The 57,161-nt window shown below is 70.9% G+C and carries 48 protein-coding genes (2 of these 48 running past the window's edge); 19 read left to right on the top strand and 29 right to left on the bottom strand.

Going from position 1 to position 57,161, the window contains the following annotated elements:
* On the top strand, positions 1–483 hold the final stretch of the coding sequence (locus ACQ393_RS13480; RefSeq protein ID WP_430647372.1) for an ABC transporter ATP-binding protein. The gene continues 1,659 nt to the left of window position 1, outside the view; the window shows 483 of its 2,142 coding nt (coding positions 1,660–2,142); the start codon falls outside the window, past its left edge; it ends in the stop codon at positions 481–483.
* Positions 484–554: 71 nt separating this feature from the next.
* Here the strand turns inward: ACQ393_RS13480 and ACQ393_RS13485 are convergent, their stop codons facing one another.
* Positions 555–1,505, bottom strand: coding sequence for an oxygenase MpaB family protein (locus ACQ393_RS13485; protein WP_430647373.1), 951 nt, complete (start codon positions 1,503–1,505; stop codon positions 555–557).
* Positions 1,506–1,597: 92 nt separating this feature from the next.
* Between ACQ393_RS13485 and ACQ393_RS13490 the strand changes: the two genes are divergently transcribed.
* From ACQ393_RS13490 to ACQ393_RS13500, 3 genes are all read left to right on the top strand, one after another.
* A complete protein-coding gene (locus ACQ393_RS13490) occupies positions 1,598–2,389 on the top strand; it encodes an MFS transporter (RefSeq protein WP_430647374.1) in 792 nt (263 codons plus the stop codon).
* Positions 2,344–2,943 (top strand): MFS transporter, encoded by a 600-nt coding sequence (locus tag ACQ393_RS13495; protein ID WP_430647375.1) that lies wholly within the window; start codon positions 2,344–2,346, stop codon positions 2,941–2,943. The genes ACQ393_RS13490 and ACQ393_RS13495 overlap by 46 nt, the downstream gene beginning before the upstream one ends.
* Positions 2,944–3,085: 142 nt before the next feature.
* Positions 3,086–4,492 carry a maltokinase N-terminal cap-like domain-containing protein gene (locus ACQ393_RS13500; RefSeq protein WP_430647376.1) on the top strand — a complete coding sequence of 469 codons (1,407 nt, stop codon included), beginning with the start codon at positions 3,086–3,088 and terminating at the stop codon, positions 4,490–4,492.
* 49 nt (positions 4,493–4,541) lie between these two features.
* Here the strand turns inward: ACQ393_RS13500 and ACQ393_RS13505 are convergent, their stop codons facing one another.
* Both ACQ393_RS13505 and ACQ393_RS13510 read right to left on the bottom strand, forming a co-directional pair.
* Entirely contained in the window at positions 4,542–4,994 is a 453-nt protein-coding gene (locus ACQ393_RS13505; RefSeq protein WP_430647377.1) for a methyltransferase family protein, read from the bottom strand.
* Between the two features lie 133 nt (positions 4,995–5,127).
* Positions 5,128–6,822: an acyl-CoA dehydrogenase family protein gene (locus ACQ393_RS13510; protein ID WP_430647378.1), complete on the bottom strand. Its 1,695-nt coding sequence runs from the start codon at positions 6,820–6,822 to the stop codon at positions 5,128–5,130.
* An 82-nt stretch (positions 6,823–6,904) separates the two neighbouring features.
* Between ACQ393_RS13510 and ACQ393_RS13515 the strand changes: the two genes are divergently transcribed.
* The gene (locus ACQ393_RS13515; protein ID WP_430647379.1) at positions 6,905–9,691 is read left to right on the top strand and encodes a cation-translocating P-type ATPase; all 2,787 of its coding nucleotides are present in this window, start codon (positions 6,905–6,907) and stop codon (positions 9,689–9,691) included.
* On the opposite strand, the gene ACQ393_RS13520 is transcribed toward ACQ393_RS13515, so the two are convergent.
* A complete protein-coding gene (locus ACQ393_RS13520) occupies positions 9,688–12,816 on the bottom strand; it encodes a DEAD/DEAH box helicase (RefSeq protein ID WP_430647380.1) in 3,129 nt (1,042 codons plus the stop codon). The genes ACQ393_RS13515 and ACQ393_RS13520 overlap by 4 nt on opposite strands.
* A gap of 152 nt (positions 12,817–12,968) precedes the next feature.
* Here ACQ393_RS13520 and ACQ393_RS13525 point away from each other — a divergent pair, with 152 nt between their 5' ends.
* From ACQ393_RS13525 to ACQ393_RS13545, 5 genes are all read left to right on the top strand, one after another.
* Entirely contained in the window at positions 12,969–13,811 is an 843-nt protein-coding gene (locus ACQ393_RS13525) for an MOSC domain-containing protein (RefSeq protein ID WP_430647381.1), read from the top strand.
* Between the two features lie 81 nt (positions 13,812–13,892).
* Positions 13,893–15,542, top strand: a complete 1,650-nt coding sequence (locus tag ACQ393_RS13530) for an MFS transporter (RefSeq protein ID WP_430647382.1) — start codon at positions 13,893–13,895, stop codon at positions 15,540–15,542.
* Positions 15,539–16,519, top strand: a complete 981-nt coding sequence (locus tag ACQ393_RS13535) for an alpha/beta hydrolase (RefSeq protein ID WP_430647383.1) — start codon at positions 15,539–15,541, stop codon at positions 16,517–16,519. The genes ACQ393_RS13530 and ACQ393_RS13535 overlap by 4 nt, the downstream gene beginning before the upstream one ends.
* 311 nt (positions 16,520–16,830) lie before the next feature.
* Positions 16,831–19,143: an immune inhibitor A domain-containing protein gene (locus ACQ393_RS13540; protein WP_430647384.1), complete on the top strand. Its 2,313-nt coding sequence runs from the start codon at positions 16,831–16,833 to the stop codon at positions 19,141–19,143.
* A 121-nt stretch (positions 19,144–19,264) separates the two neighbouring features.
* Positions 19,265–20,320, top strand: a complete 1,056-nt coding sequence (locus ACQ393_RS13545) for a DUF389 domain-containing protein (protein WP_430647385.1) — start codon at positions 19,265–19,267, stop codon at positions 20,318–20,320.
* Between the two features lie 60 nt (positions 20,321–20,380).
* On the opposite strand, the gene ACQ393_RS13550 is transcribed toward ACQ393_RS13545, so the two are convergent.
* The 8 genes from ACQ393_RS13550 to ACQ393_RS13585 form a co-directional block, all read right to left on the bottom strand.
* Positions 20,381–20,587, bottom strand: a complete 207-nt coding sequence (locus ACQ393_RS13550) for a hypothetical protein (protein ID WP_430647386.1) — start codon at positions 20,585–20,587, stop codon at positions 20,381–20,383.
* Between the two features lie 202 nt (positions 20,588–20,789).
* Positions 20,790–22,277, bottom strand: a complete 1,488-nt coding sequence (locus tag ACQ393_RS13555) for a sulfatase family protein (protein WP_430647387.1) — start codon at positions 22,275–22,277, stop codon at positions 20,790–20,792.
* Complete coding sequence (locus tag ACQ393_RS13560) at positions 22,274–23,872, bottom strand: sulfatase-like hydrolase/transferase (RefSeq protein ID WP_430647388.1); 1,599 nt, start codon at positions 23,870–23,872, stop codon at positions 22,274–22,276. Before ACQ393_RS13560 ends, ACQ393_RS13555 begins: the two co-directional genes overlap by 4 nt.
* Before the next feature lie 7 nt (positions 23,873–23,879).
* Positions 23,880–24,902 (bottom strand): aliphatic sulfonate ABC transporter substrate-binding protein, encoded by a 1,023-nt coding sequence (locus ACQ393_RS13565; protein ID WP_430647389.1) that lies wholly within the window; start codon positions 24,900–24,902, stop codon positions 23,880–23,882.
* Positions 24,903–24,973: 71 nt separating this feature from the next.
* A complete protein-coding gene (locus tag ACQ393_RS13570) occupies positions 24,974–25,792 on the bottom strand; it encodes an ABC transporter ATP-binding protein (protein ID WP_430647390.1) in 819 nt (272 codons plus the stop codon).
* On the bottom strand, positions 25,789–26,661 hold the full coding sequence (locus ACQ393_RS13575; RefSeq protein ID WP_430647391.1) for an ABC transporter permease: 873 nt from the start codon (positions 26,659–26,661) through the stop codon (positions 25,789–25,791). Before ACQ393_RS13575 ends, ACQ393_RS13570 begins: the two co-directional genes overlap by 4 nt.
* A gap of 46 nt (positions 26,662–26,707) precedes the next feature.
* Complete coding sequence (locus ACQ393_RS13580; RefSeq protein WP_430647392.1) at positions 26,708–27,940, bottom strand: ROK family transcriptional regulator; 1,233 nt, start codon at positions 27,938–27,940, stop codon at positions 26,708–26,710.
* Between the two features lie 161 nt (positions 27,941–28,101).
* Positions 28,102–31,650: a family 43 glycosylhydrolase gene (locus ACQ393_RS13585; protein WP_430647393.1), complete on the bottom strand. Its 3,549-nt coding sequence runs from the start codon at positions 31,648–31,650 to the stop codon at positions 28,102–28,104.
* A 270-nt stretch (positions 31,651–31,920) separates the two neighbouring features.
* Here ACQ393_RS13585 and ACQ393_RS13590 point away from each other — a divergent pair, with 270 nt between their 5' ends.
* Together ACQ393_RS13590 and ACQ393_RS13595 are read left to right on the top strand one after the other, a co-directional pair.
* A complete protein-coding gene (locus ACQ393_RS13590; RefSeq protein WP_430647394.1) occupies positions 31,921–32,808 on the top strand; it encodes a bifunctional helix-turn-helix transcriptional regulator/GNAT family N-acetyltransferase in 888 nt (295 codons plus the stop codon).
* A gap of 64 nt (positions 32,809–32,872) precedes the next feature.
* Entirely contained in the window at positions 32,873–34,036 is a 1,164-nt protein-coding gene (locus ACQ393_RS13595; protein WP_430647395.1) for an amidohydrolase family protein, read from the top strand.
* A gap of 14 nt (positions 34,037–34,050) precedes the next feature.
* Here the strand turns inward: ACQ393_RS13595 and ACQ393_RS13600 are convergent, their stop codons facing one another.
* The 3 genes from ACQ393_RS13600 to ACQ393_RS13610 form a co-directional block, all read right to left on the bottom strand.
* Positions 34,051–35,256 (bottom strand): hypothetical protein, encoded by a 1,206-nt coding sequence (locus ACQ393_RS13600; RefSeq protein ID WP_430647396.1) that lies wholly within the window; start codon positions 35,254–35,256, stop codon positions 34,051–34,053.
* A 145-nt stretch (positions 35,257–35,401) separates the two neighbouring features.
* Positions 35,402–35,809, bottom strand: a complete 408-nt coding sequence (locus tag ACQ393_RS13605) for a cupin domain-containing protein (RefSeq protein ID WP_430647397.1) — start codon at positions 35,807–35,809, stop codon at positions 35,402–35,404.
* 49 nt (positions 35,810–35,858) lie between these two features.
* The gene (locus ACQ393_RS13610) at positions 35,859–37,199 is read right to left on the bottom strand and encodes an NAD(P)/FAD-dependent oxidoreductase (protein WP_430647590.1); all 1,341 of its coding nucleotides are present in this window, start codon (positions 37,197–37,199) and stop codon (positions 35,859–35,861) included.
* 180 nt (positions 37,200–37,379) lie between these two features.
* On the opposite strand from ACQ393_RS13610, the gene ACQ393_RS13615 reads away from it, so the two are divergent.
* Together ACQ393_RS13615 and ACQ393_RS13620 are read left to right on the top strand one after the other, a co-directional pair.
* On the top strand, positions 37,380–37,991 hold the full coding sequence (locus tag ACQ393_RS13615; protein ID WP_430647398.1) for a TetR family transcriptional regulator: 612 nt from the start codon (positions 37,380–37,382) through the stop codon (positions 37,989–37,991).
* A 33-nt stretch (positions 37,992–38,024) separates the two neighbouring features.
* Positions 38,025–38,198 (top strand): hypothetical protein, encoded by a 174-nt coding sequence (locus tag ACQ393_RS13620; RefSeq protein WP_430647399.1) that lies wholly within the window; start codon positions 38,025–38,027, stop codon positions 38,196–38,198.
* Between the two features lie 209 nt (positions 38,199–38,407).
* On the opposite strand, the gene ACQ393_RS13625 is transcribed toward ACQ393_RS13620, so the two are convergent.
* Together ACQ393_RS13625 and ACQ393_RS13630 are read right to left on the bottom strand one after the other, a co-directional pair.
* Positions 38,408–39,880 (bottom strand): hypothetical protein, encoded by a 1,473-nt coding sequence (locus ACQ393_RS13625; protein WP_430647400.1) that lies wholly within the window; start codon positions 39,878–39,880, stop codon positions 38,408–38,410.
* A 245-nt stretch (positions 39,881–40,125) separates the two neighbouring features.
* On the bottom strand, positions 40,126–40,566 hold the full coding sequence (locus ACQ393_RS13630; RefSeq protein WP_430647401.1) for an Hsp20/alpha crystallin family protein: 441 nt from the start codon (positions 40,564–40,566) through the stop codon (positions 40,126–40,128).
* 244 nt (positions 40,567–40,810) lie between these two features.
* Between ACQ393_RS13630 and qcrB the strand changes: the two genes are divergently transcribed.
* Positions 40,811–42,430: a cytochrome bc1 complex cytochrome b subunit gene (gene qcrB, locus ACQ393_RS13635; RefSeq protein ID WP_430647402.1), complete on the top strand. Its 1,620-nt coding sequence runs from the start codon at positions 40,811–40,813 to the stop codon at positions 42,428–42,430.
* A 27-nt stretch (positions 42,431–42,457) separates the two neighbouring features.
* Here qcrB and ACQ393_RS13640 read toward each other — a convergent pair whose 3' ends face one another.
* Positions 42,458–42,622: a hypothetical protein gene (locus ACQ393_RS13640; RefSeq protein ID WP_430647403.1), complete on the bottom strand. Its 165-nt coding sequence runs from the start codon at positions 42,620–42,622 to the stop codon at positions 42,458–42,460.
* Complete coding sequence (locus tag ACQ393_RS13645; RefSeq protein WP_430647404.1) at positions 42,588–43,100, bottom strand: methylated-DNA--[protein]-cysteine S-methyltransferase; 513 nt, start codon at positions 43,098–43,100, stop codon at positions 42,588–42,590. Before ACQ393_RS13645 ends, ACQ393_RS13640 begins: the two co-directional genes overlap by 35 nt.
* Before the next feature lie 192 nt (positions 43,101–43,292).
* Between ACQ393_RS13645 and ACQ393_RS13650 the strand changes: the two genes are divergently transcribed.
* Entirely contained in the window at positions 43,293–43,709 is a 417-nt protein-coding gene (locus ACQ393_RS13650) for a CBS domain-containing protein (RefSeq protein WP_430647405.1), read from the top strand.
* A gap of 90 nt (positions 43,710–43,799) precedes the next feature.
* On the opposite strand, the gene ACQ393_RS13655 is transcribed toward ACQ393_RS13650, so the two are convergent.
* Positions 43,800–44,609, bottom strand: coding sequence for an SDR family oxidoreductase (locus tag ACQ393_RS13655; RefSeq protein WP_430647406.1), 810 nt, complete (start codon positions 44,607–44,609; stop codon positions 43,800–43,802).
* A complete protein-coding gene (locus ACQ393_RS13660; RefSeq protein ID WP_430647407.1) occupies positions 44,606–45,079 on the bottom strand; it encodes a hypothetical protein in 474 nt (157 codons plus the stop codon). Before ACQ393_RS13660 ends, ACQ393_RS13655 begins: the two co-directional genes overlap by 4 nt.
* A 93-nt stretch (positions 45,080–45,172) precedes the next feature.
* Between ACQ393_RS13660 and ACQ393_RS13665 the strand changes: the two genes are divergently transcribed.
* Positions 45,173–46,183, top strand: coding sequence for a sigma-70 family RNA polymerase sigma factor (locus tag ACQ393_RS13665; protein ID WP_430647408.1), 1,011 nt, complete (start codon positions 45,173–45,175; stop codon positions 46,181–46,183).
* A gap of 55 nt (positions 46,184–46,238) precedes the next feature.
* Here ACQ393_RS13665 and ACQ393_RS13670 read toward each other — a convergent pair whose 3' ends face one another.
* Positions 46,239–46,685 (bottom strand): type II toxin-antitoxin system VapC family toxin, encoded by a 447-nt coding sequence (locus tag ACQ393_RS13670; RefSeq protein ID WP_430647409.1) that lies wholly within the window; start codon positions 46,683–46,685, stop codon positions 46,239–46,241.
* On the bottom strand, positions 46,675–46,938 hold the full coding sequence (locus tag ACQ393_RS13675) for a type II toxin-antitoxin system Phd/YefM family antitoxin (protein WP_430647410.1): 264 nt from the start codon (positions 46,936–46,938) through the stop codon (positions 46,675–46,677). The genes ACQ393_RS13670 and ACQ393_RS13675 overlap by 11 nt, the downstream gene beginning before the upstream one ends.
* Positions 46,939–47,168: 230 nt before the next feature.
* Here ACQ393_RS13675 and ACQ393_RS13680 point away from each other — a divergent pair, with 230 nt between their 5' ends.
* A complete protein-coding gene (locus ACQ393_RS13680) occupies positions 47,169–47,318 on the top strand; it encodes a hypothetical protein (protein WP_430647411.1) in 150 nt (49 codons plus the stop codon).
* A gap of 29 nt (positions 47,319–47,347) precedes the next feature.
* Here the strand turns inward: ACQ393_RS13680 and ACQ393_RS13685 are convergent, their stop codons facing one another.
* Both ACQ393_RS13685 and ACQ393_RS13690 read right to left on the bottom strand, forming a co-directional pair.
* Positions 47,348–47,785 carry a helix-turn-helix domain-containing protein gene (locus tag ACQ393_RS13685; RefSeq protein WP_430647412.1) on the bottom strand — a complete coding sequence of 146 codons (438 nt, stop codon included), beginning with the start codon at positions 47,783–47,785 and terminating at the stop codon, positions 47,348–47,350.
* Between the two features lies 1 nt (position 47,786).
* Complete coding sequence (locus tag ACQ393_RS13690) at positions 47,787–48,533, bottom strand: hypothetical protein (RefSeq protein WP_430647413.1); 747 nt, start codon at positions 48,531–48,533, stop codon at positions 47,787–47,789.
* Positions 48,534–48,663: 130 nt separating this feature from the next.
* On the opposite strand from ACQ393_RS13690, the gene ACQ393_RS13695 reads away from it, so the two are divergent.
* Complete coding sequence (locus ACQ393_RS13695; protein WP_430647414.1) at positions 48,664–49,074, top strand: nitroreductase family deazaflavin-dependent oxidoreductase; 411 nt, start codon at positions 48,664–48,666, stop codon at positions 49,072–49,074.
* 180 nt (positions 49,075–49,254) lie between these two features.
* On the opposite strand, the gene ACQ393_RS13700 is transcribed toward ACQ393_RS13695, so the two are convergent.
* From ACQ393_RS13700 to ACQ393_RS13715, 4 genes are all read right to left on the bottom strand, one after another.
* A complete protein-coding gene (locus tag ACQ393_RS13700; RefSeq protein WP_430647415.1) occupies positions 49,255–50,910 on the bottom strand; it encodes a S8 family peptidase in 1,656 nt (551 codons plus the stop codon).
* Between the two features lie 810 nt (positions 50,911–51,720).
* Positions 51,721–54,831: a type III restriction-modification system endonuclease gene (locus tag ACQ393_RS13705; RefSeq protein ID WP_430647416.1), complete on the bottom strand. Its 3,111-nt coding sequence runs from the start codon at positions 54,829–54,831 to the stop codon at positions 51,721–51,723.
* A gap of 4 nt (positions 54,832–54,835) precedes the next feature.
* Positions 54,836–56,584 (bottom strand): site-specific DNA-methyltransferase, encoded by a 1,749-nt coding sequence (locus tag ACQ393_RS13710; protein ID WP_430647417.1) that lies wholly within the window; start codon positions 56,582–56,584, stop codon positions 54,836–54,838.
* A gap of 2 nt (positions 56,585–56,586) precedes the next feature.
* Positions 56,587–57,161 carry the 3' portion of a DUF4391 domain-containing protein gene (locus ACQ393_RS13715; RefSeq protein ID WP_430647418.1) on the bottom strand. The gene runs 115 nt beyond the window's last position, so the window shows 575 of its 690 coding nt (coding positions 116–690); its start codon lies beyond the right edge, outside the window; the stop codon is at positions 56,587–56,589.

Raw genomic sequence — 57,161 nt, forward strand, 5'->3', positions numbered from 1 at the left:
GTGCACTCGCTGCCCGACGGCTACGACACCGTGCTCGACGAGGACGCCTCGAACGTGTCCGCCGGCGAGAAGCAGCTCATCACGATCGCGCGCGCGTTCGTCGCGCAGCCGAGCGTGCTCATCCTCGACGAGGCGACCAGCTCGGTCGACACGCGCACCGAGCTGCTGCTGCAGCACGCGATGGCGGCGCTCCGCGAGGGTCGCACGTCGTTCGTGATCGCGCACCGCCTCTCGACGATCCGCGACGCCGACCTCATCCTGGTGATGGAGCACGGCGACATCGTCGAGCAGGGCACGCACGACGAGCTCATCGCCGCGCAGGGCGCGTACTACCGCCTCTACAACTCGCAGTTCGAGCAGGCGGCCTACGACGTCGACGCCGAGCTCGCGATGGAGGCCGAGGCCGCGGTCGGCACGCCCGCCGAGGCGGCACTCGGGTTCGACGGCGGCGCCGAGGCGTCCGCCGACGCATCCGTGAACTGATCGACACGACACCGGGGCCCTGGGTCGGACATGGTCCGGCCCAGGGCCCCCGTCGTGTTCGGCGCCGGCGTTCAGAAGAGCGGGCGCCCGGCGGCGAGCCGCCGCTGCACGTCGCGCAGCTGACGTCGGATCGGCCACTCACGCGCCGCCCTCGGGAGCACGTGCATGAGCCGCGCGAGCCGTCGCGAGGACCGGTCGAACGCCCGCTGGTCGGCCTCGCTCCACGGCATCCGCATGAGTTCGCGGAACTCGGGCGGGAGGTGCCCGGCGACCATCCGGTTGCGCCAGCGGAGAAGTCCGGGCGGGAGCCGGCGGTCCAGGTACTCGAGGCGCACGATCCGCATGAGGTAGTCCCGGGTCTCGTCGTCCATCTCGAGCGAGGCGAGCGTCTCGCGCCAGTAGACCTCGAAGTCGTCGCGCGTGGGCGGCCACATCTCCGGCGGCAGTTGCAGCGTGGTGCCGAACACCATGCCCTGACGGTAGAACTCGTCGCGGAACGCGCCCTCGGGCGGGCCGAACACGGCGGTGTACGCGTCCTCGGCTCCGCGGTAGAGGCACGCGGCGACCCACTGCTGGAGGGCCGGGTCGAACGCGTCGTACGACACGCGAGACCCGGGTTCGGAGCGGACGCGAGCGTGCGAGCGGTTCGTCGCCCGGCGCATCGCCGCACGTTCCTCGGCATCGCCGAGCATCGTGACGGCGATGTAGGCCATCGTGGTGCGCGCCCGCCGCTTCGGGTTGGTGAAGAGGTTCCCCTCGACGACGGGGCTCTCCATGACGCCGGAGGCGACCGGGCGCATCGAGAGCTGCATGATCACGTTCGCGGTTCCGCCGGCGAGGACGGTCCAGTTCACGGCGCGGCGGAGCGCCCAGTTCTCGATCGCGTCGAGTGCGCGACGTTCGTCGGCGGTGCGCCGACGACCCGGCCGAGTCCGCGCCACCACCTCATCGTGGGCGTCGACGTCCACCTCGACGTCACCCATGACCTCGACCTCGACCTCGACCTCTCCGTCGCCGTCCACGCCGCGATCGTACCAAGAAGTGAACGGAGATTCACTTCCCCGGCGTCGACGCGATCGGGCGCCCCACAGCGCCGGGGTAGCCTCGAAGGGCCGTGACCATCCCCAGCCCGCTCCCCATCGCCCCGACGTGGCGCCTGTGGCTGGTGTGGGGTGTCGGGGTCGCGGCGTACATCGTCTCGGTCACGAACCGTTCGTCGTTGTCGGCCGTCGGTGTGGACGCCGCGGTGCGGTTCGACGCCGACGCCTCGACGCTGTCGATGTTCGCCGTCATCCAGCTCGCGGTCTACGGCGGCATGCAGATCCCCGTCGGCCTGCTGCTCGACCGGTTCGGCGCGAGGCCGATCATCACCGCGGGCATGGCGCTCATGGCGATCGGGCAGCTCGTGCTCGCGTTCGCGCCCGACGTCGGCTGGGCGATCTTCGCGCGCATGCTCCTCGGCGCCGGCGACGCGGCGGTCTTCCCGAGCGTCCTGCGCGTCATCGCGGTCTGGTTCCCGGAACGACAGGCGCCGCTCATGGTCCAGGTGACCGGACTGGTCGGCCAGTCCGGCCAGATCCTCGCGGTGCTGCCGCTCGCGGCCCTGCTGCACGCGACGACCTGGACGATCGCGTTCGGCTCGCTCGCCGGACTCGGCGCACTGTTCACCGTGCTCACGTTCGCGGTCATCCGCAACCGGCCGCCCGGCCGGGTCGAGGATGTCTCGGTCGACACGGTCACGGGCGCCATCCACGATCCTCGGCCGACCTCCGGCAGGGCTTCCGGGAGTCGTGGGCGCACCCGGGCACGCGGCTGGCGTTCTGGTCGCACTTCACGACCCCGTTCTCGGGCACCGCGTTCGTGCTGCTCTGGGGCTTCCCGTTCCTCACCGTCGGCGAGGGCCTGACCCCGGCGATGGCGTCGCTGCTGTTCACGGTCTACGTCGTGTTCGGCATCCTCGTGGGTCCGGCCATCGGCGCGCTCTCGATCCGGCACCCCACGAACCGGTCGCGCCTGCTCGTGCTGCCCGTCATCGGCATCCAGGTCGCGGCGTGGCTCGCCGTCATCCTGTGGCCCGGCCCGTCGCCGCTCTGGCTGCTGTTCGTCCTCGCGTTCGCCATGAGCACGGGCGGGCCGGGCTCGATGATCGGCTTCGACCACGCGCGCACGTTCAACCCGAGCCACCGCCTCAGCACCGCGACCGGCATCACGAACGTCGGCGGGTTCCTGGCCGCGCTCCTCGCGATCCTCCTCATCGGCATCGCGATGGACGCGCAGGGCGCCGGCACGCCCGACACCTACACGCTCGAGGCGTTCCGGATGGCGTTCCTGACCCAGGTGCCCCTGTGGCTGCTCGGCTCGCTCTTCATCGTCATCGAGCGGCGCCGCACGCGCGTGCACATCGGGCTCGACGAGCCGCGCGCGCGGCGCCGCGACCGCGGCACCGACCGCTCGAGCTGAGCGCCCGTCGAGGGCGAGCGGATGCCGCAGCCGCGGCCCGCACGTCGGGTCGGCGCTCGCTCCGCCTCCCGCCCCACCCCGTCCGGGCGCGTCGTCGCGTGGCGCCTCGACGCGGCGGTCCGTGCGCCCCTAGGGTTCAGACATGGACGGCGCGCTGGGGGCGATCGCGGCCTGGATGCCGGAGCAACGGTGGTTCGGCGGCAAGGGCCGGATCCCGACGCTCCGTCGCATCGGCGCGTGGGAGCTGCCGACGACCGAACCCGGAGTGCGCGTCCTGTCGCTCCTCGTGATGGACGACGCCGCCGAGCCGCCGGTGCTCTACCAGGTGCCGGTCGTCGAGCGTCACCAGCCCGTCGCGGGCGCCGAGGCGCACCTCGTCGGCGTGCTCGCCGACGGCACCCACGTCTACGACGGGCCGCACGACCCGGCGTTCACGGGCGGGCTGCTCACCCTCATCCGAACCGGCGGCCGGGCGGTCGCGCATGGCGCGTCCGCCATCGGGCACCCGGCCGCGGGGCCCGACGCCGACGCGCTCCCGGGTCGCGCCGACGTCGTGCCCGCGACGGTGCTGGGCGGCGAGCAGTCGAACACCTCGATCGTGTACCGCCCCGACGGCGCGGCACCCGTCATCTGCAAGGTGTTCCGGCAACTGCACCACGGCGAGAATCCGGATGTCACGCTGCAGTCCGCGCTCGCGGCATCCGGTTCGCCGCACATCCCCCCGGTCGTGGGCGACGTCGTCGGCGAGTGGGACGACGTGGGCCGCGGCGACGGCCGCGCACGCGGGCACCTCGCCTTCGCGCAGGAGTTCCTCCCCGGCGTGGAGGACGCCTGGCGCGTGGCGCTCCTCGCCGCGGCATCCGCTCGGGACTTCGCCGCCGAGGCGCACGCCCTCGGCCTCGCCGTCTCGGAGGTGCACGCGGCCCTCGGCGCGTCCTTCGGCCGGGCGCCCGCTTCGCCGGAGCTCGTGGCGGCCGTGGCGGCGGCGTGGACTCGACGGCTCACCATCGCGGTCGCCGAGGTCCCGGCGCTCGAGCCGCACCGGGCCGAGATCGAGGCGTTCTACGCGCGCGCCGAGGCCGGCGCGTGGCCCGACCTGCAGCGGGTGCACGGCGACCTGCACCTCGGGCAGGTGATCCTCGCGCCGGGCCGCGGCTGGTTCCTGCTCGACTTCGAGGGCGAGCCGATGCGGCCGATGGCCGAACGCCGGCGACCCGACCTGCCGGTGCGGGACGTCGCGGGCATGCTGCGCTCGTTCGACTACGTCGCCGGCGCGACGGGGCTCGCGAAGCCGGAACGGGCCGCCGACGCGCACGCCTGGGCGGCATCCGCTCGGCAGGCCTTCGTCGACGGGTACGTCGCGGCATCCGGCATGGACCTCACCGTCTACCGCGACCTGCTCGCGGCGTTCGAGCTGGACAAGGCCGTCTACGAGGCGATCTACGAGACGCGGAACCGCCCGGACTGGGCGCCGATCCCGCTCCGCGCGATCGCTGGTCTGCTCGAATCGGGCCCGCTGCAGGCCTCGCCGGAGGCGAGTGCCGGCTGATGCCGGTCGCCTGCGTGCGCCGGCTCGGGCACGGGGTGCGCTCGGCGGTTCAGCGGATGCCGCGGGCCCAGAGCAGCAGCGGCGTCCGTTCGGCGTACTCGCGGTAGTCGTCGCCGAATGCGGCGAGGAGCCGGTGCTGCTCGAGGTGGGCCTTCACGACGAGCACGACCGCGAGCAGCACCCACACCACCACGAGCTCGATGCGCGCCCGCCAGATCACCCAGCCCGCGGTCGCGATGAGGAGGCCGACGTAGACCGGGTTGCGGGTCAGCCGGAACACGCCGCCGGTCCGGAGCGTCGCGCCCTCCCGCGGCGCGACCCACGGCACGAGGTCGCGGCCGAGCGCGACGACGCCGGCGCCCGAGATCACGAGTCCGGTGATGACGAGGAGCACCGCGAGCACCGTGGCCTGCTGCCCGGCCCAGAGCGGGTCGCCCGGCAGCAGCGGGAGGGCGAGCAGCACGAACTGCGCCAGGACGAGCCAGTTCGCGCGATCCTTCATACGAGCCATCCTCTCGCGGCCGGCCCCGGACCCGCCAGGCGGGACGGGCCGAGCCGGAGCCGCCCTGCGGGACGCACGCGCACCGCGCCCGCCCGTCACGCCCGCCCGTCACGCCCGCGCGTCACGCCCGCCGTCACGCCCGCGCCAGGATCGCGCCGACGTCGACGCCCGGCGGCAGCGCGCCGTACATCGACCCGCCGTCGCCCTCGAGGCGCGACCGCACGAACGCGTCGGCCACCGCCCCGGGCGAGTGCTGGAGGAGCAGCGACCCCTCGAGCACGAGCGCGAGCCGTTCGGTCAGTTCCCGTGCGCGCAGCGCCGCCGTCGCGGCATCCGCCCCGCTCAGTTCGCCGACGACGGCGCGCGCCTCGGCGAGCGCGAGGTCGAACCCGGGGTCCTCGCCCGCCGCCTCGCCGACGACGTCGAAGAAGGCCATGAACGCCTCGGGCTCGCGGGCGAGCACGCGCAGCACGTCGAGCGCGATGACGTTGCCCGAGCCCTCCCAGACGGCGAGGAGCGGCTGCTCGCGGTAGCGGCGCGCGAGCGGGAAGCCCTCGGTGTACCCGTTGCCGCCCAGGCACTCGAGGGACTCGGCCGCGTGGTCGGCGCCGCGCTTGCAGATCCAGAACTTCGCCACCGCGGTCGCGAGCCGCCGGAACGCCTGCTCGGAGTCGGACGCGTCGACGTCGTATGCGCGCGCGAGCCGCATGGCCGTGAGCGTCGCGGCCTCCGACTCGAGGGCGAGGTCGGCGACGACCGCGGCCATCGCGGGCTGGTCGACGAGCAGCGCGCCGAAGGCGCGGCGGTGCCGCACGTGCCAGGCCGCCTCGGCGACCGACTGCCGCATGCCGGCCGCGGTGCCGATGACGCAGTCGAGGCGCGTGCGGTTCACCATCTGCACGATGGTCGCGACACCGCGGCCCTCCTCGCCGACGAGCCAGCCGGTCGTGTCGTCGAGCTCGATCTCGCTCGAGGCGTTCGAGCGGTTGCCGAGCTTGTCCTTCAGCCGCTGGATGCGGAACACGTTGCGCTCGCCGCCCGGGAGCACGCGCGGCACGAAGAAGCACGACAGCCCGCCCGGCGCCTGTGCGAGCACGAGGAACGCGTCGCTCATGGGCGCGCTGCAGAACCACTTGTGCCCGGTCAGGGCGAACTCGGCCCCCCACTCCGAGCGGATGCCGCCTCCCGCGCGCGGCACGGCCCGCGTCGTGTTCGCGCGCACGTCGGAGCCGCCCTGCTTCTCGGTCATCGCCATGCCCACGAGTGCGGAGGACTTCGGGGCACCGTCGCCGCCGTCCAGCCCGGGCTCGTACGCGCGGCTCAGCAGCCGCGGCATCCACTCGGCCCGCAGCCCGCCGGCGGCGTACTCGAGCGTCGCGACCGCGGCGTGGGTCATCGAGATCGGGCAGGCGTGCCCCGGCTCGACCTGCGCGAGCAGGAGGAACGCGGCCGCGCGGTCGACGCTCGCACCGGGCCGCGGGTCGGCCCACGCCGAGGTGTGCGCCCCCGCGGCGGTCGCGATCGCCATGATGCGGTGGTAGGACTCGTCGTACTCGACCTCGTCGATCCGGGTGCCCCAGCGATCGTGGGTGACGAGCCGCGGCGGGTCGGTGTTCGCCAGTTCGGCATCGTGCTGGAACGCCGCCGCGCCGACACGGCGGCCGAGCTCGTGCAGCGCGCGGGACGCGGCATCCGCCTCATGGGAGGGTGCACCGGAGCACGCTGCCGTCCCCCACCGCGCCACCGACTCGACGAGCGGGACGTTCGCGGCGAACTCGTCGACGCCCTCGCGGGGCGGAGCCTGGTTCGGGACCTCGTGCGTGATCATCGTCGACCTCCGCCGTCCATTCTCGTGTGCCGCCTGCGCTCCGCCGCTAGGGTGTGGCCAGACGAGTTCCCGAGGGGGTCCGGTGAGCATCGACACGAGGCCGCAGTCATCGCCGTCGCCGGCGCCCGAGGAGCCGGGCACGGCCTGGTGGTCGCTCCACCCGGAGGACGCCCTCGCCGAGGCGAGGAGCGACGCCGCGCACGGGCTCACCGAGGCCGACGCGGCCGCCCGGCTCGCCGCCGTCGGGCCGAACGCCCTCGTCAGCGCCCCGCCGCCGAGCACCTGGCGCATCGCGCTCGGCCAGGTGAGCCAGCTGATGACCCTCATGCTCATCGCCGTCGCCATCGTGTCGCTCCTCATCGGCCAGGTGTCGACCGCGATCATCGTCGCGATCCTCGTGCTCTACAACGTGATCAGCGGCACCCGGCAGGAACTGAAGGCGCGCCGCAGCGTCGACGCGCTCGCGAAGCTGCAGACGCCGCAGGCGCGCGTGCTGCGCGACGGCTCGATCCGCCTGGTGGATGCCACGGATCTCGTGCCCGGCGACATCGTCGACCTCGAGGCCGGCGACCTGGTGCCCGCCGACGGGCGCATCCTGCGCGCCGCGAACCTCGAGACCCAGGAGGCGGCGCTCACCGGCGAGTCGCTGCCGATCCCGAAGGGCCCGAGCGCGAACGACGCCGACACCGCGCTCGCCGATCGGACGGCGATGGTGTTCCAGAACACGTCGGTGACGCGTGGCACCGCCCGCATGGTGGTCGCCGAGACCGGGATGCGCACCCAGATGGGCCGCATCGCGTCGCTGCTCACCGAGGTCGACTCCGGGAAGTCGCCGCTGCAGCGCGAGCTCGACGGGCTCACGAAGGTGCTCGGACTCATCGCGTGGGGCGCCGTGCTCGTCATCATCGTGATCGGCGCCGTGCGCGGGCAGAGCGTCGAGGAGCTGCTCTTCCTCGGCACGGCGGTCGCGATCTCGGCGATCCCGACCGGCCTGCCCGTGTTCGTGCAGGGGCTGCTGTCGTGGGGCGCGTCCAAGCTCGCCGCGGAACGTGCGATCGTGGCCTCCCTCAACGACGTCGAGACGCTCGGCGCGACGAGCGCGATCTGCTCCGACAAGACCGGCACGCTCACGATGAACGAGATGACCGTGCGGACGGCGTGGATGGGCGGCGACCACTTCCGCGTGACGGGCGAGGGCTACTCGTCCACCGGGCAGATGCTCGGAGCGACCGACGAGCCCGTCGAGGCGAAGACGCTCGGGCTCGCGATCAGCCTGCCGAACGACGCGACCGTGTCGACCGAGGGCGTGGTCGTGGGCGACCCGACCGAGGCGGCGCTCATCGTGCTCGGCGCGAAGCTCGGCATCGACGCGGATGCCGCGCGGCGCGACTTCCCGCGCCTGGCCGAGGTGCCGTTCGACTCCGACTACAAGTTCATGGCGACGTTGCAGCGCATGCCGGTGCGCGGAGAGACGCGCCTCGTGCTGCTCGTGAAGGGCGCGCCCGATGTCGTCCTCGGACGCTGCACGTCGATGCTCACGACCGAGCGCGAGGTCGCGCCCGTCGACGCGGAGGCCGCGACCGCCGAGCTCGAGGGCATGTCGGCGCAGGGCCTGCGGACGCTCGCCTTCGCCGCGCGGTTCCTCGACGACGCCGACGAGGGTCGCGTCGCGGCCGACCCCATGTCGTGGGTGCAGGAGCTCACGCTCATCGGGCTGGTCGGCATCGTCGACCCGCTGCGTCCCGAAGCGAAGACCGCGGTCGAGCTGGCCGCGTCGGCCGGCATCGAGGTGCGCATGATCACGGGCGACCACGCGGTCACGGCCGGAGCGATCGGCCGCGAGCTCGGCCTCGGCCGCGGGGCGGTGAGCGGCGCGGAGCTGCAGGCGATGAGCGACGAGGAGCTCACCGAGCGCCTGCCCGACCTGCACGTCTTCGGGCGGGTCACGCCCGATGACAAGCTCCGGCTCGTGCGGCTGCTGCAGTCGCAGGGCGCCATCGTCGCGATGACCGGCGACGCCGTGAACGACGCCGCGGCGATCAAGCAGGCCGACGTGGGCGTCGCGATGGGCTCCGGCTCCGAGGTGACGAAGCAGGCGGCGAAGCTCGTGCTCACCGACGACAACTTCGCCACGCTCGTGCACGCGGTCGAGCTCGGCCGCATCGTGTACGCCAAGATCACCGCGTTCCTCCGCTTCCAGATGACCCAGCTGATCAGCCTGATCCTGCTGTTCCTCGCGGCGAGCGCGTTCCAGATCGCCGACGGCGTCGCGCTGTTCCCCGCCCAGGTGCTCTTCCTCAACTTCTTCGTGACCCTCTTCTCGGTCCTCGCGATCGCCGCCGACGCCCCGCCGCCCGCGACCATGTCGCATCCGCCGCGCGACCCGAAGCTCGGCATCGTCAACCCGCACGCCGTCGGCGAATGGCTCGGATACGGGCTCGTCATCTTCCTCGTCTCGCTCGTGCCGCTCGTCTGGGGTCCCGATGCACCGAGCCCCGACACGCCGACGGCGTCGATGACGATGGCGTACGTGATCGTCGGCTTCGGCACGGTGCTCAGCGCGCTCATGATGCGCCGCTCCCCCGAGTCGGGCCTCGTCGCACCGATCGCGGCGGTCGCGAAGCTCCTCGTCTGGCCGGTGCTCATCATCGTGCTCTCGACCGAGCTCGGCTTCCTGCAGCGGCTGCTCGGCACCGTCTCGCTCACCGGATGGCAGTGGCTGGAGTGCCTCGTGCTGCTGCTCTTCGTCGTGGTGGCCGTCGAGGGCGACAAGTGGATCCGGCGGCTCCGGGCTGCGGAGCGGGAGCGGGTGCGCGAGCAGGAGCGGGCGGACGGGCCGGTCGAGCCGGCCCGCACGACGGGAGCCTAGCCCTCGAGCAGCCCGCGGAGGTCGTCCGCATCGAGCGTCGCGCGGGAGAACGCGCCGTCCGCGGCGTCTGGCCGCCCGTCGGCGCCCTCCTCGACGCCGACGGCCGCGTCGCCGTCCGCCGCATCGAGCACGGATGCCGCGAGCTCGCCCTTCTTCGCCTTGAGCTCCATGACCTTCTGCTCGATCGTGCCCGCGGCGACGAGCCGGTAGACCATGACCTGCTTGTCCTGCCCGATGCGGTGGGCGCGGTCGATCGCCTGGTCTTCGCTCGCCGGGTTCCACCACGGGTCCATGAGGAACACGTAGTCGGCCTCGATGAGGTTCAGCCCGACGCCGCCGGCCTTGAGGCTGATGCAGAAGACGGATGCCTCGCCCGCGCGGAAGCGCGCGACCTCCTCGTCGCGGCGGCGCGCGGGCGTCGACCCGTCGAGGTGCGCGTACGGCACGCCCGCGGCATCCAGCCGTTCGGTCACGCGGTCGAGGAACGAGGTGAACTGGCTGAACACGAGCGCGCGGTGGCCCTCGGCGAGCACGTCGTCGAGCTGCTCGAAGAGCGCGTCGAGCTTGGCCGACGGGATGCCGGCGTGCCGCTCGGCGTCGACGAGGCTCGCGTCGAGCGCGAGCAGGCGGAGGAGCGTGAGCGACCGGTAGACGATGAACCGCTGCCGGTCGAGGTCGTCGACGAGGCCGAGCAGCTTCTGCCGCTCGCGCTGCAGCACGACGTCGTAGAGCCGCCGGTGTTCGGGTACGAGCTCGACCTCGAGCACCTGCTCCTGCTTGGGCGGCAGCTCGGGTGCGACGGCCTCCTTCGTGCGGCGCAGCACGAGCGGCCGGATGCGTCGGCGCAGCCGGTCGAGGCGCTCGGCGTTGCCCTCCTCCTCGATGGGCCGGCGGTAGCGCTCGTCGAACGCCCGGCGCGATGGGAACAGCCCCGGCGCGACGATCCGGAGGATCGCCCACAGCTCGCCGAGGTGGTTCTCGAGCGGCGTACCGGTCACGGCGAGGCGGAACGGGGCGCGGATGCCGCGGGCGGCCTCGTGCACGCGCGTCTCCGCGTTCTTCACGAACTGCGCCTCGTCGAGGATCAGCCCGCCCCATTCGAGGTCGCCGAACTCCTCGGCCTCGAGACGGAGCACGGCGTAGGTCGTGACGACGAGATCGGCGCCCGCGGCGATGTCGGAGAGCGACCGGCGCCGCTTCGCGGTCGTCGCGGTGACGGATGCCACGCGCAGCCCGGGCGCGAACCGGGCGGCCTCGCGCACCCAGTTCGAGGCGACCGACGTGGGGGCGACCACGAGGAAGGGCGGCGCTCCGGCGGCCGGCGCGGCCGCGGCATCCGTCGTCGCCCGCTCGACCGCGTGCTGCATGAGCGCGAGGCACTGCACGGTCTTGCCGAGGCCCATGTCGTCGGCGAGCACGCCGCCGAGTCGGTTCGCGTGCAGGAACGCGAGCCACCGGAACCCGTCGAGCTGGTACGGGCGGAGCGGCAGCGTGAGGCCCGCCGGAGGGGGGAGGTCGGGCACGTCGCCGTGCTCGAGCCCCGCGACCGTCGCACGCCACGCGAGCGCGGGCTCGGCGACATCCGCCAGGTCTTCGAAGTCGGCCCAGAGGCTCATGCGGCTGGGCGGGATGCGCACGCCCGTCTCCCACTCCTCGAGCGTGCCGGCCTCCTCGATGAGGTCGCGGAGCTCGTCGAACACCGGGAGGTCGAGCGAGAGGTACGACTTGTCGACGAGGAGCAGGCGCTTGCGGCCCGTCGCGAGCGCGCGGAAGAGCGGCATGAACGGGACCTTCCGCCCGCCGACGGTCACGACGACGCCGAGGTCGAACCAGTCGCGCTTGCGGCTCTCGACGAGCGAGACCGCGAGCTCCGGCCGCTCGGTCGCCTCGCGGTAGTCGGGGCGCTCGCCGCGCACGTCGATGCGGAACGGGCTCGGGCTCCGATCCGCGAGCGCCTCGAGACGCGGCATCCGCTCGGCCGAGAACTCGGCCGCGTCGATGCCGCGGAGGAGGACCGCCTCGAACGGCACCCAGCCGAGCTCGTCGGCGACGCGGGCGACGAGGTCGTCGTCGAACTCGGGGTCGGGCTCGGCGGACGGGTCGACCTCGGAGACCCGGCCGTCTGCGCGTTCCCACCGCCAGGCGAGGCGCAGCACGTCGTCGGGCTCGTACCGGGCGTCGAGCACGAGCGTCGCGGGCGGCGTCGGCGGCAGCTCGAAGGTGGCGTCGCGGCTCGTGATCGCGAGCGTGCGGGCGAGCGGGTGCACGTGCGCGGTGAGGAACTCGGGCACCTCGGCGGCCGGCACGCGGATCGGTTCGGGCGCATCGAGGAGCGCGAGCTCGGCGGAGCCGAGACCGCTCGGGACCGGCGCGAGCTCGATGCGGCCGGCGTCGAGGTCGAAGCGGTAGAGCCCGTGCGCGGCGATCGGGCGGATGCCGACGCCGGTGCTGCCGCCTGCTCCGGACGCGTCCCCGCCCGTTCCCGCGCCGACGCCCGCACCGAGGCCGAGCGATCGCGGCGCGCCGTCGACCGTCAGCGTCGGGGCGAGCACCAGGTCGCCGTCGGCGCGGCTCGCGTCGAGGCCGAGCGTCGCCGCGCCCTGCAGCACGACCTCGGGCGTGACGTCCGATCCGACGAGCGCGATGCCGAGCCGACCCGCCTCCGCGAGGAGCGCCCACAGCAGCGGGCTGTCGAACTCGTCGACCGTGATCCACTCGGAGCCGTAGACGTGCACCGACGGCGTCGTGCCCTTGAGCATCGCGAACTGCGCGAACCACCGCGACTGCGCGGGGTCGACCCCCGCGGCGGAGGCCTGGTAGGCGATGTTCTGCCACGTGAGGCCGTCCTTCACCCAGGCGCCGCGGGCGCCCTGCGCGACCGGCCGGACGGCGAGCCGGTCGACCGCCGGCGCGCGCCGTGCGGGCTCGTCACGCGGACCGCGCCACTCGCCGTTCCGGCGCTGGACGCGGCGACGCAGCTCGAACTGGAGGCCGAGCGGACGGAGGTCGCCCGTGCCGCGGACGGACGCGGCATCCGTCGTCGCACCGGCCGCCGACGCGACCGCGGCGCTCGCGTCGAGGCCCGCGAGGGCGGCGCGCCAGTCGGGCGTGCGGTCGGCGGGCATGCCGTCCATGCTCGCACGCACGTCCGACGATCGGTTCGCGAGTGAGCGCGGTCAGGTCGCGGGCCGCAACGGCGGAAGGCCACGGTGTCGACCTCCGTGTCGGGCGTCACGAACGCGGCGGTCGTGCGGGCCGGGTCGGATAGCGTGAGCGGATGCAGGTGACCCGCCTCCGCCTCTACCCGGTGAAGTCGTTCGCGGGGTTCGACGTCGGTTCGGCCGTCGTGCGCCCCTGGGGGCTCGAGGGCGACCGGCGGTGGGGCGTCGTCGAACCGGATGGCACGCCCGTCACGGCGCGGGAGCGCAACGCCCTGCTCGGACTCACGGCCGAACCGCTCGCCGACGGCGGCCTGCTGCTCGGCGGGCCGGACGGTGCCGAACCGCTGCGCGTCGATCCGCCGCTCGGCGCCGCGCCCATCGCGGTCGGCCACTCGCGCCAACGCGAGGCGCTGCCCGCCGGCGACGAGGCCGACGCGTGGGTGAGCGAGCGCATGCGGATGCCGCTGCGGCTCGTCTGGCAGCCCGACCCGTCGCAGCGGCCCGTGAAGGACACGCACGGCGGCCTCCCCGGTGACGGGCTGACGCTCGCCGACGCGGGGCCCCTGCTGCTCGTGAGCGAGTCGTCGCTCGCGCAGCTGGACGCGTGGACGCCGGAGGACGTGGCGCCGCTGGATGTCGTGCGGTTCCGGCCGAACGTCGTCGTCGACGGCGACGTGCCGTTCGCGGAGGACTCGTGGCGGAACGTGCGCATCGGCGGCGTCCGCTTCCGGTTCGGCGAGGTCTGCGACCGCTGCGTCATGACGACGATCGATCCCGACACCCTGGCGCGCGGCAAGGAGCCGGTCCGCACGCTCGCGACGCACCGCAAGTGGGACGGCGCGACCTGGTTCGGCATCCGGATCATTCCTGAATCGGAGGACCGCGGCCGGCCCGAGCGCGCCGCCTCGGTCGTGCGGCGCATCTCGGTCGGCGACGAGGTCGAGGTCGAGGAGGCCTGACCGGCCCCGCCCGGCTGGAACCGGAGGCGACCATGCGCGGGGGATTGGGTTTACCGACACTCTGTCGGTAAACTCTCCGGCATGTCCCCTTCGAAGCTCCGCTGGCTCGGCCTCGCCGTCATCGGACTCGCCGTTTCGCTCATCATCGTCGACACGACCATCGTGAACGTCGCGATCCCCTCGATCGTCGACGACCTCGGGCTGAGTTCGACGCAGGTGCAGTGGGTGCAGGAGTCGTACACGCTGGTGTTCGCCGCACTGCTCATCCCGTTCGGTGCGCTCGGCGACCGGATCGGTCGCCGACGGATCCTGATCCTCGGCGTCACCGTCTTCACCGCGGCGTCCGTCCTGGCGGGCATCGCACCCTCGGGCGAACTGCTCATCGCGGCCCGCGTCCTGCAGGGGGTCGGCGGCGCCATGGTCCTCCCCGGCACGATGTCGCTCATCAACGCGATGTTCCGCGGGCGCGATCGCACGACGGCCTTCGCGGTGTGGGGCTCCATCATCGGCGGCATGGCAGCGGTGGGCCCCCTGCTCGGCGGATGGCTCATCACCGACTTCTCCTGGCGCTGGGCGTTCGGCATCAACGTGCCGTTCGGGATCCTCGTCGTCGTCGGCGCCCTCCTGGCCCTCGACGAGTCGCGCTCCGAGCGAACCGGCTCGCGGTTCGACGTCCTCGGCTCGGTCCTCGTCGTCGTCTCCGCGGGAACGCTCGTGTTCGCGCTCATCGAGGGGCGCACGCTCGGCTGGTGGGCGACGGGCGAGGTTCCGACCGTCGCCGGATGGTCCTGGCCGTTCGCGGTCTCGCCGACCCCGTGGCTGCTGGCCGCGGCACTGGTCTCGGGCCTGGCCTTCCTCGCTTGGGAGCGGCGTCGACGACGGCACGGCCGATCGACGCTGCTCCCCCTGGACCTCTTCGCCGTCCGGACGTTCTCGGTCGGCAACCTGGTCTCGGCCATCATCAGCCTCGGCGAACTCGGCATCCTCTTCGTGCTGCCGCTCTGGGTCCAGAACGTCCTCGGCTACGACGCCCTGCAGGCGGGACTCGTCCTGATCGCGCTCGCCGTCGGCTCGTTCCTGGCCACCGGAGCGGTCAGCGGCCTCGCCCGCAGGCTGACCCCGATCGGCATCCTCCGGGTGGGCATCGCCCTCGAACTCGTCGGCGTCCTCGGCCTGGCGATCACCCTCAGCGCGGACTCGTCATGGGTCCAGCTCAGCGGGCTGCTCTTCGTGTACGGCATCGGCATCGGCCTCGCCAGCTCCCAGGTCACCAACGTCGTCCTCGCCGACATCCCCGTCGACCAGAGCGGCCAGGCGTCGGGCACGCAGAGCACGGCGCGCCAGATCGGCTCGGCGCTCGGCATCGCCATCCTGGGCACGGTGCTCTTCGGCACGCTGCAGGCCGATCTCGACGCCCGCCTCGACGGGCTCGACGCGACCACGCGGGATCAGGCCGTGACCGTCGTGACCCGGAGCGCGGGCGCCGCCATCCCGGCCCTCCGCGCCGACCCGGCCACGGCCGCGGTCGGCGACGAGGCGGCCGCGAGCTTCACCGTCGCCGCTTCGGCCTCGGCGTACGGCGCGGCCGCGTTCCTCGCACTCGCGCTCGCGGCCTCGACGTCGCTGCGCTCACGCACCGTCGGCGAGGGCGCCTCGCGCAGGAGGCGGAGCGACGACGTCGGTGCGCCGACGGCCGCCGTGGACGGCGCACAGGAAGGTCCGAGGGCATGAACACCCCGTCGTCGTCGACGAGCGTCGGGGAACCGGCGCGCCGTGCCGGCTGGAGCACCTGGCTCGTCCGCGTCGTCGCTGCCGCCGCCCTGCTCGTCGTCGGCTGGGTCGCCGTGACCGCCTGGGACGCCGTCGCGCACGGGCACCCGGCGTACGCGATCCTGCTCGCCCTGACCGCGATCGGCGGCGCGGTGACGCTCGTCCTCGCCATCCGCCGCCCCGCTCGCGCGAGCGGATGGCGCCTGGCGGTGCGGGTCGTGCTCCTCGTGGCCGCGGTCGCCTGGATCGGGGTGATCGGATGGCTCCGTCCCCACCCCGCGACCGAACCCTCGCTCACCGCGATGACCTCCGACGGGACCGTCGAGGTGACCGAGACCCCGACGTCGATCACGATCGCCCCGACCTCGGGGGGCGGCGGCACGGGCGTCTTCTTCCAGCCCGGCGCCCTCGTCGACGCTCGGGCCTATGCCGCCGTCCTGAGCCCGCTCGCCCGGGACGGGAACACCGTGGTCATCGCGAAGCAGCCGCTCGGGATCGCGTTCCTGGCCCTCTCCGCGTTCGATGACGCGCGCGCGACGCATCCCGACGTCGGACGATGGGTGCTCGGCGGGCACTCCCTGGGCGGCACGGTCGCGACGATGCAGGCCGATGGCGCCGATGCCGACGCGACGGCGCCCGCCGCCGGACTCCTGCTCTACGCCTCCTATCCGGCGGGCGACGTCTCGGAGAGCCTGACCGTTCCCGTGGCGTCGATCTCCGGCTCGCGCGACGGATTGGCGACGCCCGCCAAGATCGAGGCCTCGCGTGCGGACCTGCCGCCCGAGACCCGGTTCACCGAGATCGCGGGCGCATCGCACGCCCAGTTCGGCGACTACGGGCCCCAGGCGGGCGACGGCACGCCCGAGCTCACCGACGACGAGGCCCGCGACCTGATCTCGGAGTCGAGCCTCGACTTCGTCGCGGGTCTCGCCGAGTGAGGTCGCGGCCGCGCTCGCGGACCTCGCCGCTCACGGAAGCCCTGGCCGACCTCGTCGGCGCGCAGCGGACCGCCGCCTGAGGCGCATTCGGCATACGTGCGCGAGGTCGCACGGATCGACGGCCGGAACGGACCGGATACGCGATTCGTGCGACCTCGCGTCGTCGGAGCGCCGGAAGCTGCGACATCCGCGTGCGCCGTTCGTGAGGGTTCGTCAAGACCCCTCCGCACTCTTCCCCCTGTCCGGAGTGCGTGTTAGCGTCCCTCTCACTCGCCCGTGAATCCCGGGCGAATCCCCTGTAAGGAGTGCACGTGAAGCAACGCACGCGCGGATGGCTCGCTGTGACCGCAGCGAGCGCGACGATGGTCGCCGGGGCCGCCTTCGGCCCGGCCGCGATCGCCGCCCCCGCGAACGATTCCCCTGCCGAGTCGACCTCCGCATCTGCGGCCCGACCCGACAACCGACCCGGCCCGCTGACGCAGCGACAGGACGAGCGCCGCAAGGCCGCGCAGGAGCTCATCCTGTCGGGCCAGGCCTCGCCGAGCGAGGACGGCGTCGTCGAGGTCGCGGAGGACAAGTACTACGAGGCCGCGGTCAGCGGCAGCGGCCGCCTGTTCACGATCCTCGCCGAGTTCGGCGACCAGGGCAGCGGCAAGCTCGGCACGACGCCCGGCCCGCTGCACAACGAGATCGCCATGCCCGACCGCACGGTGAACAACAGCACGCACTGGCGCGCCGACTTCGACACCGCGTACTACGAGGACCTGTTCTTCGGCGCCGAGGACTCGATGGCCGACTTCTACTCGAAGCAGTCGTCGGGCAACTACACCGTCGAGGGCGAGGTCAGCGATTGGGTGCAGGTGCCCGGCAACGCGTCGACCTACGGCGACAACAGCGTCGAGGACTACGGCGGGGCGTGGCAGTTCATCGCCGACTCGGCCGACGCGTGGTATGCCGCGCAGGTCGCGGCGCAGAAGTCCCCCGACGAGATCCGCGCCGAGCTCGCGAGCTTCGACGTCTGGGACCGCTACGACTTCGACGGCGACGGCGACTTCGACGAGCCCGACGGCTACCTCGACCACTTCCAGGCCGTGCACGCCGGCGAGGGCGAGGACGCCGGCGGCGGCGCCCAGGGCGAGGACGCGATCTGGTCGCACCGCTGGTACGTCAACTCGACCGACTTCGGCCAGACCGGGCCGATGGTCGGCGACACGCAGGTGAAGTTCGGCGGCACCGAGATCGGCGACTCCGGCATCTGGATCGGCGACTACACGGTCGAGCCCGAGAACGGCGGCCTCGGCGTGTTCGCGCACGAGTACGCGCACGACCTCGGCCTGCCCGACTTCTACGACACCGCGGGCGGCGAGAACTCGACGTCGTTCTGGACCCTCATGTCCAGCGGCTCGTGGCTCGGCGACGGCACCGAGGACATCGGCACCAAGCCCAACTACATGGGCCCGTGGGAGAAGCTCCAGCTCGGCTGGCTCGACTACGCGGTCGTGAGCGAGGGCACCGGCGACGCCGGCGAGTTCACGCTCAGCCCCGCGGCCCGCCAGGTGGCCGACCAGGAGCAGGCGCTCGTCATCGACGTGGCCGACGCCGGCATCGAGAGCACCTACACGGCGCCGAACTCCGGTGAGTACGCGTGGTGGACCGGCAGCGCCGACGACCTCAACACGACGCTGACCCGCACGCTCGACCTCGGCGGCGTCCGCTCGGCGACCGTCACGGCCAAGGCCTGGTACGACATCGAGGCCGGCTACGACTACCTGTACGCCGAGTACTCGACCGACGGCGAGAACTGGACGCAGGTCGGCAAGCCGCTCGACGGCTCCTCGAACGGTCGCTGGTCGACCCTGCGGTACACCGTCCCCGGCGGCGCCGAGACGCAGTTCCGCTTCCGCTACCAGACCGACGGCGGCGTGCACTACGCCGGCGCGTTCCTCGACGACATCGTCATCAAGAGCGGCGGCACCACGCTACTCACCGACGACGTCGAGTCGGGCGACAACGGCTGGACCGCGGCGGGCGCGGGCTTCAAGCGCTCGACGGGTGTCGAGACGAGCGAGGGCGACCGCTACTACCTCGTCGAGAACCGCACCTACGTCGACTACGACGCCACGCTGCAGACCGGCCCGTACCAGTTCGACCAGGGCTACACGGCGCCCGACCACGTCGAGCACTTCCCGTTCCAGGACGGCATGCTCGTGTGGGCGGTCGACGAGGCCTACAGCGACAACAACACCATCGAGCACCAGGGCCACGGCCTCGCGCTCCCGGTGGACGCCAACCCCGTGAAGTTCACCTACGAGGACGGCACCGGCCCGAGCAACCGTCGCCAGCCGTTCGACGCGACCTTCGGCCTGCAGACGATCGACAAGGTCGAACTGCACAAGGAGGTCCTGGTGGGCAAGGGCAAGAGCCAGGCCGTGGACTACATCGCCGCGGTCGGCTCGACGGGTGACACGAAGCAGACGGCGACCTTCACGGACGCCGACGAGAACGCGTTCTTCCACTCGTCGAACCCGCTCGGCGGCGTGATCGTCGCGGGCGCGGGCGTGCAGGTCACGGTGACCGACCAGAACACGGGCGGCACGATGACGGTCCACGTCGTCAACCCGTGAGCTGACGCACACGTCGTCCCCAGCGGATGACACGCGAGGGCCCGTCTCCATCACGGAGGCGGGCCCTCGTCGTACGCTCGGCTCAGCGCCCCGGAAGCGGGCGCCGATCGAGGAGCCCAGCATGTCCCAGCCTCCGTCCGCGCAACCGTCTCCGGAGCCCGAGCCCGTCTACCCGCCGCCGCCGTCGGACGCGCTGAACCGCATCGAGGACATGCGCGCCTCGGTGTTCTTCGACGGACCGAAGCGCGTGCGGAAGATCCAGCGGTTCTGGATCCTCCTCTCGCTCTCGTCGGTCATCGCGGCCGCGGGCGTCGTCGGCGATTCGACCGCCACGGTGATCGGCGCCATGATCGTCGCGCCGATGATGCTGCCGATCCAGGGCACGATGCTCGCGACGGTGCTCGGCGATCGACGGAACCTGACGTTCTCGCTGCTGATGATGATCGGCGGCGCGGCCGCCGCCATCCTGATCGGCTGGGGCGTCGGGCTCCTCGCCGCGACCCCGATCACCGAGCAGACCAACTCGCAGGTCGCCGCACGCGCGACCCCAGGGCTCATCGACCTGCTCGCCGCGCTCGCCACCGGGGCGGTCGGCTCGATCGCGCTCGTCCGGAAGGACATCTCCGACACGCTGCCGGGCGTCGCGATCGCGATCTCGCTCGTGCCGCCGCTCGTCGTCGTCGGCATCGCCGCCGAGTCGGGCGACTGGGGCAGCTCGATCGGCTCGCTCATCCTCTTCATCGCCAACGTCGCCGCGATCCTCGGCACGGGCGTCGTGATCATGGCGATCTACCGCGTGCAGCGGTGGGGCCGCATCGGCCAGGCGGGACCGCCGCCGGGCGTGAAGGCCGTCAATCGGAAGCGGTCGAACATCGCGATCGCCGGCATGCTGGTGCTCGTCGCGATCCCGCTCGCGCTCTCGACCTTCGTCACCACGAGCCTCAACACGCAGCAGGCGAACATCACGCAGGCCGCGGAGGCGTGGGCGCTCACGGCCGACCTCGACGTGATCTCGGTCGACTACGTCTCGGCGCTGTCGTACCTCGTGCGCATCACCGGTGGCGACGAGGCTCCGGATGTCGCTGACCTCACCGACCGGCTCACCGCCGCGGGCATCGACCCGACGACGGTCGACGTCGAGTGGATCCCGTCGGTGCGGGTGAACGCGGGGGACTGAGGCGGGCTCGCGACGGCGCGCGCCGTGCCGGCGCGGTCAGGGTGCGCCGTGCCGGCGGGCTCAGTGTGCGCCGTGCGCGTGGCCGAGGTGCAGTCGGTCCCGCAGGCCGGCGCCGACCGACGAGCGATGCAGTCGACGGTGGGCGCGGGCCGCGCGGCGCTCGTCGGCCGCGGCCGTCCGTGCGGCCGCGCGCTCCGCGTGGAGTGCGGCGTTTCGGGCATCGTTCGCGGCCATCTGCTGTGCGAGCAGGGTGTGTGCGAGGTCCATGGCGGAATCCCTTCGTGCGTCTTCGGTGGCTGACCACCTGCACTCAGGTTCCTCGCTGAGGTGCCTGCGTCGTATCGGGAGGGTGACCTATCTTCGGGCGCCGCCGCGCCTCAGTGCGCCCTGAGGTACCTCAGGGCGGCCCGCCCCGCGCCCGCATGAGGATCCGGGTGATGGGTCCCGTGGAGCGCCATCGGCCGCATCCTCATGCGGAGGACGTTGCTGCGGCGGGATCCGCCTCGGTGAGGGCCACCAGCTCCGCGACGCCTGCGGGGCGCGGCTGGCTCGGGTGCGGGGCGTCGCCGAGGCGCGCCTGCTCGAGCCACATCGCGCGCTCGAGCTCGGCCCGGACATCCGCGTACGCCGGGTCGTGCGCGACGTTCCGCAGCTCCTCCGGATCCCGCTCGAGGTCGTACAGCTCCCACTCCGGCGGGTAGGTGAAGGGCCCGGTGCCGGGAAGCCCGAGCCCGTCGTTGTAGTAGTAGATGAGCTTGTGCCGATGCGTGCGGTAGCCGTAGTGGGCCGGTGCCTTGTGGAACGTGTCGTCGTGTTCCCAGTACCGGTAGTACATCCCCTCGGCGGGCGGTGCGGCAGGAGACCCGACGAGGTCGGGCCAGAAGCTCCGGCCCTGCATCCGCTCGTGCGCGGGCACCCCCGAGGCATCCAGCACCGTCTGCGCGAAGTCGACGTTCGTCACGATGCCGTCGAAGACGCGTCCGCCCTCGAGCGCGCGCGGGTAGCTCAGGACGAGCGGCATCCGCAGCGACTCCTCGTACATGAAGCGCTTGTCGAACCATCCGTGCTCGCCGAGGAAGAAGCCCTGGTCGCTGGCGTACATGAGCAGGGTGTCCTCGAACTCGCCGCGCTCCCGCAGCCGGTCGATCACCCGGCCAACGTTGTCGTCGACGGATGCCACGCAGGCCAGGTAGTCCTCCATGAAGCGCTGGTACTTCCAGAGCGCGAGCTCCTCATACGAGAGACCCTCGGGCGGGGAGATCTTCAGGTCCTCCTCGTTGAGGTTCTCGGCCAGGCGCATGAGCGCGCGCCGGGTCGACGACGACCGGGTCGCGTAGTCGTCCCAGAACGTGGAGGGCACCGGGACGCGGTCGCGGAACCGCTCGGCGTCCTCGGGCTTCGGCTCCCACGGCCGATGCGGCGCCTTGTGGTAGATCAGCACGCACCACGGGTCGTCGCCCTCGAGCGAATCGAGCCAGTCGAACGCGAGATCGGTGATGCGGTCGGTCGTGTAGCCCTCGACGATGCGCTCGCCGTCGGCCGAGAGGAACAGCGGGTCCCAGTACTCGCCCTGCCCGTCATGGCCGATGAGGATGTCCCAGTAGTCGAAGCCCTGCGGCGTCGAGCCCTCGTGCTCGCCCATGTGCCACTTGCCGATCATCGCGGTGCGATACCCCGCGGCCTTCAGCTGCGAGACGAACGTCGGCTGGCTCGCGTCGATCGGCGTGACGAGCGTGGAGACGCCGTTGACGTGGCTGTACGTGCCCGTGAGGATCGACGCCCGGCTCGGCGAGCAGAGCGCGTTCGTCGCGAAGCAGTGCTCGAAGCGCCATCCGGCACCCGCGATCTCGTCGATGCGGGGCGTCGCGTTGAGCACCGATCCGTAGGCGCCGATCGCCTGCGACCCGTGGTCGTCGGTGAGGATCATGACGACGTTCGGGCGACGTGCGCCCGTCATGCGGACCGCCGCTCGGGCGCGTCGGGCGCTGCGGGCGCCCAGGCCTGATCACCCGGCGCGGGCGCGACGGGTGCGACGGATGCCGCGGCATCCGCCCGCTCGCCGGCCTGGTAGGTCGTCTCGTCGAGCCCGCTCTGCGTCGGGTCGTAGTCGACCTCGCCGACCTCGTACATCGTCGTCATCCAGTGGTAGAAGTTGTCGCCGCGCTCGCGCAGCAGCCCGTAGAGCCGCTGCATCATCGCGTTCCGGACGTCCCGCATCTCGGGGTGCTCGTACACGTTGAGGAGCTCGTCGGGATCGCGCTCGAGGTCGTACAGCTCGTTCACCGAGTCGGGGTTCACGACGAGCTTGTAGCGGTCGTTGCGGAGCATCCGCTGCGGGTACGGGAAGTGGTGGCCATGGAACTCGCACACGATGTCGTCGGCCCACTCCGGGTGCTCGCCCGCGGCGAGCGGCACGAGGCTGCGCGAGTCGACCGCGGGCGTCGGGTCGATGCCGGCGAGCTCGAGGATCGTCGCCGTGCAGTCGAGCAGGCTCACGAACTCGGTGCGCACCTGGCCGGCCGGGCCGCCCGGGATCCGGAGCAGCCCGGGCGTGCGGTAGATGTCCTCGTACATCGCCGGGCCCTTGTCGTGCAGCCGGTGCGAGCCCGTGAACTCGCCGTGGTCGCACGTGAAGAACACGGCCGTGTCGTCGACGAGGCCGAGCCGCTCGAGCGCCGCCATGACCCGGCCGATCTGCTCGTCGATGAGGGCGACGTAGCCCCAGTAGACCGCGATGAGCTTGCGCGTCACCTCGATCGGCATGGTGTCGAAGGTCCAGTGCGCGCTGTAGTTGCGCTGCACGGGCGGCTTGCCCTCGAAGGTCTCGGCGATGGACTTCGGCAGCTCGATCTCGGCGGGGTCGAACAGGTCGAAGTACTCGTTCGGCACGATGTACGGCAGGTGCGGCCCGAAGAAGTTCAGTTCGAGGAAGAACGGGGTGCCGTCGCGGTCGGCGTCGGCCGCGTACCGCTCGAGCAGCTCGATCGTGCGCGTGGCGAGGTAGTACTCGAAGGTCGCCTCCACCGGCTGGTGGAGCCGGGCAGCCAAGAGGTTGCCCGGCCCACCGTTCGGCAGGGTGCCGCGGATGCGGTCGCTGATCGCATACGGCGGCAGGTCGTGCTCCGCCAGGTAGCCGAGGTAGTCCTCGTTCTCCACGGGGTTGTGCCATCCGGGAAGGTCGGGGCCGTCGAAGCCGAAGTCGGCGGCGTTCTTCTCGGTGCCGGCGTGCCACTTGCCGACGAGTCCCGTGTTGTAGCCCTTGCCGCGCAGCGCCTCCACGAACGTGAAGCTGCCCTCGGCGAGGTCCTCCAGGTAGCCCACGTTGCGCTCGTGGTTGGCGAGCACGCGGTGGCGGAAGGGGGCCTGACCGGTCAGCAGGCTCGCGCGAGCCGGCGTGCAGATCGCGGTCGGCGTGTACCAGCGGTCGAAGCGCGTGCCCGTGCGGGCCAGCTCGTCGAGCACGGGCGTCGCCGCCATCGCGTTGCCGTACGCCCCGAGCGTGTCCGCCCGGTGCTGGTCGGTCATGAGGAAGAGGATGTTGCTCGGCTTCATGGCTGGATTACTCGCCCGCCTGGAGGAACAGGTCGCCGGTGTAGAAGGACGACGGGTCGGCGACCTCGGTCAGCTTGCCCGCGGCGACGAAGTAGTCCTGCATGCCGTTCAGCCACGAGTCGACGGTGCCGTCCTCGGTGAGGGTGTCGAGCTCCTCGAGCGAGAGCACCTTGTTGTTCGCGGCGTCGGCCGCGACAGCCTCCGCATCGAGCGCGTTGTACGCAGCGGTCAGCTCGACGGCCTCGTCCGGGTTCTCGTAGCGGAAGGTGATCGCGTCGCGCAGGGCCTTCAGCACGCGGTCGACCTTCTCGGGCTCGTTCTCGACGACGTCGTTGCCGGCCACGAACGCGGTCGGGAAGGCGACGGTGTCCTCGAAGTCGGAGTTCTGCGCGATCTCGACGAGGTCGGGCACCTGCTCCTTCACGGTCGCGAGGGCCGGGTACCAGAAGCCGGCGCCCTCGACCTGACCGGATGCCAGTGCGGAGACGATCGCGGACGGCTCCATGGGCACGAGCTCGACGTCGTCCTTCGTCATCCCGGCGCCCTCGAGGGCGAGGGTCAGGATCATGTCGCCCGACGTGCCCTCGGGGACGGCGACGGTCTTGCCGCGCAGGTCCTCCATCGATTCGTTGCCCGGCTGGCCGACGACGCGGTCGGACTGGCCGAGGGTGTTCATCGCGACGATCTTCGCCTCGCCGCTCGCCGGCAGCCAGAAGGCGCCCGGCCCGATGTAGCCGAAGTCGAGGTCGCCCGTGCCGAGCGCCTGGATCTGCAGCGGGCCGTTGGTGAAGGACGGGGTCTCGACGTCGAGGCCGTACTTCTCCCAGTAACCCTGGTCCTCGGCGATGGCGAGCAGGCTCGTGCCGTTGAAGTCCGGGATGTACCCGAAGTTCACCTCGAGGACGTCGTCGTACTCGCTGTCGGCGGCGGCGGAGTCGCCCGAGCCGCCGTCCGAGGCGCATCCGGTCGCGAGGAGGGCGACGGCGGCGCCGACGGCGGCCGTGCCGAGGAGCTTCCTGGAAAATCGCATGGCTGTGCTTCCCTTCGATGGGGTTGGGGTGATTTCGGTGCTGGATGGATGGGTGGGGGCAGGGCTCCGCGTCAGTGCGACGCGGCCCCGGCGGCGACGCCGGGCTCCTGGTGGTACACCGCGTGCCAGACGCGGTTGCGCAGTTCCCCGAACTCGGGGCTCAGGCGCACGTCCTCCGTGCGGGGGTACGGGAGGTTCACGTCGATGACGTCGTAGATCCGGCCGGGCCGCGCGGCCATCACGACCACGCGGTTGGCGAGGAACACGGCCTCGTCGACGTCGTGCGTGATGAACATGACCGTCCGCTTCTCGCGGCTCCACGTCTCGAGCAGCTGCTCCTGCAGCTTCACGCGCGTGAGGGCGTCGAGGGCGCCGAACGGCTCGTCCATCAGCAGGATCGAGGGGTTGACGGCGTAGGCGCGGGCGATCGCGCACCGCTGCTTCATGCCGCCGGAGAGCATCTTCGGCAGGGCGTCGGCGAACTGCTGCAGCCCGACCATCTCGATGAAGTGCTCGGCCCGCTCGCGGCGCTCGGCCCTCGGCACGCCGTTGACCTTCAGTCCGAACTCGACGTTCTTGCGGACCGAGAGCCACGGGAAGAGCGCGTACTGCTGGAAGATGACGCCGCGCTCCGGGCCGGGGCCGGCGACGGGTCGGCCGTCGACGAGCGCCTCGCCCGAGGTGGGCGTCTCGAGGCCGGCGAGCACGTTCATCAGCGTCGACTTGCCGCAGCCCGAGGGCCCGACGACGGTGACGAACTCGTTGTCGGCGATGTCGATCGAGACGCGGTCGAGGGCGACGAACTCCTCGCCCTTCAGCGGGAAGGTCTTCCTGACCTCGCGGACGGAGATCTTCGCGGCGGTGGTCGTCGCAGGGTTCGTGGTGGTCATCGGCGTTCCTGCCATCCGGTCAGCTTGGTTTCGGCGAAGAGGAGCAGGCGGTCCATGACGAGGCCGAGGATGCCGATCAGGACGATGCCCACGAAGATGGTCGCCAGGTCGTAGTAGATCTGCGCCTCCTGCATCCGCCGCCCGAGGCCGGCCTGTGCGGCCAGCAGTTCGGCTGCGACGAGGGTGGCCCACGCGGAGCCGAGGCCGACGCGCATGCCCACGAGGATGAACGGCGTCGAGGCGGGGACGACGACCCGCGCGAAGATCGTGCCGTCCTTCGCGCCGAGCACCCGAGCCGCGTTGATGAGGGTCTTGTCGACGCTCACCACGCCCTGGTAGGTGGAGATCACGCAGGCGAGGAATGCGGCGAGGAAGATGACCACGATCTTCGGGATCTCGCCGATGCCGAGGAGCACGAGCACCAGCGGCAGCAGGGCGAGCGGCGGGATGGTGCGGAAGAATTGGATCCACGGCTCGAAGAGGCCTCGGGCCACGGTGTACCAGCCCATGAGGAAGCCGACCGGGATGGCCGCGGCCGAGCCGAGCAGGAAGCCCGCGAGGACGCGGCCGAGGCTCGCGAGGATGTCCTCCTGGAGGATGCCGGCGTTCCAGAGCTGGACCGCCTTCTCGACGACCTCGGGCGGCGTCGGGAGCTGGAAGCCGTTCAGGGCGAGCGCCCACCAGATGGCGATGCCGCCGATGATCGAGACGGCGTTCAGGATGAGGAGCTTGGTGCGCGTGCTCATCCGACGACGCGCGAATCGCGCCGGCTTCTGTGGATGGGGGCCATCCGCCGGGAGGTTCTCGTGGACGGCCGTCGAGGTCATCGTGAACGGCTGGATGTCGGCGCGCGACGGGGCCTCGGACATGCGGACCTCCGTCATGGCGCGACCTCGCTTCGTGTGGGGGTGGCGTTCACCGTGCGCTCCTTTGCTGCTGAACGGGTTCGGCGGATGCCACGGGGTCGGGGTATCCGGCGAGGAGGGGGGACTGGTGGAAGATCGCGGCGATCGCACCGAGGGCACCGTCGCTGTCGCGCAGCTGCGCCGCGCGCACGATGTGCGGCTGGTCTGAGGGGATCGAGTAGAGCTCGTACCGCAGCGTCGCCGCGGCCTGCTCGACGAGCACGGGCGCGATGCGGACGATCTCGCCGCCGATCACGACCTCGCGCGGGTTCAACGTCATCGCGGCGGCGCCGAGCACGCGGCCGACCGCGGAGCCGACCTCGCGGAGCACCGCGTCGACGGCGGGGTCGCCCTTGGCGACGGCCGCGGCGAGGTCGGCGAGCGTCTCGACGTCGGCGCCCGCCTCGCTGCACGCCCGGAGGATCGCCGGGACCGAGGCGATGGTCTCGAGGCATCCGCGCTTGCCGCAGCGGCACGCCGCGCCCGACGGGTTCGCGGTCACGTGGCCCAGTTCACCGGCGAAGCCGCGCGATCCGGTGACCAGCCGGCCCGACACGACGAGCCCGCCGCCGACGCCGTCGGAGAGGCGGAGGTAGACGAGGTTGTCGACCGCATCGGGTCGGCTGATCGCCTCGGCGAGTGCGGCGAGCCTCGTGTTGTTGTCGACGACGACCGGGGCGCCGAAGCGCTCGGCGAAGGCGAGGTCGACGCCGTCTGGCGCGAGCTGGTTCTTCCAGCTGACGGCGGGCATACCGGCGAGGGCACCCGTGTACGGGCCGGGGACGCCGATGCCGATCGACTGCAGCGCACCGAAGTGCACGCCGGTGTCGCGGCTGATGCGGTCGATGAGTTCGAACGCGATCTCGAGGCGTTCGGCCCAGGGCGGGTCGTCGTCGTAGCGCTCGACGCCCTGCGCGATGATCTCGTGCGACGCGTCCGCCACGGCGACGTGCACCCGGCGGTGGCCGAAGTCGACGCCGAGGAACTGGCCCGAGTCGGGATCGAGGGCGAGCCGCTCGGCGGGGCGGCCGCTGCCGGCACGGGTCGCGGCATCCGTGTCGGCGACGATGATCGCACCCCGCTGGAGGAGGTTCGCGGTGATCTCGGAGAGGGTCGTGCGGCTGAGGCCGACGCGCTTGGCGAGTTCGCCGCGGCTGAGCGCGCCGTGGGCTCGCAGGGCCGCCAGCACCCGCTCCTCGTGGGTCCGCCTCACGAGGGCGTGGACTCCGGTCGTCATCGACATGCGAGCAAGATTCTCAGGGCCGAATTTTTCCGTCAACAGCCCGACAGAAAAACTTCCGATATCGGCTGTGCTCCTTGCAAAACGGATGCCGCGCCCCGCTCGCACACGGACGGGGCGCCCACCCGAAGGTGGACGCCCCGCCTGCTCGACGCCGTCGAGGGTCAGTCGCCGGACCGCGCGACCGTCAGCACCTCCCCCGTCGGACCGGACTGCTCGAGCCGGACGACGCCGGGCACGGCCGCGTCGTCGATGCGCGACGGATCCGCCCAGTACCCGAAGTTCGGGTTCCGGAAGAACGTCGCCCACACCGTGCCGTCGCCGTCCACGAACATGTTGTTGTGGCCGGCGCCGACGCCGAGGGTTCGCCGCACCGTGTACGGCCCCTCGAACGAGTCGGAGGTCGCGACGATCGCGTCGTACTGGTCCTTCACGCCCGTGTTCGGCAGGTACGACCACGTCGGGGCCTCCGCGGTGCCGCCCTTCAACGCCCACGCCGCGTGCATCAGGTAGTACGTCTCCCCCACCTTCGTCACGGTCGCGCCCTCGAGGTAGGGCTCGGGCGAGTACTTCCGCTGCGTGAACGTCGGCAGGTTCGTCGGCGTCTCGAGGTTCTCCATGTCGGGCGTCATCTTCGCGTAGAGGTCGTTGTGGAGCACCAGGTACGTCGTGTCGCCGTCATCGAAGAGCCCGCCGTCGATGTGGTAGTACTGCGGGTTGGTCGCACGGACCGGCTCGCCGAGCGGATGCTCGACGCTGCCCTCGATGTTCCGGTACGGCCCCTCGGGCCCGCCGTCGCTGACGAGGATGAACGATCCGGTGAGCGTCGACTGGTCGCCCATGCACGCGACGAGGTACCACTTGCCGTGGATGAAGTGCAGCTCGGGCGCCCACGCGTTGCCCGCCTTGGTGGCCGGGTCGTCGGGGTTCTTGTATGCCTGCCAGTCAGCGACGACGACCCGCTCATCCGTGTTCTCGTCGACGAACTCCGGCGACCAGACCTTGCCCTTCGGCTGGTCCGGTCGGATGCCCGTCGTGTCGGCGAGCGTCCACGGCCCGTCGAGCGCGGGCGCGGTCCAGACGTAGATGCCGTCGTTCCACGGGCCGGCCTTGTCGAGGCCCTCTGCGCGCGTCGTGCCCGTCGCGACGTAGAGCGGCTCGCCGTCGACCTCGAAGCGGTTCACGTAGGTGTCCCGCATCCAGACTCGGCCGAGCTCCTCGTCCTGCGGACGCAGCTCGAGGTCGAGCACCATGGAGTTCTCCTCGTTGGGCGTGAGCTCCTCGCGCGCGTCGGCCGTGCCGTAGGGCATCGAGACGGGCCAGCTGGCCGGGAACGCCCGGTCGTCGCCGCCCATCGCGTAGGTCCGCACGTAGTCGAACTCCGCCGTCGCACCCGTGGCGTTCATCGAGATGAGACCGATCCGGATGTCGCCCTGCACCGGGAACGTCCAGACGCCGCCCCACTGCCAGTCCTCGCCGTCGGTGCTGGAGGCCATGCGGAACTCCCACTCGCCTGCCTCCTGGTCGACGTGCGCGTACAGGCGCAGCCACGTCGTCTCCGCCGGCGCGGCGCCGAACATCGGCCCGTTGGCGACGGCGGTCGGCGTCGGCGTGGTGGGCCGTTCCGCCTCCTTGCCGAACTCGACCTTGTGCAGGAACTGCCCCGGCTTCCGATTCAGCGGAAGGATCGAGTGGGCGAGCTTCACGTACCGGTCGTCGTGCTCGTAGAGCACCAGCCCGGCCTGCTGGTTGCCGCGCGTGCCGTCGAAGTCGAGCTTCGTCTCGACGACGAAGTCGCCCTCGGGCGCGTCGCGGAGCAGCACCGAGGCGGAGTTGTTGCCGGTGTGCAGCTCGGCGGCCTGCGTGGGCCAGACGAGCGCGCCATCCGTCACCGTCGGACCGGATGCCGGCCGCCGGACCCAACTCCACGCGTCGTCGCCCGCCGTCGGTGCGCCGTCGGCGTCGAACTCGTCCGAGTACTCCGGCAGCAGCTCGCCGAGCTCGGGGTCGGCGACGCGCTCGGTCACCGGCTGGTACAGCTCGGCGGCCGAGAGGTTGTCCCCGTCGACGGATGCCCCGGACGCCGCGACGCCGATCGGGCCCTCGGAGGTCGCGTTCTTCGGTACGGTCACGTTGGTCTCCGCGAGCGGTTCGCGCAACCCGTCGCCGGACACCTCGGCCGTGACCGAGCCGTCGCGCCATTCCAACGCCACGACGTGCCAGGCGTCGTAGGCGAAGTCGGTCGGAAGCGGCGCGGCGTCGACCGTCGTGCGGCTGCCCTGCCGGACCTCGAGGCGGAACTCGCCCGCCCCGCGATCGATCGTGGCGGTCGCGCCGTTCTGCCCCTGCGCGCCGACCCGGAGCGCGGCCGTACCGGCTGCGCCGACGGCATCCGCTGCACTGAACCGCAGATCGGCCTGCACGCGCAGGTCGCCGCTCACCTCGCCGGCGGTCACGATCTCGGTCGTGCCGGCCGTCGCCGGAACCACCCGGGCGAACGTGCCGGCGTCGGCCTCGCTGGCCGTGCCGACGGAGCCCGCCCCGCGGATCGGCGCGTCACCGGGCAGGCCGTCTTCGAAGTCGGTCCCGAGGACGGGCGCCGTGACCGGCGCCACCTGGGCGTCGCTCGACGGCCCGGCGCCGGCCCGCACCACGGGCCATCCGTCGATCCAGTCGAGCCGGTCGATCATGAGCGGCCGCTTCGACAGGTTGAGGTTCCCGGCACGCGTCTGCACGGTCGGGAAGTCGGGGTCGTCGGTCGGGATCGCGTGGTAGACGATCCAGTCCTGGCCGGAGAGGTCGGTCTGGATGGCGTTGTGCCCGGGGCCGGCGAAGCCGTTGCCGTTCGAGGCGAGCACGTAGCCGCCCTTGCTGCTGAGCTCCATGAGGTCGACGCCGTGGTCGTCGACGAACGGCCCGCGCGGGTTGTCGGCCCGCCCCACCTTGACGGTGTACCCGCTGAACGCGCCGTCGCAGCATCCGGCGTCGGAGTACATCAGGTAGTACCAGCCGTCGCGCTGGACGACGTAGCCGCCCTCCATCCGGCGGCCCTGCGCGATCTGGGTGACCTCGCCCGTGAGTTCCGTGGCATCCGCCGTCAGCTCGGAGACGCAGATCACGTCGTAGCTGCCCCAGTAGAGGTAGTGCGTGCCGTCGGAGTCGGTGAAGATCGCCTGGTCGATGTTGCCGGTCGGGCATCCGGCGACCTGCGCGCCCCCGAAGTAGAGCCCGTGGTCGGTCCACGGGCCGGTCGGCGTCTCGGAGGTCAGCAGCGCGACCCCGCCGTTCGAGAGCGAGTAGGTCAGGTGGTACTGCCCGTCGATGTATCGGATGTCGGGCGCCCACGGCCGCGTTCCCGACGCCCAGTACGCGGGCTTCGGGTCGGCCGCGGGGTAGACGTCGCCGACGTACTCCCAGTCGACCAGGTCGGTCGAGCGCAGCATGGGCAGGATGTGCTCGCCACCCTCGCCGTCGCTGTTGAAGATCGGGTTCGTGGTGCCGTAGGCGTACCACGCGCCGTCCTTGCCGCGGATCATCGCGGGATCCGGGAACGTGTCGACGACGCCGGCGGTCACGGGGTTCGTGTAGGTCGCGGGTGCGGTCGCCGCCTCCGCCGCGGCCGGTGGCCCGGCGAGCGCGGGCAGGCCGCCGCCGATCAGGACGGCCGCCGCGAGCGCGGCCACCGCCCCGAGGCTGACTGATCTGAATCGCATCAGGTGTGCTCCTTCTCCATCGAAGTCGCCGCGCGGGCGCGCAGCAGTGTCCGCACACCCGTCCAGGGTGCGCGCGAGCGTCGGGGAGTGTCTCCGAGCCGACGTCGACCGTGCCGACGGTGTGGCTCAGGCTCCCCCGTATGTGCTTCGCGTTCATCCAACGGATCCGCGATTTTTCCGTCAAGACACCGACGGAAAGGTCGTGGGATTTCGATCGGATCCGGACATCCGGCAGGGCGGGATCCGCTTTAGCTGACTAGAGTCAGAGATATGGACGACATCGCCAGGGTCCGACGGTTCAACCGCACCGTCACCGAACGGATCGGCGCGCTCGACGACGGCTACCTCTCGCGCGGCCGACCGCTGGGCCAGTCGCGGCTCCTCTGGGAGATCGGCGCGTCGAACGGCGGCGGAGCCGAGCTGCGCGCGCTGCGCGAGCGGCTCGAGCTCGACTCGGGGTACCTCAGTCGACAGCTGCGCGCGCTCGAGTCCGACGGGCTCGTCCGCGTCGAACCCTCGCCCGACGATTCGCGCGTGCGCGTCGCGCGGCTCACGTCTGCGGGGGTGGCCGAGCGCGACGAGCTCGACCGTTCGTCCGACGCGCTCGTCGGCGGCATCCTCGACCCGCTCACCGTTCGGCAGCGCGAGCGCCTGCTCACGGCGATGGACGAGGTCGAGCGGCTCATGACCGCCTCGGCCATCGAGGTGCGCACGGTCGACCCGGCCGACCCGGCGGCGCGAGCGAGCGTCGGCGCCTACTTCACCGAGCTCGCGAGCCGATTCGACCTCGGCTTCGACCCGGCGCACACCCGGCCCACGCCCGATGACGAGTTCCGCGAGCCGCACGGCACGTTCCTCGTCGCGTTCCTGCACGGCGAGCCGGTCGGATGCGTCGGCCTCAAGCTCCACGGCGGCGACCCCGCGGAGATCAAGCGGCTCTGGGTCGCGACGAGCACGCGCGGCATGGGCCTCGGCGCGCGGCTGCTGCGCGAGATCGAGGCGGCCGGACTGCGGCTCGGCGCGAACGTGGTGCGACTCGACACGAACCGCACGCTCACCGAGGCGATCGCGATGTACCGGTCGCACGGCTACGACGAGATCTCCGACTTCAACGGCGAACCGTACGCCGACTTCTGGTTCGAGAAGCGGCTCGCGTAGCCGGCCCGCGACCGCGGACCCGCGGGAGGTTCCCGCAGCGGCCCGATCGCGAGAGGATCGCCGCATGACCGCGGACGCAGTGCGGCAGCTGACCGAGGCGATCGAGCGGATGCCGCTCGTCGACCACCACGTGCACGGCATGCTGCCCGATCCGTCCGACGCCGAGCTGGTCGACGCGCTCACCCAGGCCGAGCATGCGGCCTCGCCCGCCGACGTGTTCGACAGCGCGCAGGGGTTCGCGCTGCGGCGGCACTGCGCCCCGCTCCTCGGACTCGAACCCTTCGCGAGCCCGGACGACTACCTCGCCGCCCGCCGCGCGCTCGGCTCCGACGAGGTCGCGCGCCGACTGCTCCGCGCCTCCGGCATCGCCGCCCACCTCGTCGACGACGGGCACCGGCCCGACCTGCTCATGGCAGACGAGCGGATGGCGCGGCTCGCCGACGCACCGACGCACCGGGTCGCCCGACTCGAGACCATCGCCGAGACGGTGCTCGCGCAGTGCGCGTCGGGCAGCGAGTTCGTCGAGCGACTCGGTCCCGCGCTCGAGGCGGCCGAAGGCGACAGCGTCGCGTTCAAGACCGTCGCCGCGCACCGGTGCGGGCTCGTGCTCGACCCGGCACGACCGACGGACGTCGACGTCCGCTCCGCCGCCGACGCGTGGTTCGACGAGTGGCGCGCGCACGCGGCATCCGCTCGCCCTCGCCTCACCGACCCGACGCTCACCCGGCACCTCATCTGGTGGGCGCTCGAGCACGGTGCGGTGCTGCAGGTGCATGCCGGGTTCGGCGACGCCGACCTCGTGCTCGAGCAGGCGAATCCCGCGCGCATGCAGGCACTCGTCGCGGCCACGGCGGGCACGGGCGGGCGCATCGCGTTCCTGCACTGCCACCCCTACGTACGCGAGGCGGGCTGGCTCGCGCACGTGTTCCCGCACGTGTTCCTCGACGTCGGGCTCGCGGTCGGCGTCCTCGGCGCGAACGCCGATTCCGTCGTGCGCGAGTCGCTCGATCTCGCGCCGTTCTCGCGTGTGCTGTTCTCCACCGACGCGTGGGGCGTGCCCGAGCGCGTGCTGCTGGGCGCGCGCCTGTGGCGGATCGCCGCGGCGCGCGTGCTCGGCGGATACGTCACCGCGCACGACTGGCCGGCCGACGAGGCGCTCCGCGTGGCCGAGGGCATCGCGTGGCGGAATGCCGAGCGGCTCTACCGTCGGCGGTTCGTCACGGCGTGATCGCCCGGAGGCGGCTACGGGCCCCCGCCGCCCCCGCCGTCGAATCCGCCGCCGCCGTCGAAGCCACCGTCGAACCCGCCCGCTCCCCCGCCGTCGAACCCGTCGCCGGCCGCGCCGCCGTAGATCGTGCCCCTGCCCCATCCTCGGGTCTCGCTGAAGTACCCGTCATCGGCGTTCACGCCCCGATACTCGATGAGCGGAACCCCGAACCGCCCGTCATCGCGGCCGCCGAGGGCGATGGGCTGGGCGAGTGCGAGCGAGGCGACTCGAACGCAGGAGGCGAGCCGCTCCGGGCTGATCGGCGCGGACGAGGCGTACCAGCGGGAGTCGGCATCGCGGACTGTGAGCGTCTCGGCCGCCCGCGCGACGACCTCGTCCTGACCGAAGAGCACGGCCCACGGGAGCGTCGACCGGGCGGCGGACGGGTCGCGGAGGTCGACGCTCGCGATCCGCTCGCGGAGCCGGTTCGCGCGCTCCCGCAGTTCGAGCCCGGTCGCGTTGAGCGGGATCCAGCGCGGCAGCACGGCGCGGACGCCGAGCGAGACCGCACCGATGGCGAGCGCGGTCCAGGCGATCGAGTCATCCGTCCCGCGTCCGACGAACTGCCCGACGAAGCCGAGCACGACCCCGATGACCCCGGCGAGCGACGCCGTGCGGAGGCGAGCGGCCGGCCGCGGCTCGCGATAGCGCGACGCAGCGTCGACGAACCGTCGGCGGGTGGCCCAGGCCAACTCGCCGTTCTGCGCCACGACGCGGTCGACCGGCACGGTGGCCCCGTGCGCGATCACCGAGGCGGTGCCCGTGGTCCCCGGCCCGAAGACGGCGAGGATGAGGTCGGCGGAGACGTCGCGCGGAACGCCCGCCCGCGTCGAGGGCAGGTCCGACGAGTAGACGAGGCGGATGCCGCGGGCTGATCCCGACGCGTCGCCGTCCGCGCTCGGAGGGCGCCGGTCGTCGATCATGATCGCGCCGTCGAGTGCGAGTTCCACGACGGCTGCCGGCAGCCAACGCGTGGAGGCGCCACCGGACACGAAGGCGACCGGGAGCAACCCGACGACCTCCGGATCGACGAGCGACGGGTCCGGCGCGTCGCGCGGTCGCTGCAACCACGCGACGACGAGCGATCCGGCCGCCGCGGCCGCGACGAGTGACGCGAGCAGCGCGACGATCGGCAGCACCGCAAGGCCGAGGGTGCCCCCGCCCGCTGCAGCGAGTTCCACGCCGTCGCTCCCGCCTCGGCGCGCCGATGCGCGCCGCTGGGTCGCACCGTACTCCCCTCGGACGCTCGGGCGCCAGCGCGGACCGCACGTCACCTCCTCGTGCATGAGGAGGCCGGCGCCGGATCCGCTCTCCGCGTGCCGGCACTCAGTCGTCGACGATCACGTACAGCTTCCGGACGTGCTCGTGCACGTCCCACACGCCACGCCACCCGCTCGGCATCACCAGCGTGTCGCCCGCAGCGAGCGTCGCGGGCGCCTCGCCGTCGACCTCGATCGTGACGCGACCGGCGAGCAGCTGGCAGATCTCGGTGTAGCCGTCGCGGACCGCGGTGAAGCGGCCGGGCGTGCACTCCCAGTAGCCGACGTCGAGGCCGGCGGCCGTCCAGATCGAGGCGCTCGCCTCGAGGAGTCCCCGGGTGAGCGCGGTCGGCTTGGGCGCGAGCTCGCCGAGGTCGCGGTCGAGCGGGCGCGCCACGGCGACGGTCGGCACGGGGCCGGGCGCAGCGGATGCCGCGGCATCCGTCGCGTCCTTCGATTCAGGAGTCTCGGACATGGGTTCCTCTCGCAGTGGTCGGCGCGGCGGGCGGCAGGCGGCGACGAGGTCAGCGGCCCGCGACGAACCCGGCGACCCTCGCGATCGGCGATGTCGTCGCCCGTCCGCGCAGCTCGGCGCGATCGGCCGCGTGGTACGCGGTGTAGATCGCCTGCACGGCGAGCCACCGGAGCGGCTCGACCTCCCAGCGCTTCGCGCGGTGGTTCACCCACGGCAGGCGCGTGAGCTCGGTGTCGCGTCCGAGCACGAGGTCGCGCAGCGTGCGACCGGCGAGGTTCGTCGCGGTGACGCCCGTGCCGACGTAGCCGCCGGCCCAGCCGAGCCCCGTCGCGCGGTCGAGCCCGACGGTCGCCGCCCAGTCGCGCGGCACGCCGAGCACTCCGGCCCAGGCGTGATCGATCGCGGCATCCGCTGCGGCGGGGAAGTACCGGTGCAGCAGTGCCGTCAGGCTCTCGATCGTGCGCGGCTGGGTCGCGCCGTCGACGTCGACGCGCGAGCCGTAGCGGTAGGGCACCCCGCGTCCGCCGAACGCGATGCGGTCGTCGGCGGTGCGCTGGGCGTACATGTAGACGTGCGCGAAGTCGCCGAGCGTCTCGCGGCCGTTCCAGCCGATCTGATCCCAGACGGATGCCGCGAGCGGCTCGGTCACGATCATCGACGAGTTCATGGGCAGCCAGGTGCGGTGCTCGCCGGCCAGGTTCGGCGTGAACCCCTCGGTCGCGCGGAGCACGTGCTGCGCGCGCACGGTGCCGTGCTCGGTGCGCGCCTCGCCCGGCGCGATCTCGGTCACGCGCGTGCCCTCGAAGATCGTCACGCCGAGGCGCTCGACCGCCGCGGCGAGCCCGAGCGCGAGCTTCGCGGGGTGCACGCGGGCGCAGTGCGGATGCCACAGCCCGCCGAGCACGCCCGCCACGTTCACGCGGGCGGCGGTCTCACGCGCATCGAGCTCCTCGACGTCGGTCGCGGGCCACTCGCGCTCGGCTGCGGCGGCGGCGCGCAGGCGCGCGAGCTGCGCGGGCGCGGTCGCGACCTCGAGCTCGCCGCCCTTGTGGATGCCGGCGTCGATGCCCTCGGCACCCGCGACGCGGATCACCTCGTCGACGGTGTCGTTCAGTGCCCGCTGCTGCGCGATCGCCGCGTCGCGCCCGTGCGCCTGCACGTACTGCTCTCGGCCGCCCGTGACCGAGTTGGTGAGCCATCCGCCGTTGCGACCCGATGCGCCGAAGCCGGCGAAGCGCTGCTCGAGCACCGCGACCCGCAGGTCGGGCTGGTCGCGCTTCAGGTAGTACGCCGTCCAGAGCCCGGTGTAGCCGCCGCCGACGATTGCGACGTCGACGTCGAGGTCGCCCTGGAGGGGCGGACGCTCGGCGGGCACGCCGACCTGCTGCATCCAGAACGAGATGCCGCCGTTCACGACTCCGCCGTGCACGACCTCGCTGTTCGCGGCCACGCGCCCTCCATCTTTTTTCAAACACTGTTTGACAACGCCTGCAGCGACGTTAGTGTGGGGCCCGTCGGGATGTCAACGAGCGGTTGTCGCGGCATCCGCCCAGGCCGAAGGGAGCCGCAGTTGCCGGCCGAAGTCGACACCGCCGAACGCCTGGCCGACATCGCGCGGGCGACCGTCGCGGTCGCGCAGGAGCGCGGCACGCACGCCGTCACGCTGCGCGCGGTCGCCGAGCGCCTCGGACGCTCGACCGCGTTCATCACCCACTTCGTGCCGAGCCGCGCCGAGCTCATGGCCAACGCGCTCGAGCACGCCCGCGCGCAGTGGGACGCCGAGCGCCGCGACGAGCTCGGTGGCCTCCTCGGCGTCGAACGCCTCGCCGCGCTCACGCGCTGGATGTGCACGTCGTCGCCCGACGAGTCGGTGTTCCGGAGCCTCTGGATCGAGGTCATCGCCGACGTCCGCGCCGGCCACGATCGCGCGTACGAACTGCTGCGGTCGGTGACGGATGCCACGTACGCGAGCTTCCTCGACGGCGCCCGCGCCGCCGACCGCGACGAGGCGGCCCGCATCGCCGACATCCTGTACCTCTACTGCCGCGGCTACGAGATCAAGTCGGTCGAGGATCCGGACGGCTGGCCCGACGAGCGCGTGCAGCACTCGCTCGAACTGCTGCTGCGCGTGCTTGTGTTCGACCGGCGTCAACCCCGTGCGGATGCGCCGGGCCGCACGTAGCCTGCCCGAAGGACGCGACACGAGGAGGACGCCATGAGCGATTCGACCATCCCCGGCGACGGCGGGCGCGATGACCGGGAGCACGAGGAGGTCCGCGACGAGCCGATGCCTGCCGAGGAGACGCCCGGCGATCCCGACAGCGACGCGCCCATGACCGAGTCGACCGACGGCGGGCTCGAGGGCGGCGACCCGGGCGTCGAGGAGTAGCGCGGCGCGCGTCCGGGCGCGCGGCGCGCGTCTGGGCGCCCGGCGGCGGGTGGGACCAGCCGTGATCTGCTTGGCGCAACCCTGAAGGGAAGGCCGCCTGAAACCCGGTGCTCCCGCTCTTGTCTCACGGCTCGGCCGGCCGCGCGCTCACGCTACTCGCGATCGGGGACTGTCCGCACGGGCCGAAGGACCCGACGCGCCGGGCGGCGTCACTCCACGCCGAGCGCACGACGCGCGTGCCGGTACTTCTCGGCGAGACGCTGCTGCTTGGCGAAGTCGAGGCGGCGCAGCCGCCACGGCGCAGTGTTGTCGTCGATGTCGGCGAGCTTGACGCGAAGGGCCACCGGATGGCGCCGGATGCGCGCGTAGTACTCGTCGGGCGTCACCTCGGGCCGGCGGGTGAGCAGTTCGACGACCCCGACGATCTCGAGCAGGATGCCGGCCTCGAACAGCTCGCGTGAGGTGAGCGGCGTGTCCTCGAGCACGTCGTGCAACCACGCGGCGGCCGCCGCGATCGGATCGGCGACCGGGTCGAAGCGCTCGGCGATCCGGCCGGGGTGGTCGATGTAGGGCGTGCCGCTCTTGTCGAGCTGCCCGCGATGCGCGGCGAACGCGATGCCCTTCGCGAGTGCGACCTGGGCGACCGCCTCGAGGTCGGTGAGGGGTCCGCGTCGCGGTGCCGACGCCACGGGCGGTGCGGGTCGGGGTTCGGTCGGGGCGGACGGCTCCGCCGCGGCGGGCGCGGAGGGGTCCACCTCGACGTGTGCCGGAGCAGACACGACGGATCCGATCGGGTGGTCAGCCGACGGCGCGCCCGGCTCGGACGCCTCGGACGGCACCACGGGCTCGGCGGGCTGGGGCACGGGTTCGAACGTCGAGCGTCGCCGCCCGCTCGGCTCGAGCGCCTCGGCTTCCGACGCACCTCCGTCGACCGCGGACGCCGCGTCGGCCACGACCGAGCCGGAGTCGCGCTCGGCGTCGGCCGCGCCATCCGTCGTCTCGTCACTCACCGTCTCGTCGGCCGGGCCGCGATCGGCCGCCTCGGCCCCGGCGGCTGCCGCCGGCGCGCCGACCGGCACGATCGCCATCGGGCGCGTCGCCTCGAGCGAGGCCCGCTTCGCAGCCGCGACCTCGGCGATCGGATCGCGCCCGTCGAGCGGTCGGACGAAGATCAGCGCTCCCTCGAGTTCGCGCAGCTCGTGCTCGCCGATCTCGAGCATCGAGCGCGAGCCGCTCTTGCGGCGCTGCTCGAACGAGAGCTCGTCCACTTCGATGAAGTGCGAGCCGTCGCGCGAGCTGAAGTAGCGACGGCGGGCGCCGTCGGTGATCGCGACGATCACGGCCTCGTAGTCGCCGCTCGGCTGGATGGAGCTCAGGAAGTACCGGCGCCGGTCGGGATCGTGGTGCTCGTCCGGGTCGAGGGTGAGGCTCGCCGCGCGCCGCCGGGAGCGTCGTCCGGGGTGCGCGCTCGCGCGCATCGCCCAGCGGTCGCGCTCGAGCGCGGTGGCGTCGTCGACGCCCTCGGAGTACCGGTCCTCAGGTTCGCCGTCGCCGCCGCGGGCACGATCGCGGTCGCGGTCCCGGTCGCGCCGCAGCATGCGCTCACCCGGGCCGGTACCCCGGCGACCCGCGTCGGGCGCGCCGAACTCGGGCGTGGGCTCGTCATCGGCGGGGGCTCTCAACGGGGGCTCCGAGGGGGATCGGGGGCGTCGTGTCGGCGGTACGGCTGGGGTGCCGCGGGGGTGGCGCTGCGGATTCGGATGGTGCGCGGGGTCGCGCGTACGCCGATCGTACGGCTTCGACCCGCTGTCCGCTGCTCCTTGCGCCCGGTATGCCCGAATCGTTGCCTGTCCCGACGACGAAGCGGGGCGGATGCCGCAGCATCCGCCCCGCTTCGGATTCGGCCCGGGCGGGCCGTCGCCTCCGTTCAGTCGGCGCCGGAGGTGACCTCCGGGGTCACGACGTCGTCGGCCGCGGAGCGCACCTCGACCTTGCGCGGCTTCGCGCGCTCGGAGACGGGGATGATCACGCTCAGCACGCCGTTGTCGTAGTGCGCGCTGATGCCCGTGGTGTCGATGCCCTCGCCGAGGGTGAGCTGCCGGAGGAACGAGCCGCTCGGCCGCTCGTGCACGAGCCAGCGGACGTTCTCGTCGTCGCGCAGCGTGCGCTCGGCGCGAATGGTCATCAGCTGGCCGTCGACGTCGATGTCGATCGAGCCCGGGTCGACCCCGGGCAGGTCGGCCGACAGGACGTAGTGGTCGCCGTCGCGGTGCAGGTCGATCGGCATCATCCGAGGGCCTCGGCTCGAGTCGAGCATGCTCGCCGCGAGACGGTCGAGGTCGCGGAACGGGTCCCAGGTCATTGCCATGAGCGTCTCCTCTCGTAGGTTCCAAGAGTTGAGCCTGATCGACTCAACTTGGAATGAGATTAGCACTCGTTACGCGAGAGTGCTAAGCCTTTCGACCCGTCGTTCGCCCAAGGCGATCACCGGCCCTCGCGCGCCGCTGTCGTTCCCTCGCGCGCCGCTGTCGTTCCCTCGCGCGGCACGCGGATGTCACACCCGGACGCCCCGCGGGGTCGTATGTGTGAAGCCACTCACGAGGAGGCACCCCATGCGCACCCCGTCCATCACCGACCGACTCGGCGAGCGGATGTCACGCGCCACCGTCTTCGGTCGGCGGCTCGGCGACATCCGCGCCGACCTCGCCCGGCGGCCGGTGCCGCTGCACTGGACGAACCTGTTCGGCGTCGTGACCGTCGCCTGCATCGTGGTGCTCACGGTCACGGGCATCCTGCTCATGTTCTGGTACATCCCGTCGAGCGCGACCACGAGCTACGACGGGACGTACGCGCCGCTGCGCGGCGCCGAGGTGTCGCACGCGTTCGCGTCGACGATGCGGATCACGTTCGAGGTGCCCGGCGGGTTGCTCGTCCGCCAGGCGCACCATTGGGCGGGACTCCTGCTGCCGGCGGCGATCATCATGCAGCTGCTCGTGACGTTCTTCACCGGCGCCTTCCGGAAGCCGCGCCGCGGCATGTGGGTGCTCCTGTTCCTCATCTTCATCGCTGCGCTGGCCGGCGGATGGAGCGGCTACGCGCTGCCCGACGACATGCTCTCGGGCACCGGGTTGCGGATCACCGAGGGCATCGCGCTCGGCGTCCCGGTCGTCGGCACGTGGCTCGCGTCGCTGCTGTTCGGCGGCGCGTTCCCGGGCGAGGTCATCGCGCACCTCTACCCCCTGCACATCGCGATCGCGCCGGCGGCGCTGATCGCGCTGGTGGCGCTGCGTGCGTTCGCGGCATGGCGGGTCGGGCCGGCGCAGTTCCCGCGCGCTGCCGCCAACACATCCGGCGGAGGACGCGTCACCGGAGATCGGGTGACCGGTGTGCCGCTCTGGCCCCACGCAGCGATGCGCGCCGCGGGGCTGTTCGCGCTCGTCACGGGCGTGCTCCTCCTGATCTCGGCGACGGTCACCGTGAATCCGGTCTGGCTGTACGGCCCGGCATCGCCGGGAGACGCAGGGGCGGGAAGCCAACCCGATTGGTACACCGGGTTCCTCGACGGAGCGCTCCGGCTCGTGCCATCCGGTTGGGAGGTCGTGCTCTTCGACCGCACCTGGACCCTCGCGGTGCTCGTGCCGCTCGCGGTCGTCACGGTCTTCCTCGTCGGGATCCCGGTGTACCCGTTCCTCGAGGCATGGGCGACGGGCGACCGCCGCGAGCACCACCTGCTCGAGCGGGCGCGCACGACGCCGACGCGCAGGGGCATCGGGGTCGCCGCGATCGTGTTCTACGCGACACTGTGGGCGGCCGGCAGCGCCGACCTCATCGCGACGCAGTTCTCGGTGACGTTCGAGGGTGTGATCGCGACGCTCCAGGTGACCCTCGTGCTCGGGCCGATCGTCGGCTTCGTCGTCGCCCGCCGCGTGTGCCTCGGGTTGCAGCGGCGCGATCGGGACACCCTGCTGCACGGCTTCGAGACCGGACGCATCGTGCGACTGCCCGGCGGCGAGTACATCGAGGTGCACGAGCCGCTCGGCGAAGTCGAGCGCGCGCGGATCACGCGGCCCGAGCCGCGGTTCCTGCTGGTGGTGCACCCGGACGAACGCGGCCGCCTGCCGTTCGCACGTCGCCTCCAGGCGCGGCTCTCGCGCTGGTACCTCGCCGACAGCATCGATTCGGAGACCGGAGCACGGATGGTGCCGGTGGACGCCGCGCGGACTCCCTCCTAGGGTCGCGTCATGGCGATGGGCAGGCGGTCACCCGTCGGCCTGGACCTCGACCGACTCGGCGTCGAGGTAGTGCAGGCCGTCCCAGTCGCCGAAGAGGTCGTCATCGAGATCGGTGCGGAGGATCGCGACGACGCGGCCGCCCTTCGGCCGGTGCGCGTCAGAAGAGCCGCCGCTGCGCGACGACCTCGGCACCCTCGAGTTCGAGCAGTCGGCGCTTGCGGTCGAGCCCGCCGGCGTAGCCCGTGAGCGACCCGTCGGCGCCGACCACGCGGTGACACGGCACGAGGATGCTGATGGGGTTCCGTCCGACCGCGCCGCCGACGCGGCGCGCGAGGTTCCGGTCGCCGAGCCGGAGGGCGAGCTCGCCGTAGGTCACGGTCGCGCCGTACGGGATGTCGCGAAGCATTCCCCAGACGGCATGCTGGAACTCGTCGCCCGACGGCGAGAGCGGCAGGTCGAAGCGGATGCGGCGTCCCGCCAGGTACTCATCGAGCTCGACGCCGAGCCGGCTCAGGAGCGCATCGCCGCCCGGGTCGACCTCAGCGCCGAGCGATCCGGCGGCCGGCGGATGCCAGTGCCCGGGGAAGTACAGCCCGGCGAGCCCGCCGTCGTCGGCCACGACGAGCAACTCGCCGATCGACGTGCTGAGGGTGGCGTGACGGCGGGGCATGCGTCGATTCTCGCGCGCCACGACCGTCGCGGCGCGCGGGAATCGGACATCGCGACCGGGCCCGCCCCGCGTCGCCACATGGCGTCCGCCCCGCCGCGACGCTCCCACTTCTCCCGCGACATCCGTCAAGCCCCCTGCGGACGCCGCGGCGCTGTGCCTACCATCGCGGACATCGTGTGGAGGGAGATCGAAATGCCAGTTGCACGCGACCTCATGACGCCGGATCCCACGTGCGTGAAGGAGGACCAGACGCTCGTCGAGGCGGCGCGGATGCTCCGCGACCTCGACGTGGGCGCAATGCCGATCTGCGGGAACGACGACCGGCTGAAGGGGATGCTCACCGATCGCGACATCGTCGTGAAGTGCATCGCCGACGGCGGCGACCCGAAGGCCGTGACGGCCGGCGAGCTCGCCGAGGGCAAGCCGGTGACGATCGGGGCGGATGACGACATCCGCGAGGCGCTGCGCATGATGCAGGAGCACCAGATCCGCCGCCTGCCGGTGATCGACGGGCACGATCTCGTCGGCATCATCGCCCAGGCGGACGTCGCGAGGGCGCTCTCCGATGGGGCGACCGCTGAGACGGTCGAGGAGATCTCGCAGCCGTAGGGGACGAGCTGCGGGCGCGCCCACGCAGACGACGGGGTGGCCGGAGCCTTCGGGCTCCGGCCGATCCCTGTCCTGGGGCCGATCCTCCGTTCAGCGACGAGCGGATGCCGCGGACCCCGGCCGCACGTCGACCGGTGTGTGATCCTCCGAACGCACCCACTCGTCGAACGTGATCGCGGCGCGATCCGCATCGGCGCCGCCACGCAGCACCCCCGACGCCGCGGCGCGGCCGTATGCACCGGGCAGACCGAACTCGACGACCGGCCGGCGCACCCCGTCGTGCGCGAACATGCGGCGCACCATCTCGGCGATCCGTTCGTCGCGCGGTCCGGTGAGGTCTCGTGCCCGCCCGGCGGGGCCCGACTCCGCAAGCTCCACGAGCCGCGCCCCGACCTCGCGCGCCGCAATGGGCCGGAACCGTCCGACCGGGATCGGCGTGATGAGCCGCCCGAGTGAGAGTCGCTCGGTCATCTGCTCGGCGAACTCGTGGAACTGCGTCGCGCGCAGGATGGTGAACGGCACCGGTCCGGCCTGCACCAGTCGCTCCTGCGCGTGCTTGCCGGCGAAGTACGACGCGTCGACGCCGTCGATGCCGACGATCGAGAGCGCGACGTGGTGCTCGACGCCGGCGTCGCGCTCGGCGGCGAGCAGGTTCCGGGTGACCGCCGTGAAGAAGTCGCGCGACCGCGCCGTGGCGGTGGTCTGCACGCTGCTGACGTCGACGAGCGCGTCGACGCCGGCGAGCACGGCCGCGAGGCTCGTGCCCGTCGGGCCGGTGCCGCGCTCGAGGTCGAACCCGGTGCCACGGGTCAGGGGCAGGATGTCGTGCCCGCGAGAGGTCGCCGCGGCGACCGTGTGGCGACCGACGACGCCCGTCGCTCCGGCGATGGCGATCCTCATCGGGCGGCCTCCGTCTTCGCCGGCGTCGGCGTCGCCGCCGCGCCGGTCGCCGGCGCGACATCCGCTCGCCCCCGATCGCGCCCCGGGATCAGCAGCACGACGCCGAGCGCGAGTGCGAGCGAGAGCGACGTGATCGCGGCGGTGTCGTCGGCGGCGTCCTGGTGGCCGAGGTGGGTGGCGTGGTAGCCGAGGTGCAGGGCGCCGAAGACCGTCCAGGCGAGGCCGAGCGTGCGGAGCACGGCGGGGCTCCGCCAGACGAGGCCCGCCACGCTCGCGACGCCGAGCGCGAGGTAGAAGGCGCCCACGTCGCGGATGAGGTGCTCGTTGAACGGCCCGTCGGTCGAGATCCAGGTGCCGAGCATGCCGGGGAAGGAGTCGTAGAACGCGCCGGGCGCGAAGAACGCCCAGCCGCCGACGATGAACGCGATGGCCGCCGATGCTGCGAGTGCGGCCGTGTGGATTCTGCTCATGTCAACTCTGACGAAACTGCGGCTCGATGTGTGACGCGACTCACGATCTCCGGTGCTGTGTCGTCATGCTGGGTGGGAGGGAATGGGATGACGATGACGGATGACCCTGAGCCGACCGGCCGCGACGACCTCGCCGACGTGGTCGACGAGCGACGCCGGCTGCTCGCACTGGCGTACCGGATGCTCGGCACGACGGGTGAGGCCGAGGATGCGGTGCAGGAGACGTACGTGCGCTGGTACCGGATGTCGGACGCCGAGCGCGACGCGATCGCGAACCCCGCGGGCTGGCTGACCCGCGTCGCGGGGCGCGTGTGCCTCGACCTGCTGGGCACCGCCCGAGCGCGGCGTGAGCGGTACGTCGGCCCGTGGCTGCCCGAGCCGCTGCCGGCTGGGTACTTCGCTGCGGGCACCGGCGCGGCCGCGACATCCGCCGCCCGACGTGCCGCCGGTCCGGCCGGCGCTGCCAGTGCTGCCGGTGCGGCCGGCGGCTCGGTGACCGCGCAGCCGGACGCCGCGGCCGACCCGCTCGAGCGCGTGACCCTCGACGAGGCGGTGAGCAGCGCGCTGCTCGTCGTGCTCGAGGCGATGACGCCGCCCGAGCGGGTGTCGTTCGTGCTGCACGACGTGTTCGCGGTGCCGTTCCCCGAGATCGCCGAGATCGTCGGCCGCTCCCCCGCCGCGGTGCGCCAACTCGCATCCTCGGCGCGCCGCCGCGTGGCTGCCGAGCGCTCCCGCCAGGTGTCGCGCGCGGAGCACGACGCCGTAGTCGCCGCGTTCGCCGCCGCCACGCAGGCCGGTGACCTCGCCGCCCTCACCCGCGTGCTCGACCCCGACGTGACGCTCCGCTCCGACGGCGGCGGCCTCGTCTCCGCGGCCCGCAAGCCCGTGTTCGGCGCCGAGAACGTGGCGCGCTTCCTGCTCGGCCTGCTCGCCAAGAACCCGACCGACCTGGTCGCGCCGACCGCCACGACGGACGGCACGGGCTTCGCGGTGCTCCGCGACGGCGTGGTGATCGGCGTCGTGAACCTGAACGTCGTCGCCGGCCGAGTCGCCGACCTGTGGATCGTGATGAATCCGGAGAAGCTCGGGGCGTGGCGGGGCTGAGCCGCTGGGCCCCGCGGCGCGATGCGATCGCTCCGCGACGGGCAGGACCGCACGGCTACCCGATCGCTGGGGGATCCGTCTCCGGTCGGGCCACCGCAATGATCTCCACGAGCTCCTCGAGGCCCGAGAAGTCGCCTGGGTTCGTCGTGTACAACGGCAACCCCTGGACTGCGGCGGTCGCGGCGATCATGAGGTCAGCGACCCGCCGCCTCGGCGTGCGACCGATCGCGTGCACCGCCGCGGTGATCCGCCCGAAGGCGCGCGCCGCATCAGCGTCGAACGGGATCGGATCGAACTCGTGTTCCACGCGCTGCAACTGCTCGACGCGTCGAGCTCGCTCGAGCGCGGCATCCTGACCGCGCGCCAGGTGCACCCCAGCCGAAAGCTCCGCCAGGGTGACGGCTGAGATCGCGACGTCTTCGGGCAGATCCCTCGCGCTGATCGCGTGCCGCAGGATCACGATGTTCGTGTCGAGGAGCCCTCGCTCGCGTTCAGCGCGCATACGGGTCCTCCACCCCGGTGTCGACCGTCGCGTCCTGGTCGGCGCGGAAGCGCTCGAGGTCGACCACCGCCGCGATCCGCGGTGCGGCGGTGAACTCGGTGCGACTCACGAACCTGCGCCGGCCGCGGAGCGGGATGAGTTCGCCGATCCCGCGCCCGTCGCGCGTCACGGTGAACGATTCCCCTCGCTCGATGGCGTCCATGATCTCGCGCGACCGCAAGCGCAGGTCGCGCTGACTGATCTCCTCGGACATGCGACGAATGTAGCATTCGGTAGCACGCTGTGCTACCACGGCGATGGCATTCATCACGCCCCCTCCCGCGATCGAGGTCACGCCGCTCGCGGGCAGGCTCCTCGAGCTGCTCGCCCGCATGACGGGAGCCCGACGGGTGCTCGAGATCGGCACCCTCGGGGCTATTCGACGATCCACCTGGCACGAGGCATCCGCCCTGACGGTCTCGTGGTCATGCTCGAACTCGCGACGTGGCCCGCGCCAACCTCGAGCGAGCGGATGTCGCAGACCGCGTCGAGATCATCGTCGGGCGCGCGGCCGACACGCTGCCGCACCTCGCCGAGCGACTCGCCGAGCACGGCCACGGCGACGACGACGACCCCGCCACCGCGTCGAACTGATCCGCCGAAGGCTCGCGCGCGAGCCTTCCTCAGACCAACTCGCTGCGCCGGATGCGCCCCACCTCGGCGATCCGCTCGACCAGGGCGGCCGACGGCATCACCGCCCCCGAGAGGTACGAGTTCAAGCGCGTGCGACTGGTGCCGATGCGCGCAGCCAGGTCGCCCTGGCCCAGGTCGGTCTCGAATGCGAGCATGCGGAGTCGTTCGATGACACGCTGCTCGGGCGTCTGACGGGCGCGCTCGAGGGCGCTTCGGAGCAATTGCGCCGAACCTCGGGACTCGGCCAATTCGAGGGCCTCTTCGAGGTCGGCCGCGACCGGGCCGTACGGTGCGACTTGGATCGCGAGGATGATCTTCCGCCAGTCGTCCGCGCCGCCGCGGTCGATCGCGGCGAGCATTCCTTCGGCACCCCACCGGTCGACAGAGTCCTCCGGCGTCACCTCGAGATTGCGGAACCGCAGGGCCATCTCACACCTCCTCCGATCGGTCAGCAGCCCGGACCGTGATGGCGGCGGCGAGCGCCTGGCATGCTGCCGTCACGTCGTTCCAGTCGTGCCAACGCGGGTTCAGGGCCTTGTATCCGGCGAGCCGCCGCGTCGTGCTGGCGTCGCGCGGTGCTGGCTCGGCGAGTTGGCGCACGAGCTGGTCGCGCACCGGCCGTTCCGACGCGGGCTTCGTGTCATCCGTGTAGTAGGCGTCGATGTCGGCGAGCACGTCTGCGGCGCGGTCGACCCCGTACCGCGCGGTGAGTGCGGCGACGTCGAGGTAGTCGCGGGTCTGGTTGCGGCGCACGATGAGGAACCCCTTGACCCGGAGCGTCTCGGCGAGGGTCGGCACGGTGACGCTCCGGCCGGACGGCAGATCCACCCGCTGCGTCTCCAGCGGGCGGGTGCGGATCAGCTGGCGGATGCCGGTCTCGATCCCGCCGAGTTCACCGAGGATGATCTTGCCCGGCACGAGTCGATTCGTCACGAAGTCGCCCTCGCGTTCGAGCGCGTCGAGCAGCACCTCGAAGCGGTCCCGCAGATCGGCGACCACGTGGTCGTGGTCGTACGAGGCGCGGAACCGTGCGTAGCGCGCCGCCGCCGAGCCTCCGACGAGCACCGCATCGGGCACCAACTCCTGCAGACGGGCCGCCGACTCGAGGACGAGCCGAAGGTCGGGGTGGATGTCGGCGAGTTCCGGCGACTCGCCGCCGTGGTCTTCCCGCTCCATGAAGATAGTGTATCGGATCAGATACATATGCGCCCATGGACCGGGATCGGCACGTGTTCGCCTGCGGTCCGCCTTCGTCGGCCGCGGCCGCGCCCTCGACGACGACGCCCGGCGCCCGTACGTTCGAGGCATGGCGATGGGACGGTTCAAGCTCGGATGGCTCACGTTCATCAAGCACACGCTGAACCACGTCACGCTGGACATGGCGCGCCGCGGCATCCCCCCGTTCTCGCTCGTGCGCACCGTGGGGAGGAAGAGCGGCCGCACGTTCGAGACGCCGCTCATCCTGGCGCGCGTGCCCGGCGGCTTCATCGCCGAGCTGACCTACGGCGACGAGGTGAACTGGTACCGCAACCTCATCGCCGCGGGCGGCGGCACCATCCTCTGGAAGCGTCGCGAGATCGTGGTCGACGCTCCCGAGCCCATGGCGACGGATGCCGGCCTCCGGGCATTCGGCCCGCCCGCCGAGTGGGTGCTCAGGCTGCTGCGCCGGCACGAGTTCCGGCTGCTGCCGGAAGCCGTACCCCCTGTGGACGAGTGACGCCCCAGGGCGTGCTGCGCACGGCCTCCGGCGTATGCCGTGAATTTCCCATGTGCACGATCGCGCACATGGCGGAATGTGCGCGATCGCGCACCCTCGGAGTGCGTCACGTCCCGCAGCTCGCCGAGCGCGTCGAGCGCGTCCGCGCTGATCCGCCGGGTGCCCACTCGAGGACGGAAGCTAACGCCCGAGCGCCCTGAACGCCTTCTCCGCGATCCGATCCAGCTGCTTCGCCGTCAACCGCCCGTCGAACGCCCGCGCCTCGCGCGCGATCGCCGCGACGAGCTCCCGCCGCCCGCGCACCCCGACGTCCCGCCAATCCGGATCCACCGGCACCGGCCCCTTGCCCGGCACCCAGATGAGCCCGGGCGCGTCGTTGATGATCCCGAAGAGGATGTACACCCAGTACACGAACCGGTCGTCGATCCCCGTGAAGCGGTCGTTCCACTCGATGCGCTCGAAGATCGCCTTCAGGTCGGGCATGACCCCGATGCGGTCGGTCGCCGGGTCGGCGCTCGGCGTGTTGAGCGACGACGACAACCACGACCGAACGGTGCCCGGCGAGAACGGATGCCCCGAACGCGCCCGCTGCCAGCTCTGCAGCAGCACCGCGGCGCCCGTGACAATCGGGCTCGCGCCGGACGTTCCGCCGAACGACCCGGTGTACGCCGTGGTCGAGGTGCCGGTCCATCCGTCGCCCGTGGTGTCGACGTTCTGGCCCCACGCGTAGCAGTCGATGCGGCTGCCGTGGTTCGAGAACGACAGGCGCGAGTGCGGCGCGGCGGATGACGCGGCGCCGACCATGATCGCCCCGGAGTCCCGGTAGTCGGCGTCGCCGACCTTCAGCAGGTGGCGGCCGGAGGCATCCGTCCAGTCGTCGAGGTCGTTGCCGCCGTTGCCGGCCGCCTCGACGACCACGATGCCGGCGTCGACCGCGTCGCGGATGGCGTCGAACACCGCCTGCTCGACCTCGACCGGAAGGTACGTCGTCGACGACCCGGCCGCGGTGGTCTGCGCCTCGAGCAGCAGCACGTCGCCCGGCGACATCGCGTCGGCCGCCGAGATGATGGCCGCCGCGGTGCTGTACGTCGTCGACGTGCGGAACTGCGACACCACCCGAGCGGATGCCGCGGGCGCGATGCCCACGCCGCCCTTCGCGTTGTCGACCGCGACGACCTCGCCGAGCACCGCCGTGCCGTGCCCGTGGTACGCCTGGCTCACGCCCGAGATGATCGTGATGCCCGCCGCCGCGAGGTCCTCGTGGTTCAGCGTCCACCCCTGCTCGAGGTCGACGAACCCGATGCCCGTGCCATCCGTCGCACCCCACGCCCACCGCGCGTCGATGCCGTGGGGCGCGGGATCCAGGTACCCCTGGTTCCCGCTGCGCGGGTCGTCGCCCGCGTTCACCGGCGGCGGCCCCGGCGGCGGCGTCGGCCCGCCCTCGACGTAGGCGGTCTCGACGTCGTCGCGCGCGTCGAGTTCCTTCGCGAGCTCGGCAGCGGATGCCTCGTCCCGCACCGTGATCGCCGCATACCCGTCGAACCGGGCCCGCCGCCCCCGCCCGAGCCGCTCCTGGTCGTCGCGCCCGACCACCGGCTCGAGGTACGCCTCGGCAGCCACCCGATCCTGGTACTCCGCGACCACGTCCCCGAGGTACGCGAACGCATCGACCATGTCGCGGCCGACGTCGTCCTCCCGCTCCCCCGCCCGCCGCTCACCCGGACGCTCCTTCAGCGCCCGCTCGCGCCGCGCCGCATCGGTGACCTTCACGACCACCCGCCGCTGCACGTCCGGCGCCTCGACCGGGTCAAGCTCCTTGCCGTCGATCATGCCCATGATCCGCTCCCCTCCGTTGCGGATGGCGGTCGTGCGCGCGCGTGCGCTGGGCGCCGCGCGCGGGCGGCCGGCCAGTTTCGATGGTTACGTGGCGATCATGCGTCGGGGTGGGGGCGGATGCATCGGGGTGGGCCCGGAGGCAAGAACCCTGCACGACAAGATCGCCAGTAGGGCTGTTGATGACATTGCAAGGTCACCCCCTCCTGACCGCCTGGCTAATCCTTCGTACCGAGAGACGCTCGTGACGATGTGGCGACCGTCGCCCGCGTTTCGAAGCGCACCTCGCGGCGGTCAGCGTGCGCTCGAGCCATACCTCCCGGCCGGTCAGGCGATTTCCTTCGCCCGCTTCCAGACGAGTACTGCGCCACCTCGATCGATCATCTGGCCAGCCACCCGATGAACCCCTCTACGACCCGCCGGTGCGGGCCGGCTCAAGCTTGGAGTCGACTTCGCCGTCGGGGCGGTCGGCAAGCGCGGCAAGCGCGGCAGGCGCGGCTAGGATGAGGCTCCCCGTTCTCAAGCTCTCCTGCCCGTCGATGATGAGGTTCGGCGACTGGCTCGTTTGCGTGCCGGCGGCTTCGTCGACGTAGACGACTGAGCCGGTGAACTGCTCACCGAACGCGCTCTTCTCGCCAGGGCGCAGAATGTCCTTCCAGAGCTGTTTGCACTCGGCCCCACCTCACGCGTACGCGCGCTGGTAGATGGGCGCCTCGAACACTCGTGACTTTGAGCAGGTCGAGCAGATTCGTAAGACGGCCTTCACCGCCACCTCATTTGGACGGAGTCGTCCGCTCGAGCTCGCGTCTAAAATCAGGCCGAAACCAGCTGCATCAACATGTCGAAGTCCGTCACCACGTCATATTTCACGTCATCGTGGCGCTTACTGAGCGCCTCGAAGTATTTCTTCGCACAGTCGATCTTTGCCTGCTCGACGCCCTTCAACTGGAGCGAGGAGAGCGAACCCTTCGTCTCTGCGACGAAATAGACGTGCTTGACCGAACCATCCTTGAACGCGATCGCCCAGTCCGGGTTGTAGTCACCCACTGGGGTCGGGATGAAGAACCCGCGTGGCAACTTCGAGTAGACGACGACTTCGTCACTAACATCGAGCCTCTCAACGAAGGACCGCTCGACCTTCGAGTCGGTGACGACGTACTCGTACACGCTCTTCTTCAGTTTGTCGCCTGCCTCCGAAAGATCTTGGGCGGTCTGGTTCTCAGTGAAAATCGAGGAATCGTAGCGACCGTCGAGCGAGTCGTAGGTGAGGTGCTCGACGATGACGGTCGCCTTCTGCTCATTTATGAGCCGCGAGGCCTCGGTGATGAACTGCTCGGGGTTCTGTTTAAACTTCGCGAACGTGCCCGGCTGGATGCCGGTGAGGATCGCCGCACAGGTACGACGTGTGAGCTGCGTCTTCTCCGCGATCTCGCCGAGCAGGTCGTACTTCACGGTTGAGCCTGCGGACACAGCGGAGTGCTCGACCTTGGTCTCCGAGACCTTGAACCCGGTCCCTGCTTCGAGTTGCTCGACCTCGAGGGCCACGACCTGCTTGCCGGTCTCGACGTGATACTGCATGACAGTGACGTTGAGCGACGTGTCGAGCGCGCGGATGCACTTGGCGACGAGCTCATTGGATTCGAACTCGACCTGGTAGACGGCCTTGTGGTTGATACGGCTCCACAGCTCTTGAAACTCGCGCTTCTTGAAATTCGTCTCGTTGAACGGGATCTTCTTCGGCTTGCGGCCGTCGGTCGGCTTCGGCACGTCAAGGTACAACGCATCGACGAGCGGCCAGACGAAGTCGATGATCGGCTTGAGCAGCTCCGACGACGGGTCCGCGAGGGCGCCATCCTTTCGCGCCTTCTTGTATGCCTGCGTCACATGTCCTGATTCGTCGATGTAGTCGTTCTTGATCAGGTGGAAGTAGAGCGCCTGCGCTACAGACTTCTCGAGCACGCTGGTGGACCCGTCTGCAGCGTTGAACTGCTTGCCGGTGAAGTAGTCGACGCTCGCTTTTCGGGGCCGGGCCGACAGCGACTCGATGATCTCCTTCTGGAGCGCGGTAACGAACGCGGTGTATGACTCATCGGTGACGACGGTCAGCTCGTTGATATCATGCACGGTGATAGGGTTGTCCATCCGTTCACCGTTCTGATCGACCGAGAGGCGCAAGCCGCGCCCGATCTCCTGCCGCCGTGTTGTGGTGTTGTCGCTCTTCTTGAGCATGCCCATGACGAACACGTTAGGGTTGTCCCAGCCCTCGCGTAGGGCTGAGTGCGACCAGATGAACCGAACGGGTTCTTCAAAGGAGAGCAACCGCTCTTTGTTCTTGAGAATCAGGTCGTAGGCGTCAACATCGTCCGACTGGCCCGCAAAGTCGCCACGTGCGGCGATCTTGCCGTCGATGGAGCGGCCGCTCTTCTTGTCGATCGAGAAGTAGCCCTCGTGGGTCGAGCGAACCGGGATCGCCTCGACGTGGCTGCGATACCGCTCAGCGGCCTCGTCGAGGTCGAACTGGCCGAGGTGATCGGCGAGCACCGCCTCGTACTCCTTTTCGAATACGCGCGCGTACTCGCCGAGGGTGTCCTCGCGGGCGTAGTCACGATATTTGGCTACCTCATCGATGAAGAAGAGTGACAGGGTCTTAACGCCCTGCGCGAACAGCTCGCGCTCCTTCTCAAGGTGGGCGCGGATGACCTCGCGGATCTGGATGCGGCGCTTCTGGTCCTCCACCACGTCCTCGGTGACCTCACCAGCGCCGATGATGTCGCCGCTGCTCAGCTCGATGATGTCGCGGTTTGCATCAACGTCGCGGACGAACAGCCCTTTGTAGGCCTCGATGCCGCCAGAGATGTCGTGCAGATTCGCGCCCTGGTTCAGCCGCTTGATCTGTCGCTTGATGCCCTGGGCGGTCTGCACCTCCATCTCAACCCTGGCCTTCGGGAAGTCCGCGCCCTTGCCAACCTCCAGACCGTCGACATACAGGTACGCGGAGCTCCCGGCCAGGTGCTTGACGGTGATACCGCGCACCGCGATCTTCTTCACGAGCTTTCGGTTGTACGCATCCACGGCATCGAGGCGGTGCACCTTTATGCGATCGGTCTTGTGCGTGGCCGAGTAACGGATGGCGAATAGGGCGTTGAAGTCCCTGAGCGCCTCTAGCGACTTTGACGGCTTTTTTGCGTCTCCCTCGATCTTCTGCGGTTCGTCGATGATCAAGATCGGCCGATTTGCGGCGATGATGTCGATCGGCCTGCGGGAGCCGAAGTCATCCAAGCCCTCCATCACAATCTTCCCACTCGGAAGCCGGCGCTCCGTGCCATAGATGCGCCGAGCGTCACTGCCTCTGGCATTGAACGCCTGGGTGTTGATGATCATCACCTGCACGCCAGCGTCCGACGCGAAACGCTCCAACTCGTGTAGGCGTGAGGAGTTGTATACAAACGTTCGCGGCTTGGTGCCGTACAGCTGCTGGAAATGCTCGGCCGTGATGTCGAATGAGTTCTTTACCCCCTCACGGATGGCGATCGACGGAACGACCACGATGTACTTTGACCACCCGTACCGCTTATGCAGCTCCATGATTGTCTTCGTGTAGACATAAGTCTTGCCAGTGCCAGTCTCCATCTCGACATCGAGGTTTAGCGGAGCTGCTGACACTTTAACCGGGTCGGTCAAGTCCTCGGTCAATGCCAGACCCCGGGCCTGCTGTATCCCGCGCAGATTCGCAAGAAGCTGAGGCGCCGTCAACGCGATATCAGCGTTCCTCAGCCCCGCGTCCTCCGTTAGTGTCGGCGCAGGCTTCGCACCCGGGTCAATGCGGTACTTGACGCCGTCGGCGTACGACTGTCCAGCGAACACGTCGACCACCGCGTCGACGGCCTCGGTCTGGTACTGCTGAACCTTGAACTGAAGCTTCATCGAGTCAGATCGCCCGTACATCGGTCTCAGGAGACACCTCGCGGAAGATCTGCGAGGCGTTGATGCGTGCGGCGTCATCCGAGAATCCGCTGTCCTTGAATACCGCCCGGAGTGGGTGACGCTCGGCGATGCCCTTGACGACATCGTCCGTCAGCTCGGCCGCGAAGCAGGCGATAAGTGCGCCGTCGGCCACTGTCAAGACCGAGCGGTTCGCGATCTCTTCGACAACGATCGGCTCAGTAAGATCCAACCCCCAGTCGAGCAGCACCTGGAAGATCAGGTCATCGTCTGAACGATCTGGCTTGATACTGTCCTCTGCGAAACCTAGCGTCTGCTGATCAGTCTCATCGGGAGTGCGGAGCACGTCGGCCACGTTTGTGGTATCGACGACAAGCGAGCGGAACCCTACGTCGACCTGCGCACCAAGCAGGTCCGATTGAAGCTTCTCGCCAACCACGCGTATGCGCGCACGTGCCAAGTCTCCAATTGTCTTATAGCCAGCCTCATACGCGGCGGAGTCGCGCTCAACTACTTCAGGCAACTGCACCATCACAAATCGACGGCGCCCTCCGTCGCGAGCATTCAACTGCATCACTGCATGCGCGGTCGAAGCCGTCCCAGCGAAGAAGTCCACGACGATGTCATCACCACGAGTCGTGGCCTCGAGGATTCGCTGGAGCATGCGAACGGACTTTTGACCTTTGAAATCCTCTCCAACCCCAACCAACTTAGATACCTTCTCGCCCGAGAACGAGACGATGGCAATGCTATTTAGGTCGTCGTACTCGTTACTGTTCCACGTGTCCTCAATAGGATATCGATCCGGGCGATTGCCGTGATTTACAAAGTCGAGCAGCTCCTTCTGAGCCTCTCCCGACAGTCCGAGTTGGCCAAGCTTGTCAGTCAAATTCTTATCAGGCTTGAGCACCGGCTTGAAATCGGCGTTCTCAATGTACTGCTTCCGGAAATCCAAGGAATCCGCGTTGCGCGAGTAGAACAGAATCGTGTCATGATTGCGAATAAAGTTGTTCGCGAGTGTCTTGTATCCCGAGAGCCAACCAATTCTCCAGATGATCTCGCGCTGAAAGTTGCTTTCTCCAAAAACCTCGTCCATGAGTCGCTTCAAGTTGTGCGCTTCGTTGAAGTCGATGTTCACGAAGATTGCACCGTCCTCACTAAGGAGGCTCCGGGCCAACTTCAAGCGAGAGTACATCATGCTAAGCCAGTCCGAATGGAAACGGCCATTCGACTCCGAGTTGGACACGAATCGAGAGCCGTCGATGCCGACTTGACCGGAGCGCTGAAGATACCCAGCACTGGACTCTGCAAAGTCATCCTCGTAGATGAAGTCGCTCCCTGTGTTATATGGCGGATCAATGTAAATTAGCTTGACCTTGCCAAGGTAAGACTCTTGAAGCAGTTTCAGAGCGTCGAGGTTATCGCCCTCAATGAATAGGTTCTTCGTGGTGTCGAAGTCAACGGATTCCGCACGCTGTGGCCGCAAAGTCTTGGCGATCGGTGCGTTGGCTGCGAAGGCCGCGGCACGCTTGCCGGGCCAGTCGAGCTGGTAGCGCTCGTTCGGTCCCTCGACGATGTGGTCGGATAGCTCCTGGCGCAGCCCGTCAAAGTCGATCGCGCGCACGGGGTTGCCGTCCACGTCAAGAGTCTCGGTAACCACAGTGGGGAACAACTCGGCGATGGCCTCGATGTTCCGTTGGGCTAGGTCCGGCGAGTGCATCTTGAGCTTGTCCATGGTCATTCCTTGTTGCTCGGTACGGGGTCGGTCAGCTCGGCGAGCACTGCGGTGCGCTCCTTGATCTGCCTGCGGAGTTCGATCTTGCGGTTTAGCTGAGGTTCAGTGCGCAACCTTCTTTCGAGCGCGTTAATCTCCCGCTGAAGCTTTCGGGAGCGGTTCAGTCTGTCTGTTGCCTCCGACACTGACTCGCCGGGCCGCATCGCAGCGGGAAGCAACGTGGAGAATACTGCCGCATAGAGTGCCGGTAGGTCGACCGCAGCGGGCAGCGCCTGGCGCGCTACGTGGGCCCCCACCCAATCAGTGCTGAAATGGGGGCCAACCTTGGGCGCTCCACTAATGAGAGTCTTCTGTGCCCCGGTCATGCGGGTCTCGCCGATCACTTCGCCTCCGCGGCGGATCTCGAAAATGACCGGGTACCGCACCACGGAATCGATCGCGGTGAGCACCGCCGCATCCACATCGGTTCCCTTCGCCACGATCGTGAAGACCTGGAACTCGGGCACCTGCGAAGAGCCGTCCAGCCGGGTCGTCGACGGCGACAGCTTTGCTGTCCACGACATCGACTCCACGTCAT

The organism is Agromyces sp. GXS1127 (assembly GCF_050565425.1).
In the GTDB taxonomy this organism is placed as follows: Bacteria; Actinomycetota; Actinomycetes; order Actinomycetales; family Microbacteriaceae; genus Agromyces.

Bases quoted from the DNA above. Each gene is read 5' to 3' on its own strand.
- ACQ393_RS13580 (WP_430647392.1), bottom strand. From the start codon at position 27,940: ATGTCGATGACGACCGGAGTCCACGCCCTCGTGAGGCGGACCCACGAG.
- ACQ393_RS13550 (WP_430647386.1), bottom strand. From the start codon at position 20,587: ATGGACCTCGCACACACCCTGCTCGCACAGCAGATGGCCGCGAACGAT.
- ACQ393_RS13690 (WP_430647413.1), bottom strand. From the start codon at position 48,533: ATGGAGCGGGAAGACCACGGCGGCGAGTCGCCGGAACTCGCCGACATC.
- ACQ393_RS13645 (WP_430647404.1), bottom strand. From the start codon at position 43,100: ATGCCCCGCCGTCACGCCACCCTCAGCACGTCGATCGGCGAGTTGCTC.
- ACQ393_RS13705 (WP_430647416.1), bottom strand. From the start codon at position 54,831: ATGAAGCTTCAGTTCAAGGTTCAGCAGTACCAGACCGAGGCCGTCGAC.
- ACQ393_RS13575 (WP_430647391.1), bottom strand. From the start codon at position 26,661: ATGTCCGAGGCCCCGTCGCGCGCCGACATCCAGCCGTTCACGATGACC.
- ACQ393_RS13610 (WP_430647590.1), bottom strand. From the start codon at position 37,199: ATGCAGCAGGTCGGCGTGCCCGCCGAGCGTCCGCCCCTCCAGGGCGAC.
- ACQ393_RS13545 (WP_430647385.1), top strand. From the start codon at position 19,265: ATGTCCCAGCCTCCGTCCGCGCAACCGTCTCCGGAGCCCGAGCCCGTC.
- ACQ393_RS13710 (WP_430647417.1), bottom strand. From the start codon at position 56,584: ATGGACAAGCTCAAGATGCACTCGCCGGACCTAGCCCAACGGAACATC.
- ACQ393_RS13520 (WP_430647380.1), bottom strand. From the start codon at position 12,816: ATGCCCGCCGACCGCACGCCCGACTGGCGCGCCGCCCTCGCGGGCCTC.
- ACQ393_RS13675 (WP_430647410.1), bottom strand. From the start codon at position 46,938: ATGTCCGAGGAGATCAGTCAGCGCGACCTGCGCTTGCGGTCGCGCGAG.
- ACQ393_RS13660 (WP_430647407.1), bottom strand. From the start codon at position 45,079: ATGAGCAGAATCCACACGGCCGCACTCGCAGCATCGGCGGCCATCGCG.
- ACQ393_RS13500 (WP_430647376.1), top strand. From the start codon at position 3,086: ATGGACGGCGCGCTGGGGGCGATCGCGGCCTGGATGCCGGAGCAACGG.
- ACQ393_RS13560 (WP_430647388.1), bottom strand. From the start codon at position 23,872: ATGAAGCCGAGCAACATCCTCTTCCTCATGACCGACCAGCACCGGGCG.
- ACQ393_RS13655 (WP_430647406.1), bottom strand. From the start codon at position 44,609: ATGAGGATCGCCATCGCCGGAGCGACGGGCGTCGTCGGTCGCCACACG.
- ACQ393_RS13595 (WP_430647395.1), top strand. From the start codon at position 32,873: ATGACCGCGGACGCAGTGCGGCAGCTGACCGAGGCGATCGAGCGGATG.
- qcrB (WP_430647402.1), top strand. From the start codon at position 40,811: ATGCGCACCCCGTCCATCACCGACCGACTCGGCGAGCGGATGTCACGC.
- ACQ393_RS13555 (WP_430647387.1), bottom strand. From the start codon at position 22,277: ATGACGGGCGCACGTCGCCCGAACGTCGTCATGATCCTCACCGACGAC.
- ACQ393_RS13670 (WP_430647409.1), bottom strand. From the start codon at position 46,685: ATGCGCGCTGAACGCGAGCGAGGGCTCCTCGACACGAACATCGTGATC.
- ACQ393_RS13650 (WP_430647405.1), top strand. From the start codon at position 43,293: ATGCCAGTTGCACGCGACCTCATGACGCCGGATCCCACGTGCGTGAAG.
- ACQ393_RS13570 (WP_430647390.1), bottom strand. From the start codon at position 25,792: ATGACCACCACGAACCCTGCGACGACCACCGCCGCGAAGATCTCCGTC.
- ACQ393_RS13695 (WP_430647414.1), top strand. From the start codon at position 48,664: ATGGCGATGGGACGGTTCAAGCTCGGATGGCTCACGTTCATCAAGCAC.
- ACQ393_RS13685 (WP_430647412.1), bottom strand. From the start codon at position 47,785: ATGGCCCTGCGGTTCCGCAATCTCGAGGTGACGCCGGAGGACTCTGTC.
- ACQ393_RS13590 (WP_430647394.1), top strand. From the start codon at position 31,921: ATGGACGACATCGCCAGGGTCCGACGGTTCAACCGCACCGTCACCGAA.
- ACQ393_RS13525 (WP_430647381.1), top strand. From the start codon at position 12,969: ATGCAGGTGACCCGCCTCCGCCTCTACCCGGTGAAGTCGTTCGCGGGG.
- ACQ393_RS13565 (WP_430647389.1), bottom strand. From the start codon at position 24,902: ATGCGATTTTCCAGGAAGCTCCTCGGCACGGCCGCCGTCGGCGCCGCC.
- ACQ393_RS13585 (WP_430647393.1), bottom strand. From the start codon at position 31,650: ATGCGATTCAGATCAGTCAGCCTCGGGGCGGTGGCCGCGCTCGCGGCG.
- ACQ393_RS13630 (WP_430647401.1), bottom strand. From the start codon at position 40,566: ATGGCAATGACCTGGGACCCGTTCCGCGACCTCGACCGTCTCGCGGCG.
- ACQ393_RS13510 (WP_430647378.1), bottom strand. From the start codon at position 6,822: ATGATCACGCACGAGGTCCCGAACCAGGCTCCGCCCCGCGAGGGCGTC.
- ACQ393_RS13605 (WP_430647397.1), bottom strand. From the start codon at position 35,809: ATGTCCGAGACTCCTGAATCGAAGGACGCGACGGATGCCGCGGCATCC.
- ACQ393_RS13530 (WP_430647382.1), top strand. From the start codon at position 13,893: ATGTCCCCTTCGAAGCTCCGCTGGCTCGGCCTCGCCGTCATCGGACTC.
- ACQ393_RS13620 (WP_430647399.1), top strand. From the start codon at position 38,025: ATGAGCGATTCGACCATCCCCGGCGACGGCGGGCGCGATGACCGGGAG.
- ACQ393_RS13535 (WP_430647383.1), top strand. From the start codon at position 15,539: ATGAACACCCCGTCGTCGTCGACGAGCGTCGGGGAACCGGCGCGCCGT.
- ACQ393_RS13505 (WP_430647377.1), bottom strand. From the start codon at position 4,994: ATGAAGGATCGCGCGAACTGGCTCGTCCTGGCGCAGTTCGTGCTGCTC.
- ACQ393_RS13665 (WP_430647408.1), top strand. From the start codon at position 45,173: ATGACGGATGACCCTGAGCCGACCGGCCGCGACGACCTCGCCGACGTG.
- ACQ393_RS13700 (WP_430647415.1), bottom strand. From the start codon at position 50,910: ATGGGCATGATCGACGGCAAGGAGCTTGACCCGGTCGAGGCGCCGGAC.